This is a genomic window from Exiguobacterium sp. UBA6282 (genome assembly GCF_002440475.1).
Classification (GTDB): domain Bacteria; phylum Bacillota; class Bacilli; order Exiguobacteriales; family Exiguobacteriaceae; genus Exiguobacterium_A.
This window is the reverse complement of record NZ_DJUM01000024.1, coordinates 5,643-62,867: the sequence shown is the minus strand read 5'-3', so window position 1 is coordinate 62,867 and position 57,225 is coordinate 5,643. Positions and strand designations below refer to the sequence as shown.

Below are 57,225 nucleotides of genomic sequence, written 5' to 3'. Positions count from 1 at the left end.
TTGATAATAATCCAAGAATGTAATCACGTACGTGCACCTCATTTCTTCTTCTAACTTCACTTTACCTGTTTCACGGGTATTCTAAAAGTGAAAACGCTAGGATTGCCTATAAATCTGGAAAATGATTACTCGTCCTCATCTCGTGAACGTAAAAAAAACAGCCGATGTTCCACTAAGGAACAATCGACTGTCGTTTTGTATTACTTCAAACGTGCTTCGAGTTCTGCTTTTTCTGCTTCGAATCCTGGTTTTCCAAGAAGAGCGAACATATTTTTCTTGTACGCTTCGACGCCTGGCTGATCGAATGGATTTACTCCAAGGAGGTAACCACTCATCGCACATGCTTTTTCGAAGAAGTAGAACAGGAATCCGAGGTGATACGGTGTCATCTCTGGAAGTTCGACTGTCAGGTTCGGAACTTGTCCGTCCGTGTGCGCAAGCAATGTGCCTTCTGCTGCCTTATCGTTGACGAACTGAATCGACTGTCCTGCGAGGAAGTTCAATCCATCAAGGTCCTGAGCGTCTTCTTCAATCGTCAACGCGTGACGCGCTTGTCCGACTTTAATGACTGTCTCAAACAGATCACGACGACCTTCTTGGACATATTGTCCCATTGAATGAAGATCGGTCGAGAAATCAACTGCTGCTGGGAAAATCCCTTTGAAGTCTTTTCCTTCAGATTCGCCGTACAATTGCTTCCACCACTCTGATACGTAATGAAGTGCTGGTTCGTAGTTGACGAGTAGCTCGATCGTTTTCCCTTTCGCATACAATGCATTTCGAACGACTGCGTATTGGTACGCTTCGTTGTCAGCTAGGTTTTCGCTCGCGTAGCGCTCTTGTGCGTCACGTGCCCCTTGCATTAACTCTTCGATCGAAATTCCTGCTGCTGCGATCGGTAATAGACCAACTGGCGTTAACACAGAGAAACGTCCGCCGACATCATCTGGAATAACGAATGTTTCGTATCCTTCAGAATCTGCGAGTGTTTTTAATGCACCGCGGGCTTTGTCCGTTGTTGCGTAAATCCGGTGTTTCGCTTCTGCTTTACCGTACTTTTCTTCCATGAATGCTTTCAAGAGACGGAACGAGATTGCTGGTTCTGTCGTCGTACCTGATTTCGAGATAATGTTGACCGATACATCTTTTCCTTCAAGTACTTCAAATAAATCATGCAGATACGTTGATGAGATATTATGCCCTGCATAGATGATTTGTGGTGCTTTACGCTCGTCTTTTGATAACAAGTTATGGAATGAGTGTCCAAGCATCTCGATTGCCGCACGTGCACCGAGATACGAACCGCCGATTCCGACGACTAGCAACACATCAGAATCCGACTTGATTTTTTCTGCAGACGCTTGGATACGTGCAAACTCCGCTTGATCGTAGTTCGTCGGAAGATCTACCCATCCTAAGAAATCACTTCCTGCACCTGTTCCTGCATGAATCGCATGGTGGAGCGTCTTTACGGTCTCCGTCATGTGTTCTACTTCATGTTGACCTACGAATTGTAGGGCTTTCGAATAATCAAAACGTACTGTTGACATGCCATCGTCCTCCTTATTCATTCGCAACGAAATGCGACCTTCCTTTTCATTAAAACGCAAGAAGGAAGGTCGTTCAAGTCTTTTGTGAAAAGATTAGCAAATGTTACGAGTTGTTATAGGGCAGCTGTCACGATTTGACGAACATCCTCGTTTCCGAGTGATTTGAAGTTTCCGAAGTCGCCGCGAGTCATTGCTGACTTGACGATTGAATCGACTGTATCTTCTTTGATGTCGTAATCCGCAAGACGGTTTGGTGCGCCGAGTGATGTCCAGAAAGCACTAATCGCGTCGATTGTCGCATGTGCTGCTTCCATCTCTGATTTACCTTCTGTGTCGACGTTAAAGACGTTCTCACCGAGTGTGACGAAACGATGTGCGTTTGATTCGTCGAGTACGTGGCGCATCCAGTTCGGGAAGAGAATCGCGAGTCCACCCGCATGTGGGATGTCATGAACAGCCGAGACAGCATGTTCGATGTTATGTGATGCCCAGTCGCCGCGTGCTCCCATTTGAAGAACACCGTTGAGCGCCATCGTACCAGCAAAGAGAATTGTTCCACGAAGTTCCACGTTTTCGAGATCGTTAACGAGTTTTGGTGCTGCTTCGACGACTGCTTTCATGACACCTTCTGTCATGCGTTCTTGAACCGGTGCATGTGCAGGATGGAAGTATTGTTCGAGACAGTGACTCATCATATCGACGATACCGTAGATCGTTTGATCTTTCGGTACGCTGACTGTGTATTTTGGATCAAGAATTGAGAATGTTGGGTACGTAAGCGGACTACCCCAACCATATTTCTCTTGTGTTTTCCAGTTCGTGATGACCGATCCTGAGTTCATCTCAGAACCTGTCGCTGCAAGCGTCAAGACTGTTCCGAATGGAATGACTGTTTTGGGTGTCGCTTTACCGATGACGAGATCCCATGCTTCGCCTTCATACGGGATACCTGCTGCGATCAATTTCGTGCAGTCGATGACAGAACCGCCACCAAGTGCAAGTAGTGCGTCAACGCCTGCTTCACGTGCAATTTTAATTCCGCGTTCTGCAGTTTCGATGCGCGGGTTCGGTTCGACACCGTCGCATTCGACGTACTCGATTCCTGCCGCATTGAGTTCATGTGTGACATCATCATAGACACCGTTACGTTTAATACTTCCACCGCCAAAGACAAGCATGACTTTCTTCGCACCGAGTGCTTCGAGTTGTGGTTTCAGTTGGCTGACTTGACCGTCACCAAAAATAAGTCTTGTTGGATTGCGATATTCAAAGTTTTCCATCTGTGTTGCCTCCTCAATAAGTAATGAACACCTTACATTATCCACACATTCCCCTTTCGCATCTAATTTAATGCTTATTGTATGTAACAATCGCAAAAAAAAAAAGAGAACCGACCGATGTCGATTCTCTCATGTGGCTTATTTTTGGAAGTTTGATTTTTCAATCCATTCTTCCAATTTACCTTTAAGAACGTTGAATCCAGGTGCTTCTTCTTGTTTGAAAGCAGGACCTGCATCGCGACGTCCAGCGTTTTTGCGTGGACCTTTCGCGCGTGCTTCACGTTTTGGAGCTTCCTGAGTTGCTTTGATCGAAAGCTTCATTTTTTTGTTAGCTTCGTCGATGTCGAGAACTTTAACAGTTACTTCATCGCCAACTTTTACGTAATCGTTGATGTCTTTTACGTAATCGTGTGAGATTTCTGAAATGTGGACGAGACCTTGTGTTTGCTCGTCAAGTGCTACGAAAGCACCGAAGTTTTGAATACCAGTTACTTTACCAGTAACGACTTGGTCTTTTTCAAAGTTTGCCATAATGTATACACTCCCTAACTAAATTCATCAACTTATAATAACACACTTTTCTTGTATCGTAAAAAATATTTTTGGAATTTGTTTATTTTTTATTTCACAAGGGAACATTTTAGTAGCAAGACTTCAAGTATTCCCCCTGATTCTGCCGAACTTTCCGAGTTCGGCCCTTTTTTTGTTCTTTTGCTCAATTGACCTAAAAAAAGAGATAACGAAAAGTGATGTGAGCGACTTTCAAAACGCTCTAATAAAAACGGACAGTCTCGGTCTGCTCGCTTTCCGCGGACAAGCCCTCATGCCGCTTCAGATGCGTCGCATCTTCCAGGGTCATGACGACTTGTTTTTCCGCAGGAGTCGAGCAGAACCTCACCTGTCCTAGCGTAAAGGAAATATAGAGTAGAAGCAATCATCAATTATAGGTCATCGAATCCATTCGCATCCGTTACCTTCGCATATGAACGTGATTTTTGTTCGAAGAAGTCCGATTTCGTCGCGTTCATCGAATCATCTGAATATGCCCGAATCCATGGCATGACGTCTTCGTCGTGCCCTTCATAGAGATCCGACAAACCGATGACGCGAAGGCGTTTGTTCGCAAGATATTTGACATAGTCACGCATTTCACTGACGTCCAGACCGTCTAGATCACGCAAGACATATTCGCTCCATTCGATTTCAAGATCCACCGCACGCTTGAATGTGTCGTAGACGAATTGTGTGAATGAGCCATCTGCATCGATTTCTGGATGCTCTGACAAGACAGCACGTAATAACTGGCTGATGAAGTACGAGTGTTGCAATTCATCACGTTGAATATAGCTGATCATCGTCGATGTTCCGACCATCTTCTGATGGCGCGCTAGATTATAGAAGAAAGCAAAGCCAGAATAGAAGTTGATCCCTTCAAGAACGATTGAAGCAACGAGTGATTTCGCGAAGTTCTCTGGAGTCCGGTCATTTTGGAAATCTTCGTATAAATCAAGAATGAATGCATTACGCTTCATGACCATGTCATCGTCTTTCGCGATATCGAAAATCCGGTTTTGTTCAGCCAATGGAACTAAGCTGGATAAGACGTAGCTATACGATTGATTATGAACGACTTCCTGTTGCGCGATGATGGCGAGAATCGCATGAACGGATGAATCCGATGTGAACATCGCTGATTCTAAGATGTAGCGTGTCTGAACCGAGTCAAGGATCGAGAGTAGCCCAATGATTCGTTTGAATGCATCTTGTTCCCGTTCACTCAATTGATTCCATTGTTGCATGTCTTTTGACATTGAAATCTCATCTGGAATCCAAAAGTTCGATAACAGTTGTTTGTAGATCGAGTAAAACTGTGGATAGGCAATATCATTCCAATTGACGATGGCACTTGTTTCGCCACCGATGATTGCTGTCGCGCGGTTTGGATGACGTGCATCAAGCAGTTTGATTTTTTGTAGCTGTTCCATGTGCTTCGACTCCCTCTTGCTGTAATTGAAGAATGGTCCGTCTTGTCCATTCCTTGACGAGATGCGGGCGATTGCGTGGTGACTGTTCGATTTTCAACAGTTCTCCGGCAAGCGGGACCCCGAATTTCGAGAGGTGATACGCCATCTCATCGACGGCGCGACAATATTTGACGAACATCTTATCCCCTGTTCCAAAAACAGCTGCCTGCGGAATCGCATGCGTGCTCTCCTTCAAAACCGTTCTAAGACAGTCGCGCATATCGTCGGGTAATTGCCCATCTCCCCACGTATACGAACCAAAATAGACGATATCATAAGGCATTAACTGATACGTCGTCACTTCGTCCGCAAACAACATCGTCGGCTCGATTCCCATCTCAGAACACGTCTTCGCGACGAGTTCTGCCACCTCCTCCGTGTTTCCACTCAATGACGCATATACGATTGCTGCCTTCATGATATCGTCCTCCTTATCTTATGATGAACACGATTCACATTCGTCGATCTCAACCGTCGTCGAACGCGTGTAGTAGATCGTCTTCATCCCAAGTTGCCATGCTTCCATGTGCATCTCGAGTAATTCTTTTGCTTTGACGTTATTTTTCACGTACAGGTTAAAGCTGATCGCTTGGTCGATGTGACGCTGACGCGAAGCATTTTGACGAATGCTCCATAACTGGTCAATCTCAAACGCTGATTTATAGAACCAGTTCGTTTCCGGTGTTAAATCCGGAACGGTAACTGGGATCTTATAGTTTTTCTTCTCTTCTGAGTAGACTTTTTTATAGATTGGATCAATCGATGCCGTACTTCCCGCAATGATCGCCGTCGATGAGTTCGGTGCGACTGCCATCAAGTAAGCGTTCCGCATCCCGTGCGCCGTGATGTCGGCTTGGAGACGATCCCAATCGAGTTCATCCGTCGTTTTGTAGTGGCGACGTTTGATGTACTCTCCTGTTTGCCATTCTGAACCTTCAAAGAGACGGTACGCGCCTTTCTCTTTCGCAAGTTGCATCGACGCATCGATCGTCAAGTAAGCGATTTTCTCGTAGAGACGGTCTGCGTATTGCACCGCTTCGACCGATTCCCAACGGATACCTTCGAGCGCGAGCAGATGATGCCAACCGAATGTTCCAAGACCAACGGCACGGTATTTTTGATTCGTCAATTGTGCTTGCGGAACATCGATCGTATTCAAGTCGATGACGTTATCAAGCATCCGCATTTGAATCGGAATCAATCGTTCGAGAACATCTGAACGAACCGCACGCGCAAGCGCAATCGATGATAAGTTACAGACGACGAAGTCACCTGGTGTCTTCGTGACGATGATTTTACCGTCTTCTGTATATTCTTCTGTCACGGTCGTCGGACTCATGTTTTGCATGATTTCCGAGCACAGGTTTGATGAATAGATCATGCCTGCATGTTTATTCGGATTCGCACGGTTAACGGCGTCACGGAAGAACATGTATGGCGTCCCTGTCTCAAGTTGCGAACGCATGTAGCGTTTGACAAGATCAATCGCTGGGACTGTTTTTTTGCTGAGACGCGGTTCGTTGACACATGCTTCGTATCGTTCCGTGAAGCTACCGCCTTGTTCTGTCTCATCGAAATAATCTTCAAGGCTGAAGCCCATAATCGTCCGAATTTCGTGTGGGTCAAACAGGTGCCAGTCTTCTCGTGCTTCTACAGCACGCATGAAGCGGTCTGGTAAGTTAACGCCCGTGAACAAGTCATGTGTCCGAAGTCGCTCGTCCCCATTGTTGAGCTTCGCATCTAAGAACTCGAGGATGTCCTTATGCCAGATGTCAAGATACACGGCGATTGATCCTTGGCGCATACCGAGCTGATCGACGCTGACTGCCGTATTGTTCAATTGTTTCATCCATGGGATGACACCACTTGAAACACCTTTAAAGCCTTTGATGTCTGATCCACGTGAGCGAATTTTCCCCATGTAGACACCGATTCCGCCGCCACCCTTAGAAAGTGTCGCTACATCCGTGTTCGAGTCATAGATGCCGCGTAGCGAATCATCGACTGTATCGATGAAGCATGATGAGAGTTGACCATATGATTTACCGGCGTTCGAAAGCGTCGGTGTCGCGACCGTCATGTAGAGGTTCGACAATGCCCAGTAGGCTTCTTTGACGAGTTCTAAACGACGTTCCTTCGGTTCGTTCTGCATCAGCGTCATCGCGATGACCATGAATCGTTCTTGCGGTAGCTCGTACAAATTTTTGACGTGATCACGTGCAAGATACCGGTCTGCCAGTGTCCGAAGGCCAATGTATGTGAACAGGTGGTCGCGGGAAGGATCAATCGTTGCCGACAGTTCGTTGATGTCTTCTTTCGAATACGCATCCAGTAAATGTTTCGTGAAGATACCGATTTCTGTCAGCTTTTCAATCAATGTATACAGCGAACCATATCGTTCTTCCGCTGCATATCCGCGGTTTTCACCCGCTTCTAGATATAACCGATTTAAGTAAGTCGCTGTCGCTACGAATGTCCAGTTCGGCTCTTCTGCCTTCAACATATCGAGTGCATGCATCGTTAACAGTTCATAGACTTGATCTGCTTGTAAGGACTTCCCTTCAAGCGCTCGGATGGCACGTTCTGTATAGCGGTCGATATCAAGTTCCGGATACGTTTCCGTCGCTTGTCGAATCACGACATATACGTCTTCTATTGTCATTGCACCCTTAAAGATGCGTGCTGTATTCAGTGGAGATGCCACTATGAACCACTCCCATTCTCTATCGTTAAACAGGTTCGCATTACACGATGAAATACGCTAAACTAAAAAAAGACGTCCTACATATAGAAAGAACTCTACAAGTATCACTCTATATATAGACGTTTTAGACGTTTTTAAACCTGTTAATGTACAAGATATAGGTTATCACTGAAATCTAAAAAAATAACCCCTTGCTTTGAAATTCAGGTCAAACAATTTGAAAAAGGCATCATGACGCCTTTTGAGATATATTGAGATAGCGAGTAAAACATATTATAAGTTCACGCGAACCCTTAAAATAAAGATGAGTCATTTCTCCTATCAGAAGAAAAATAATCTCTTCGAATTTTCTGATATACTGAACGTACCGATCTTCCGTTTGGAGGAAGAAGGATTGAATCCAACTATCACGAAAAGATGACATATGGCATATACGTATGTACGTTGAAAGGAGCTTACCTATGCAAGTCGATTACACACCAAACCCGAATTCCGTCAAAATCACGCTCGAGGAACAGCGCTTCGGTGCGAAAAGTACGAGTGTCAAAAAAGAAGATACACCGGAAGATACGTTGCTCGCATCTTTGATCGCGATCGACGGCATCGATAATCTATTCGCTTACGGCGACTTCGTGACGGTCACGAAAGAACCAGAAGCAGAATGGAATGAGCTGCTACCACGTATCGAAGCAAACATGTAAAAAAACAAGAAGACACCTGTTCCTGAACAGGTGTCTTTGTTCAAGGAGTGATCGCTGATGCCAACCGTATCCATCATCATCCCGACATACAATCGTCCTCGCGAACTAGCAGAAGCGCTAGAAGCGTTGACACGTCAACACTATCAGGACTTCGATGTCATCGTCCTAAACAATAATGGCGACGATGTCTCAGCAGTGACCTCTGCCTATCAGGATCGTCTGCAGATCACATATGTCGAGTTACCTGAAAATCATCACGTCCGTGCTCGAAATCACGGTGTCATGCTCGCTTCCGGTCGGTATATCTTACTTCATGATGACGATGACCTCTTATTACCGAGTCATCTCGAAGAGGCAGTCGGTGATCTCGAAGCCGGCGCGGATCTAACGTATACGGACGCGGAGCTCTTTACGTATCGCTGGGAAGACGGTCACCGGATTGCACTCCATTCCGAACCGTTCGCGTACCCGTATGATCCGGAGACGATCCGAGAAGACTCGACGTACATTCCGTCCGGATCGCTCTACCGTAAATCGCTCCACGATCAACTCGGTCTGTTTGATGAAGACGTCTTCAACTACTGGGACTGGGACTGGATTTTACGCGTCGGTAAGGATCATTTAGTGTTACATCCGGCACGAGCAACCGTCCTGTACGCCTTCAACCCGTCCGGCAATCATGAGTCGGCACGACAAGACGCAACGCGACGCGTCTATTTTGACCGCCTGGTCGAAAAACATCAACTTCCGACACGTGAAATGAAGAACTTCCATATTGTTCAGGAAGAACGACGCGCACGATTGCGACAGACACGCCGTACCTTCAATGGTCAATTGACAGAAAGTGAGTGATTCCATGTACACCGAAAAACAACTCGAATTATTAGCACTATTAACACAAAATGGTCCGATGGACGTAAACTTACTTGCGCAGATGCTCGATTGGGAAGCGTCAGAAGTAGCAGCTTCGATCGAAACATTCAAACGTGACGGTGTCCTACTCGGCTATACCGCCGTCATTGACTGGCAAAAGATTCATGCCCATCACGGCGTGACAGCTTTCATCGATGTCAAAGTCACACCAAAACGGGGACGCGGCTTTGATGAAGTCGCAGAGCGGATCCATCGTTTCCCGGAAGTGACGTCCCTGTATCTGATGTCAGGCGCATATGACTTACAAGTCGTACTTGATGGCAAATCGCTACAAGAAGTGTCTCAATTCGTTTCTGAAAAATTATCGACACTCGACTCCGTCATCTCGACGACGACCCATTTCCGCTTAAAGACGTATAAGCACGATGGCGTTCTCTTCAGTCAGGATGATGACGACAAACGATTGAAGGTGTCTCCATGAAATCTTTATCAACACGTGTCGAACAGCTAGCCCCATCCGGCATTCGTCGTTTCTTTGATTTAGCCGGATCGATGGAAGATGTCATCTCACTTGGTGTCGGTGAACCCGATTTCGTCACGCCATGGAACGTCCGAGAAGCAAGCTTTGCAGCACTTGAACAGGGCTACACCGCATACAGTGCTAACGCCGGTTTACTCGAGTTACGTCAGGAAATCGCGCTTTACATGCAAGAAAAGTTCGCCATCTCCTATTCGACGACGGAAGAGATTATCGTCACGACCGGAGCTTCGGAAGGACTTGACCTTGCGTTTCGTAGTTTGATCAATCCGGGAGATGAAGTCATCGTCGTTGAACCGGCGTTCGTTTCATATGCCCCTTTGATCGAACTTGCTGGAGGAATTCCTGTCGCCGCTGCATGTCACGCAGAAGACGGTTTTGCGATTCAACCGGAAACGATCGAACAGTTGCTGACGGACAAAACGAAAGCAATCATTTTCTGTTTCCCATCGAATCCGACAGGCTCGACGATGACACGCGATCAATTAGCGGACCTCGCGTTACTTGTTCAAAAGCATGATTTATATGTCATCAGTGATGAAATCTATGCGGAGCTATCCTACGAAACGGAAGCGATTTGTTTTGCGACCCTTCCTGGTATGCGGGAGCGGACAATCATCATCAATGGTTTCTCGAAAGCCTTCGCGATGACGGGCTGGCGGCTCGGCTTTACTTGCGCACCACCTGCGATCACGCAATCGATGCTGAAGGTCCACCAATATGGAATGATGTGTGCACCAACACTCGTCCAGTTTGCAGGAATTGAAGCGCTCCGTTCTCGTCATAAGACGGTCCCTGATATGGTGACAAGTTATCGCCAACGCCGGAATTACTTCGTCAAGGCGTTAAACGATGCGGGTCTCCCGACGCACTTACCAGGCGGTGCCTTTTATGCTTTTCCTTACATTGGTCATACCGGGCTGACGAGTGAGCAGTTCGCTGAGCAATTGTTGCTCGCTGAGCGCGTCGCCGTCGTTCCAGGATCCGTCTTCGGAGCAAGTGGTGAAGGCTATGTCCGAGCAAGTTACGCGAGTTCAATCGAACAACTGCAAGAAGCCATCGCGCGCATTCAGCGCTTCATGAAAAAATGGCAGACTCAGAATGAGACAACATCGTCTCATTCACACTAAAAATAAGCCGCTTGCTCAAACGAGCAGGCGGCTTATTTTTAATCGACATAGAAAACAAGAAACATCCGATAGTCGTCTTCCGCATGATACGGCGAGACTGGACCGAGTTGTGGCGCAAAGACTTCCAACCGATACGGTGAGTCCTTAAAGTCAAGCGGTGTCCGTTCCTTGATCAAACGTCCCATTTCATCCGCCAGCTCTTTGACTTCAACTAGACTACGCGAGCGTTCCATCGGTGCTTCGAAGACAAACGCCTCGATTCCTTCAATCGTTGCACAACGTAGGAAACGCCGGAGCGAAGGGAGTGCCGTCTCCATATTCTCCTTTAGCGTTTGATCCTCTTCGTACGCAGGGGCTCCCCAGAGACGTGCCTCACTTCCTGTCGCACTCCGAAAGTGATCAATCGTTTTTTCGGTAATGGGATCACGTGTCAAGGCAAAGCGTGTTTTATCCCGCTTGAGATTCTTTTCATTCGTCCGATCGATTTCCGACAGTAAATCGAGTTGAAGTGGTCGTGCTAAACGAAATAATTCCCGTTGCAGACGTGCGATAGAATGACCGATTGGAACAATTGTATCCTTCGCTTTAGGCGGTTTATCCCCTTCGTATCCATTCATGACGCGTGCGACTTGACCAGCTTCATGCACAAGTAGATAAAAGGAACCATCCTGATCATCGTTTACCGTTCCGAGTGTCTCATGTTGCACCGCAAGATCCGTCACGTATTGATTGGCAAGACACGTCGAGATCATCAAAACGTCGACAAGTTCTGAACGAAGAGCTTCTTGATCTCTTTGTTCGAGTGCTTCGCCGACTTCACCGATTTCTTCTGTCAAGCGTGCGAGACCAGATAGCGGTCGAAAATAACCTCCGAGTGAACGAATCGTCGCATCAACCTTTTGTTGCAGTATCTTCATCTGTTCCATCTGTCTGATCCTCCACGATTGCTTGACGTACTTGCGCCTCCGTCTCTTGTTTGACACGTTTGGCAAACGCCTGATTTTTCTTCCATTCTCGGATTCCAACGGATGTCGCAGCAATCAATGCAGCAAATAATCCGATTTCTCTTTTACGCATCGCTTTCTCCTCCTTTTGAATGACTCGTTCCCTACCTAAACATGATATGATGATATCAATTCTACATAATCCAGTAAGAGGTGTTGCTTGTGTCGACTGAACGTCTTTGGCAAATGGCCCGGTTCTTGACGGTGATCTTCGCCTTCGTAGCTGTTGGATGGTTACTCATCCGCCTCTCGTCCATTTTGTACCCGTTTGTCTTTGCGTTTCTGCTTGCTCTTTTCAGCCGTCCGCTCGTCGATTTCTTTCAAAAGCGATTACGGATCAATCGTGGATGGGGTGCGTTGTTGTCCATCATTTTGATCAGTGGTTTATTGATCGGTTCGCTTGCCTTGATCATCATGCAGTTGATTCGCGGTCTCGTATTTGTCGCCAATCAATTACCGGCACAAATCCAAGAGTTGAGTCTGTATTTCCAAAAGCTATATAACGAAAAACTGGCACCGATTTGGAACGATGCGTCCGAAGCATTACGTTCATTAGAACCATCCCAACAAAATACGGTCCAAAACAGTATTCAATCGCTCGGTAGTTCGCTTGCGAGTGCGATTGGAGAAGGCTCAAAAAGTGTTGCGATGATGCTTCAATCTGTTCTTGCGACTTTGCCATCGATTGCGTTGATTTTCGTCATCGTCTTACTCGCTTGGTTCTTTATCGCAAAGGATTGGCACCAGTACGAAATGCGATTGAAGCGCTACGAGATGCTTCCTTGGTTCGCTCGTGTCGAGTCGGTCTTCTTGAGCTTACGATCTGCCTTATTTGGCTATCTTAAAGCGCAGCTCACGTTGATCACGATCACGTTTTTCATCGTCTTGATTGGTTTGTTCATCATTGGTGTCGATCATCCATTCGCAGTTGCTTTCATCGCTGCCTTCTTCGACATCTTACCCTATCTCGGTACTGGTTCCGTCTTCCTGCCTTGGATCGCCTACTCGGTGATTACTGGAGATACGACGCTTGCGATTGGACTTGGCATTTTGTACGCCATCGTCATTCTCCAGCGCAACATCATGGAACCGAAGATCGTCGGCGATAACATCGGCATTCAACCGATTACGGCATTGATTGCGTTGTTCGTCGGTATCAAATTCTTCGGCGTCTTCGGGTTAATCCTTGGACCATTGATTGCCGTCATCTTAAAAGCACTCTACAATGCACAGATTTTCCATTACATCTGGGACTTCGTGAAAGGATCACCCACACCATTTCGGTGAGGGTGATTTTTTGGGTACAGCGGCATATAAAGGATACCCTTCCGTGTCCACTGGTTGACTTGCTGGAAAGTAATCGTATGGAAAACGTGCACCGGTCGCAAGCAGACAAGCATCAAGCCAATCATCAATCGCGACGTTCGGCTGACGCTGTTCCCATAACGGGGGACAATCGTATTGTTCAAGTAATTCGATTCGTTCCGCTATGCCTTCCTTTGTTTTCTTGGAAAAACGTGCCGGATGACCGGCGAGGCGTGCAAAGCAGACTTCCGGATGTGATTCGATCATTTCAGATCGATACGCATGACGGACTTCTCGGATTTTCGGCAATAGATACCACGCTTGTTTCGAAAGTCCGATACCAGCATGTTGTTTCGCTAAATCATTTGCTTCCATATAACTTGATGTTGTCAACGCACTGAGAAATGGTGCATTAAAGACACTACTCGTTCGTCCGGGGCGCAGTTCCTGTCGCAACAGCTGATCTGTTTCGCGTCGTCCTTCCATCAAACCGATCGGCATATCGATCCAAATTCGGTCGGCTGGCGGGATCTGTCCAAGCGTCAGTTCGATTGATCCTGAGTACGTCTCATTTTCGTACCTGACGACGACCCATCCTGCCTTTGCCGCATCAATCCCGATGACGTGCATTCGTCTTCTCCCGGAAAGAACGCAGTAGTGATAAGACCGTGAAGATACCGATAAATGTCGCAAGACCGAGCGATAGACGATCTCGTGCATCCAAGTACCAGACGACGGTAAGAATCGTCAACAAGACGCCGAGTAGATTCCAACGTCTCATTTTTCTTGCTCGACGAATCGATACAGACTACGAACCATGACACCCGTTGCTCCTTTTGGACCAATCTCAGACGCTTGATTCTGTTCCGATGTTCCCGCGATATCGAGGTGCAACCATGGTGTGTCGCCGACGAATTCCCCGACGAACGCACCACCGAAGATCATGTGTCCCATGCGTCCCGGTGAGTTATTCAAATCTGCGACATCTGAACGGCGGACTTGTTTGATGAACGCATCGACATATGGCATTTGCCAAACCATCTCGTTCGTCTCTTTCGTCACCTGTTCAAAGCGTTCGTAAAGTGACGCATCATTCGTCAACGCACCTGTGATTTCTGTTCCAAGGGCGACAAGGACACCACCTGTCAATGTTGCGAGGTCGATGATGGCTTTCGGCTGGTACTCTTTCACGTACGTGACTGCATCTGCGAGGACAAGTCGTCCTTCTGCATCCGTGTTCAAGACTTCAATCGTTTTTCCTGCCATCGATGTGATGACATCATCCGGTTTGAAAGCATCCCCAGAAATCATATTATCCGTTGCCGGAATGACGCCAATGACGTGAACATCAGGTTTGAGTTGACCGAGTGCTTCAAACAGACCAAGAACTGCTGCTGCGCCTCCCATATCTCCTTTCATCCCGACGATCCCGTCTTTTGGTTTGATCGAATAACCACCTGTATCGAACGTGACACCTTTTCCGACGACAGCAATCGGTGCTTCTACTGAGCCTTTGTATTCAAGGACGATCAACTTCGGCGGAATGACCGATCCTTGATTGACGGCAAGCAAGGCACCCATGCCAAGTGCTTCCATCTCTTCCTTATCGATGATTCGGAGATCATGTCCATGACGCTCCGCGATGAAGCGTGCTTCGTCCGCAAGCGCTGGCGCCGTCAAAAGATTTCCCGGCATCGTTACGAGACGTCGCGCCAAGTTCGTTGCTTCCCCTAAGGCTTTTCCGCGACGCACTGCCTCGTCTTCAGAAGGTAAGACCGTTAGATGAAGCGTGTACGCTTTAGAAGGAGATGTTTTATAATGTTTGACCTCATATGTAGCGAGGGTGAATGTCTCAGCAATCAGTTCGACCGGTTGACCTGGAAACGTCGTCGCGTCGACTGTCACCTGTTCTAAGCGGCGTGCTTTGACATGTTGTGCGGCTTTTCCGAGCAAACGGCGCAAGTTGTCTTGCGAGAGTTGATCGACTTTCCCAAGTCCGACGAACAGCACACGTGCGACGTCTCCCGATAACGTCGGCAACAGACGAAGTTCTCCCCGTTTCGTTGAGATATCACCTTGACGGACCCACTCTTCTAGTTTGTCACCATACAGTGCTTGTAATCGTTCATCAAGCGGTTGATTCCCTGATATCCCGACGATCAGTACGTCTACGGGTTGATTCGTTTGCATAAAAATTCCCCCTTTATCTAATACCTATTAGTATGAAGTGTTTTCAGTCATTTTCCAACTGATAGCCTCTCAACGAATCGCAAACGCTTACATAATTCTTGTTTGCCAATTTGTCGAAATGCTTGGTTTCAAACAATTGTTGCCCGTTTCACAATATGATAGGATTAAACAGGTGAAATATTGAGACACTTCAAGAAACGATGCGTTTGCTGTTCCGGGAAATGTCTACGTTTTCATTCAAGGGAGAGTGCGCAGAAGGCTCGTTAAGAGAGAGGCGTTTATGGGTATCTATAGATAGCTAAGAAACGAAGTCGTCGCGTTAAAAAAACTTACTGAAAAGAGGGTAATGCACATGGCACAACACATCAAAGGAATTGGCGCTTCTGCAGGGATCGCGATTGCAAAGGCATTCGTGATGGAAACACCGGTCTTTGAGATTCCATCGCACAAAATCGAGGATGCGGCTGCGGAAAAAGAACGTTTCCAAGCAGCGATCGCAAAATCGAAGACGGAACTCGAAGTCATTCGTGAAAATACCTTAAAAGAATTAGGTCCAGATAAAGCGGAGATCTTCTCGGCTCACCTTCTAATCCTAGAAGATCCGGAAATCGTTAGTCAGGTGAACGCAAAAATCGAGGACGAGCAAGCAAATGCTGCGAAAGCACTCGATGAAGTCGCGAACATGATGGTCATGATTTTCGAATCAATGGATAACGAATACATGCGTGAACGTGCAGCGGACGTCCGCGACGTCACGAAACGGACGATGGCTCACCTTCTCGGTATCACGTTCGTCACTCCAGCTCAAATTAACGAAGAAGTCATCATCATCGCGGAAGACTTGACTCCTTCAGATACGGCACAATTGAATCGTAAGTATGCTAAAGGTTTCGCAACGAACATTGGTGGCCGGACATCGCACTCTGCCATTATGTCACGTTCACTCGAAATCCCAGCAGTCGTCGGAACAAAAGTTGTCTTGACGGACGTTAAACACGGCGATCTTCTCATCCTTGACGGTGCGGAAGGTGATGTCATCGTCAACCCAAGTGAAGAGCAAGTCGCTGAGTATGAAGCAAAACGTGCAGCATACATCGCACAAAAAGAAGAGTGGAAAAAACTCAAGAACGAAAAAACAATGACGGCTGACGGTCACCACGTCGAGCTCGCTGCAAACATCGGTACACCAAACGATGTCAAAGGCGTGCTTGAAAACGGAGCAGAAGCTGTCGGTCTCTACCGTACAGAATTCCTCTACATGGATGCAGAGACATTCCCAACGGAAGACGAGCAGTTCACAGCATACAAAACAGTTCTCGAGTCAATGGGCGATAAAAAAGTCGTCATTCGGACGCTCGATATCGGTGGCGACAAAGAATTGTCGTACCTTGATCTCCCACACGAGATGAACCCGTTCCTCGGTTACCGTGCGATCCGTCTCTGTCTCGATCAAACAGACTTGTTCCGTACACAATTGCGCGCACTTCTTCGTGCAAGTGCATACGGTAAACTCGCTGTCATGTTCCCAATGATCGCAACAATCGAAGAGTTCCGTGCTGCAAAAGCACTTCTCCTTGAAGAGAAAGCAAATCTCCAAGGTGAAGGTGTCACTGTATCAGAAGACATCGAAGTCGGTATGATGGTCGAGATCCCAGCAACTGCGGTCATGGCTCGTCAGTTCGCAAAAGAAGTCGACTTCTTCTCTGTCGGAACGAACGATTTGATTCAATACACGATGGCAGCAGACCGGATGAACGAAAAAGTATCGTACCTGTACCAACCGTTCAATCCTGCGATCTTGAACCTCTTGAACAACGTCATCACAGAAGCACACAAAGCAGGCAAATGGGTCGGCATGTGTGGTGAGATGGCAGGAGAAGAATTGGCACTCCCAATCCTTCTTGGGCTTGGTCTTGATGAGTTCTCGATGTCTGCTTCATCTGTCCTTCGCGCACGTAGCTTGATGACACGCCTCAACAAGTCAGAATGTGAAGCAATCGTCGAGCAAGTGCTTGATATGGATACAGCAGAAGAAGTCGTCGACTTCCTCAGCACGACATTCGATATCAAAAAATAATTTCTGTTAGACGAATCTGGAGTAATCCAGGTTCGTCTTTTTTTATGCCGATTAACAAAAAAACAACGCCCTCTTTTAAATAAGAAAGAAGGCGTTGTTGAAACCTGATTATTGAGCTTGTTTTTTCTTCTCTGGGGTCGCTTGTTCCGATAAAATCGGACGCTCGTTCCCCATTAAGAAGATAAAGATGACACCGAGTACTGCTGGAATCAAGGTCCAGAAATAGACGGTAGAGATGGATTCTGCAAGCGATGTCTTGATTGCTGTCGCGACTTCTGGTGGCATCTTCGCAAAGGCAGCTGCCGTCGGGAACTGCCCACCTGACGGCGCTCCACCTTGCGGCAATCGATCCGCTACAGCCGATGTGAACGTTCGTGATTGAATGATGCCGAGGACCGTGACACCAAGCGTCATCCCGATCGTCCGGAATGTCGATCCCATCGACGTCGCAGCACCACGACGTTGCATCTCGATCCCATTGATGCTTGCTAGGTTCAACAACGAGAAGCTAAAGCCAACACCGAACCCAAGAATGATCATATAGATCGTTACTGCTGTACGCGATGTCTCAAGCGTCATTGTACTGAGGAGATAGACACCGAGTAGGAAAAAGACAGCCGAGACGATCATGACATTTCGGAAACCAAACTTATTCGGCAACTGGCCACCGAGCTGCGCCGAGATGACTGAGGCAATTAACATCGGCATCAGGATCAGACCGGAGTTCGTCGCACTGCCACCAAAGACACCTTGAACGAAGATCGGAATGAACACACTCGCCGAGATGAAGACGAATCCATAAAAGAACGCAACGCCTTGTGTTGCTGCAAATAAACGACGACGGAACAGACTGAATGTAATAACTGGATCCGCGGCACGGCGTTCAGCGAATGCGAAGGCAACGAACGCGACGAGTGCTGCTCCGAACAGACCAAGAATTTGTGGTGAAGACCATGCATACTCTTTCCCACCCATTTCGAGCGCGAGTAAGAATAAAACCAATCCTGCAACAAGCGTAAAGGCACCGACGTAGTCGATTTTCTGTGTCCGGTGAACTGGTGATTCCTGATAGAAGACCGTCACGAGACCAAGGGCAATCAATCCGAGTGGGATGTTGATATAAAATACCCAGCGCCAGTCGAGGGAATCCGTCAATACGGCACCAAGCAACGGTCCGAAGATACTCGAAATCCCGAAGACCGCTCCGAACAATCCACTGACTTTCCCACGTTTCTCCGGTGGGAAGATATCAAAAATAATCGTAAAGGCGATCGGCATCAACGCACCGCCACCAAGCCCTTGCAAGGCACGATACGCAGATAATTCAATGATTGAGTCTGCCATTCCACACAAGATACTCCCTATCATGAAGATAAGCATCCCAAAGAGGAAGAAGCGTTTTCTTCCATACATGTCGCTCAATTTACCGAAAATCGGCATCCCGGCAACGGTTGCAATCATGTAAGCCGACGTGACCCAAGCGTACTGATCAAACCCATTCAGTTCACTGACGATCGTCGGCATCGCCGTCGCAACGATCGTGTTATCCATCGCTGCGACTAAAATACCAATCAATAATCCGATGACGACAGGTGTCGTATTCGTTTTTGTTGTAGTCGAAGACATCGACGCACCTCATTTCTAAAAAATTAGCTAACTCTTATAATAGCTAACTCATTGTATCATCATATGTGCAAAATCTCACTATCAAATATGCTCTACGATATTTTCACACAAAAAAAGACGGACCGTTCGTGACGATCCGTCGCTTTTCTTCCTTTACTCTACACGATATGAAATCGCTTCTCCGGCTTCGACCGTCTGTCCGACATCGACGTCGACTTTTCGATCGCCAATGTTCGTGACGATGATCGGTGTTAGTAAAGATGGCACGAGTGGTCGTACTTGCTCGAGATCGACATTGAGAAGTGGTGTCCCCGGTTCGACACGATCTCCAGCTTTCGCTAATGCCTCAAATCCTTTTCCTTCAAGTGACACTGTATCAATACCGATGTGAATTAAGATCTCATCTCCATTATCTGCAAGAATACCGATTGCGTGTTTCGTCGGGAAGAAGGTTGTGATCTCACCAGAGACGGGAGAGACGACATATCCTTCCGTCGGTTCGATCGCATATCCGTCACCCATCATACGACCGGAGAATACTTGATCCGGTACATCATCCAGAGAACGAATAATACCGCTCAGTGGTGCGACGTATCCATCTTCAGGCACATAAGCACCACCACGATCCCCAGCGAGTGGTCCCGTATCGGTTGTACCCGATCCAGAAGTTCGCGCTTCATCTCCTGTTGGAACTTGTGGAATCGGATCAGCTTCCGGTGTCTCTTTCGGTTTGTAATTTGGATCTTTCATGATATCTGCCATTTCTGACTTGATCCCATCAGATTTCGGTCCAAAGATTGCCTGGACGTTATCTCCGACTTCAAGGACACCGGCAGCACCGAGCTCTTTCAAGCGATCCTTGTTGACACCTGATTTATCATTGACCGTAATCCGAAGACGCGTGATACAGGCATCGAGGTGCTTGATGTTCGATGGACCACCAAACGCCTGCAGGATTTCATACGGAAGATCACCTGCTTGTGCCGTCGATGTCGCAGCACCTTCTTTAATCGCTTCACGTCCTGGAATCTTCAGATCGAATTTCGTGATGACGAAACGGAAACCGAAGTAATAAATGACGGCGAAAACGAGACCGACTGGAATGACAAGCCACCACGAAGTGCGATTCGGTAAAATCCCGAACAACGTGTAGTCAATTAATCCGCCGGAGAACGTCATCCCAATCTTAACGTTTAGCAAGTCCATAATCATGAACGATAGACCTGCAAAAACAGCGTGCACAGCGAACAAAAGCGGTGCAACGAATACGAATGAGAACTCGACTGGCTCCGTGATCCCAGTTAGGAAAGACGTCAATGCAGCTGAGAAGTAAAGACCTTCAACAGCTTTTCGACGATCTTTTGCGACAGTATGGTACATTGCAAGACAGGCTGCTGGCAAACCGAACATCATGAATGGATATTTCCCAGTCATATATGTCCCTGCTGTAAATGGTACACCGTCCTTTAATTGTGCAAAGAAGATTCGCTGGTCCCCATTGATGATCGTTCCTGCTTTATCCGTATATTCACCGAATTGGAACCAAAAGCTTGAGTACCAAATATGGTGAAGACCGAACGGAATCAATGAACGTTCGACGAGTCCAAAGATGAAGGCAGACAACGGTTCGTTCGCTTCGATGATTGTTTTGGAGAACGTATTGATGCCTGTTCCGATCGGTGGCCAAATATATGACAAAGCAAAACCTGCGACAAGACTGAACAAGGCGGTCGCAATCGGAACGAAACGTTTACCTGCAAAGAATCCAAGGAAATCAGGCAGTTTGATTTTAAAGAATTTATTATAACTGTACGCTGCTATCAAACCGGCAATGATCCCCCCGAATACCCCCATTTGCAAGGTCGGTATCCCAAGGACCGTCGCATACGACAAATCACTCGCCTTTTGTGCTTCTGTGATTTTTTCTGGTGTAATCTGCAAGAATGAACTGATGACCTTGTTCATGATCAGGAAACCGACGATGGCTGCTAAGCCGGCGACCCCTTCTCCGTTCGCAAGGCCAATCGCGACCCCTACAGCGAACAATAATCCGAGGTTCGCAAAGATGATGTCACCCGCATCCTGCATGACTCGCCAGATGACGACAAGCGAATCGTTCTCCAGAAACGGTAAATATTGTGTTAAGTTCGGGTTTTGAAACGCTGTCCCGAACGCAAGCAATAATCCCGCTGCCGGCAAAATCGCTACCGGTAACATCAGGGCCTTACCGATCCGCTGTAAGACACCAAACACGTTTTTCCACATGCGCATATTCCCTCCTTTTTTTAAACAAACTACTTAATTCATACCCTAAAATATTCTAGTGCAAAACGATTCTAAACGATTTCGAAAAAAAAATGAGCCCTTCCGCAGAAGGACTCATCTTAAAAAACATTAGACTGTTTTTTCTTGTTTACGTGACGTGATGACAGCTTGAATCTCAGACTTGATGTTGTCTGATTTCGGTCCATAGATCGCTTGGACGTTGTTACCAACTTCAAGGACACCAGCAGCACCTAATTTTTTCAACTCATCTTTGTTGACTTTCGATTTGTCGAGAACTTCAACACGAAGACGTGTGATACATGCATCCAAGTGTTTGATGTTCGACTCTGAACCGAGTGCATCGAGGATACCTTCAGCAAGTTCAGAACCTTGAGCAGATGAAGTCTCTTGAACTGCATCTTCACGACCTGGAGTTTTCAGGTTGAATTTGCGGATTGCGAAACGGAATCCAACATAGTAGATGACAGAAAGTGCAAGACCGACGACGATGACAAGCCACCACTGCGTGCGTCCTGGAAGAACACCGAAGAGAAGGAAGTCGATCAAACCACCAGAGAATGTCATACCGATCTTAACGTTCAACAATTGCATTGTCATGAACGAAAGACCTGCGAAAACTGCGTGAACTGCGAACAAGATTGGAGCTACGAATAAGAACGCGAATTCGATTGGCTCTGTGATACCTGTCAAGAATGCTGTAAGTGCTGCTGATCCAAGAAGACCACCAACGACTGCACGACGCTCTGGGCGAGCTTCGTGGTACATTGCGAGTGCTGCTGCTGGAAGACCGAACATCATGAACGGGAATTTACCAGTCATGAACGTACCAGCTGTTAATTTTGCGTTGTCTTTCAATTGTGCGAAGAAGATCGCTTGGTCACCATGAACGACTGTTCCTGCTGCATTCTTATACGAACCGAATTCGAACCAGAATGGTGCATAGAAGATATGGTGAAGACCGAATGGAATCAACGAACGTTCGATGAGACCGAAGACGAATGCTGCGAGTGTTGGGTTTTTCTCCATCATGAAGTGAGAGAACGTGTTCAATCCATCTTGCGCGAACGGCCAGACGAATACGAGAACGAGACCTGCAACCAATGAAACAACTGCTGTGACGATTGGAACGAAACGTTTACCAGCAAAGAATCCAAGGAACTGTGGCAATTCGAGATTATGATACTTCCCGTACGCCCAAGCTGCGATTAGACCGATGATGATACCACCGAATACCCCAGTTTGAAGTGTTGGGATACCGAGTACGTTTGCATATCCTTGACCGTTAGCAACCATTTCAGGTGTAACGCCGAGCCATACGCTCATTGTTTTGTTCATGATCAAGAATCCGACGATTGCCGCAAGTCCGGCTGCGCCGTCCCCTGCAAGACCAATCGCGACACCGACCGCGAATAAGAGTGCTAAGTTACCGAAGATGATATCCCCAGCTGCTTCCATCAATTTTGCAACCTTGATGATTGCATCATTTTTTAAGAACTCGAGTTTTGACGTCAAGTTCGGATTTTGCATCGCGTTACCGAATCCGAGTAGGATACCGGCAGCTGGCAAAATCGCTACAGGAAGCATCAACGCTTTACCGACACGTTGAAGAACAGCAAAAATCTGTTTAAACATGTGTGTTTCCTCCTTTTCCTGTTAAGAGCGAAGTATGATGAATAATGCCAATGATTGAGACGAAAAAAGTCAGACATCTGACCGTTTTTTTACAGAAAAAAATCAGGCACGAGCGGATTGTAGACAATAGACTTATCCCGTTGCATAACGGAAATAAAGCTTCTTGCCCGACATCCCACTCATGCCTGATCGTATCAGTAACACGTAGTCCGTGCGGTCATTTACCTGAATCGTACTGCACTAAGCGTTGCAGATGCATCGTAAGATACGTCGCCTCACCGCGCGGTACCGCTTTCTTCAACTGACGTTCCATGATGGACATCAGCTCCCAAGCAGTATCATAGCATAGCGGATATTCTTCACGCAATAGCTTTTCTACTTTTTCTGGAGCCTCTAGATACTCCCCATTGGAAACCCTTTCAATCGCTGAACGAAGGTGCCGAATCAGACGCTTGTAATCAAGCGATTTTCGGTCGATTTTAATCTCCAGTCGCTGTTCGATATGACTAGCAATTAAACCGACGAGCTGATGATGGCGGTTAACTTCAAGTACGTCTTTGAAGTTCGTCGCAGAATGAATATGAAGTGCAATGAATCCTATCTCGGCTGGAGGCAGGTAAAAATTCATCTCGGCACTGATGAACTCGACGATTTCTTCTGCAAGTGCGTACTCTTCCGGATACAAGGCTTCCGTTTCGGCAAGAAACGGATTGGTTACTTCCATTCCTTGTTCCAGTCGTTTGAACGTAAACGTCAAATGATCCGTTAATCCGATATGGATATGTTCATCGACTTTTTTTCCAAACCGTGTCTCGATCATTGAAACGATTTCATTCATCAACGCGATGAAATTTTCATCAAGGTGACCGACGAGCGCCTTATATTGATCCTGTTCTTCTTTATCCTTCAACGTGTAGACTTTTTCCAACTTGTCGAGATCTGTCAGTTGATCGCCTGGCTTCCGACCGAAGCCAATCCCTTTCGCGAGGATAATGACTTCCTGATTCGCACCAGTTGAACAAATGACGACATTATTATTCAATACCTTGATAACGTGGTACATTTGTTTATCCATTCGCTCTCAACCCAATCTGCTCTTACACATTTATTTAAAGACATTGTTTTTATTATAACGGTTTTTCAAGCACGAAAAAAGCCTACTTACTCAAGTAGACTTTAAAACATTTGGTAACCGCTCTTACGCAAGAAGCGAATCGATAGACCGGCGATGATGATTCCAGCAAACCCAGCTGCGAACATCGTGATATCCGCTGCCTGCAGTCCAGCAATCCGGTCCCCAAGATTCGGAATCGCTTCACGAGCATTCGTGAAGTATTCGAGCGTTGATTGGTTATCGATCATCATGATGAGGATGATCGGATAGAGTACGAGCATCACCCATGTACTCCGTAACAACATGTTTAAAATGAATCCGATACTAAAGAACATGACGAGATAAAGCACACTCCCGATCACGGCTTGAATGATATGCATACTGTTCCCCCTTTGAATCTCTTCTAGTATAACCGACAAAAAAGGCAAATGCACGAGTGTACATTTGCCTAAAACGTGAACTTAGAACTTCCCTTTTTTGATCGCAAGACCAAGTTTTTTCAGTTCAAAGAAGTGTTTGTTGTCGATGACTTTTTTCATGAACGATGCGTTACGACCGTAAATCTTCTTACCGAAGACCATGCCGATACCGTCCTTGTGACCAAGTGAAGCGACCGTTCCTTTGTTCTCGTACGTGAACGTCGATGTTTGACGACCCGCGATGAGTGCTGCGATGTTCTCAGCGACTTTGTGTGCTTGTTGTGTCGCGATTTGTGCAGTTGGTGGGTACGGACGGTTCGAACTTGGATCCATGACTGCTGAACAGTCACCGATCATGAAGACGTTATCGTGTCCTGGAACACGAAGATCTTCTTCGACGACGACACGGTTACGCATCGCTTCGAAACCAGATGCTGCAACGACAGGGTTACCGCTGACGCCACCTGTCCAGATGATCGTACTTGCTTCGATCGTTTCAGTCGTGTCGCCTTGAAGCGGACCGAACGTGACGCTTCCTGGTCCACATTCCTTGATACCGTTACCGAGTTTGAACTCGACGCCTTGGCGCTCAAGCCATTTGTGTGCGTAGTTGACGAGATCAGCATCGAATCCTGGAAGGACTGTTGGTGCTGCCTCAATGTTAACGACACGAACGAGTTCGCGTGGGATATCATATTGTTTGCACAGTTCTGGAATACGGTTGACGAGTTCACCCATGAACTCGATTCCTGTGAATCCAGCACCACCAACGACGATCGTCAAGAGTGAACGATCTTGTGATCCTGTTGTTTTGTACTGTGCGAATGAGTAATCGATATGTTCCTTGATTTTACGGACGCTGTTCAACGAGCTGATCGTTAATGCGTGTTCCTTCAATCCTTTGATACCGAATGTTTCAGGAACGCCACCGAGAGCAACGACGACGTAATCGTAAGGAACTGTTCCGCCATCTTGTAAAAGAACCGTTTTAGCAGCCGTGTCGACTTTCTCAACTATCCCTTTGACAAGTTTGACGCGTGACGGGTTGATGACATCATTGATGTAGATGCGTGCTTGCTCCGCAGACATCGTACCTGCAGCTGGTTCATGCAACCAAGTTGTTTGGTAATGATAGTCGTGTTTATTAATCAACGTGATGTTCGCTTGATCGACGCCGAGTTTCTTTTGAAGGTTGACTGCTGTGATCAATCCACCGTAGCCCGCTCCAAGAATAACAATGTTAGGTGTGTTCATGTTCTGATACTCCTTACGAATCGTAGTTTTGTTGTGATTTTCTTCACATTCAATTACAGACGAATGTTCAAAAACTTTGTTCAAATAATGTTCACATGTCTATAAGCCTATTGAAACACTTTTTAAGAATGATTGCAAAAGAAAAATGTAATTTCCTTTAAAAAAATGTGAGATGTTCCGTACTTGCACCTGAACCCCCTACTTCCTATATAATAGACCTATCCAATGCTAGGAGGGAATCAGATGTACCAACCATATGATGTCACGATCATCGGCGGCGGTCCGGTAGGACTGTTCACCGCGTTTTATTCAGGAATGCGCCAGATGAAGACGAAGGTCATCGAGAGTCTACCTCAATTAGGTGGTCAACTCGCTACGCTTTATCCTGAAAAATATATATACGATATCGCCGGTTTTCCAAAAGTAAAAGCGCAGGAACTAGTCGATCGGCTACTTGAACAAGCGAATGAATTTGATCCGACGTATGTGCTCGGTGAGACAGTCATCGCTTATGAACAGATGGATGATGGGATCATCCGCCTCGTCACGAACAAAGGCGAGCATTATACGAAGACCGTCATCTTGACAGCAGGGAACGGTTCGTTCGCTGCGCGCCCACTCGGTGTCGCGGACGCGGAACGCTTCGAGGAAACAAACTTGCACTATTTCGTCAACGACATGGAACGTTTCAAGGATCGTCAAGTCGTCCTGCTTGGTGGTGGCGATTCAGCAGTCGACTGGTCATTGATGCTTGAACCGATTGCGAAATCTGTCACGCTCGTCCACCGTCGCGATAAGTTCCGTGCCCATGAACATTCGGTCGAACTATTACATGACTCATCCGTTAACGTCATGACGCCGTATACGCTCGAATCGGTCACAGGTGAGACGCACATCGAGACGATGACGTTCAAACATGCTGAAAGTGGCGAAGTCGTCGTCGTTGCTACTGACGATGTCGTCTGCAACTTTGGTTTCGTCTCGTCACTTGGGCCGCTCAAAGAATGGGAAGTCGAGTTCGAACGCAATTCGATTCGCGTCAACTCGAAGATGGAGACTGCGATTCCAGGCGTCTTCGCTTGTGGAGATATTGCGACTTACGAAGGACGCGTCAAATTGATCGCAACAGGCTTCGGTGAAGCACCGATTGCCGTCAACCAGGCGAAACTTCTTGTCGATCCATCGGCTCGTCACCCGCAACACTCGACGAGTCTGTTCGAAAAAGTAACGAATCATTCTTGAGATAAATGAATGGCTGCAAACAAATAAGAGGTCGAATTCTGGATAACATACCGGAGTCCGACCTCTTATTTTGATGGAATCACACCTAGGACGTGACCAAACATCTTTGACTCCTACAGGAAAAGGAAGCACGATGTGTGCTTCCGTCAGGGATAAGGAAGACCCGACAGATCACATGGAATGGGAACTGGCGCGGCTTACATCCCGCCTGAGGAAAGCGAAGATGTTGAAACGTCCGATTTCATACGAATGATCTTTTAACAGGCATCCGGTAAACCCGCTGCACGAGTTCCACCCCACCACGCTTAATCATCGATTCTTCGAAGAGCTGACCGCCGAATCGCTCGTAAAACTGGCACGCCGGATTATCCCGCAAGACAGAAACCTGCATTGCCTCGTATTCCGCCAAGTCCTCGATGATACGTTGAAACAATGCCTTCCCGAGCCCCTGCCCTTGAGAAGCTCGCAAAACATAAATCGCGTAGAGTTCTCCTTCACGCGCATCCCTTCGATTTGGTCCACCTTGCGCGAAGCCAACGACTTCGTCTTCTAACTCCACAACATACACGCGCTGATCGACTAACGTCTGCTCCCATTGTTTCGTCCGTTTCTCGTACGACAACTGTGCTAAATAAGAATCAGGGATGATCCCTTGATACGTCTCCCGCCAGGCATCGATATGAACGCGCGCAATGGTCGACGCATCTTCAAGACGTGCTTCACGAATTCTCATAACGGGATAATGAAGCGACGTGTCTCGCGTCCATTGCGAACAGTTGGTTCGATTTCCTGTCCGCCGTTCGCTAAGATGACACGACGTGATGCGAGATTATCAACACCACACGTCAATAGTACTTGATCAAGTCCACGCTGACGCGCTTCTTCAAGCGCAAGCTGAAGACCTGTCGTCGCATACCCTTTCTGACGCTCGGATGGTCGGATCCCGTATCCGATATGTCCTCCATACAACTTCAAGTTCTCCGTTAAATCATGCCGGAAGTTCAATGCGCCGACAATTCGTTGTCCATCGACCATCCAGTACGTCGAATGCGTGACAAGACCTTCTCTGACTGTCGTTTCCATTTCTTTAAGCTCCGCGAAATAGGTAGCGAGCGGTTCATACGTATCCCCGACCGCTTCCGGTACGATCGTTTCGCCTGACTCTCGCCAGTCTTCTAAAAAGGCACGGTACTCCGTTTCCCACGCAAGAGTTGGTTTCATCAACTGCATCATTGGTGATTGCGCACCTCCTCTTCAATCAAACGATCGAGCCAGTCATCGATATGTTGGAACAGATAGCCCGCTTCTTTCGCAGCTGTCGTATCCATATAGAAATCGCGTTCTGGCGCAAGTGGCGATTCATCCTCTCCTTTTGCGACGATTTGGCTCGTCGTTCCCGCAATACGGTCGATTTTATCCATCAGGTCTTGAATCGATAGGACGCCGTCACTCGCAGCGTTGATCGGTCCTGTCAATTCCGAACGACCACACCATTCAAGAAAGGCAGCGGCTTCGTAACTTGAGATGTAGCCCATCTTCGCATAGTTGTTTTCAGCGATAATCGGACGACCGTCAAGCGCGCGTTTGATATGGAAGACAAGTCGTTCCGTATAATCGTCTGGTCCGAGGACAACAGGAAAACGAACGGCAACGACAGGGAAGGTCGCGCGTTGGAAGAAATAACTCTCCGCTTGGCGCTTTCCTTCGCCATACCCATGTTCCTTCTCAAGATCATATTTCCCGGGAAACGGATTGTAGGCACGTTCCGTGATATTCGCACCACCGTCTTCATAAACAGACATCGTCGACGTCAACACATAGCGTCCGACTTTTCCTTCAAACGCGTCGATCGCGAGCTTTGCTTGATACGGCGTGAAGCAAATGTTGTCATAGATGACATCCCAGTGCTGTTGGCTTAAATCCTTCATCGTACTACTTGACGTTCGGTCTCCTTTGAAAAATGTCAAGCCCTTCGCGACGGGTGGAGTATGCTCACCGCGTGTGACGATCGTCACATCATCCCCCGAATCGGCTAAACGAATTGCTAAGCGTCGTCCGAAATAGCGTGTTCCCCCGAAGATCAATACTTTTCTCATCCTGAAGCCCTCCCTGTTCGTAGTAGCATTCACTCTCTGTAATATTTCGAGTAAACTCAACAAGTCTCCTGTATGAGAGCAACAAAAAAATCGTGGACGATGTCCACGATTGGATTCATTAACAGCCACCTGGTGTCCCGGCATTCGTTGCTGTCCGGAATGATGTTCCGCAACCACACGTTGCGATGGCATTCGGATTCGTGATCGTGAATCCGCCACCAAGCATTGACTGTTTATAATCGATTTCCAGTCCTTTGACGACCGGATAATCCTTTTCGTCCACGATGACGGTCACGCCGTGCTGTTCAAAAACGAGATCCGTTTCTTTTTGTTGATCGAATCCCATTCCGTACGACAGACCACTACATCCACCACCTTGGACGAGCATCCGAAGATTTCGTTCATCTGCTGGTGCCTGCGCCATCATGTCCTGGACTTGTAGCGCTGCTGCCTCCGTTAAATGGATCATGTCATCACCTTCCTTTTCTTTAGTATACGCAACTTCTGAGCGAATCGAAACCTAGTTGCTTGAAACTATCTTGAATTCGTTGTATAAATGGTATGTACAATAAAATAATCGTTCCATCTTCAGGGCAGGGTGAAATTCCCGACCGGCGGTAAACAACTCTTTTTAAGTTGAAGCCCGCGAGCGAATAGGGCGCTATTTGCTGATTCTGTGTAATTCAGGAGCCGACAGTACAGTCTGGATGGGAGAAGATGGCGGCATGAGTTTGAATTTGATCGATTTTGCAATAATCGATTAGGTTTATTTAATGCGGACTTCTCCCCTGTTGATCTGATCAATAGGGGTTTCTTTATGGTCGCAGTCATGCCAATACTTCATCGAGAGGAACGAGCAAAAGGAGACAATACTCGTATGAAACGCACACAAAAAATGGTCACTCTGTCAATGTTAGGTTCAATCTCATTTGTTCTTATGCTTATCAATTTTCCACTACCGTTCTTACCAAACTATCTGAAGATCGACTTCAGTGATGTTCCTGCTCTTGTCGCAGCGATCATGTTCTCACCGGTCGCAGGTGTCATCGTCGAAGCATTGAAGAACGTGTTATACTACATCTTCCGCGGAAGTGGTGTTCCGGTCGGAGAATTCGCGAACTTCGCTGCAGGCGTCGCATTCGTACTACCTGTCAGCTGGTTCTACCACAAAAAGAAATCAACACAAGGTCTCGCAACTGGTCTCGTCGCTGGTACGATCACGATGGCACTCGGTCTTGCGATCCTCAACTATATCTTGATCCTTCCAGCGTATGCATGGTTCCTCGGTATGGATTACATGGCGGATCCAGCTGTCAAATGGACAGCGATCACTGCCGGTATCTTACCGTTTAACGTCATCAAGGCTTTGTTCATCTCGGCACTCTTCATTCCATTGTTCTTGAAACTACGCCCATGGATGATGCGCCGCCAACAATCTGCCTGATCCGAAAAGCTGCGCCCGCTGACGGACACGAATCCCCTCGTTCAGACGAACGAGGGGATTTTTTGGCTGTCCATGCTCACAGCTCATTCTCTTCGATTTTCAGGTAAATCTTTTCAAGCAACTCTTCCGGCGTTTCACCTACGACGGTCTCACCATCTACGAGACAAAAATGGTCAAGCGAACAAATCCCGCAATAACCGAGGCAACCGTATTCGACGACGTCAACATTCGGGTCACGTTCAAGTTGCTCCATGACGACCTGTGTACCAGCCGCTAAGTTACTAATACAAAATTCAATAATCGGATTCACTTTTTTTCCTCCTTCAAGCAGGAAACGACCTGCCTCATGTCGTATTATACAAGGTCAGACTGATTTAGGGGAACTAAGGGGGATTTTACGTTATGAAGCAATTGATCGTACTCGGCGGAGGTTATGGTGGAATGCGGATTTGTGAGCGATTCAAGGACGAGGAAGTTGCCGTCACGCTCGTCGACCGTCTACCGTACCACGCACTCAAAACGGAATACTACGCACTCGCAGCAGGTACATTATCAGATCGGGATGTCCGGATTGAATTTCCGGAGGGGAAACATCTTACCTATAAATATGGACATGTCATCAAAATCTCACCAGAGACGAATACAGTCCATCTGCAGGACGGATCAGAATTATTCTATGATGACTTAATCATCGCCCTCGGTTGCGAGGATAAATACCACAACATTCCGGGTGCTCAAGAATTTACATACAGCATCCAGACACTAGAAGAATCACGGAAGACACAACAAGCGATTTATGGTCTGTCACCGGAATCCGTTGTCTCGATCGTCGGTGCTGGTCTATCTGGTGTCGAACTCGCCAGTGAACTGCATGAGAGCCGGAAGGATTTGACGATTCGTCTATTCGACCGCGGTCCATCCGTCTTGTCGTTCTTATCCGATAAAGTCTCGTCTTACGTTCAGGAATGGTTCGAGGAACATGACGTTGAAGTCATCAACAACTCGAATGTCACGCTCGTCACAGCGGACGATGTGCGAAACGGCGACGATACGTATCCATCCGACTTAACGATTTGGACAGCTGGTACGCAGCCGGTCAAAGTTGTACGCGATCTCGGCTTTGCTGCGGATAGTGGCGGTCGGATCAAATTGACGGAACATCATCACGTACCGGAATACGATAACGTCTTCGTCATCGGTGATTGTGCAAGTCTACCGTATGCACCAAGTGGTCAACTCGCAGAACATCAGGCAGAACAAGTCGTCGATGTCTTACAAGCCAAGTGGCAAGGAAAGAAATTACCGAAGCTGCCAGAAATTAAACTGCGCGGGATGCTCGGTTCACTCGGAAAATCAGATGGTTTCGGAATCGTCATGGGCAAACAAGCACTGACGGGGAAAGTCCCACGTCTCTTGAAGTCCGGTGTCTTATGGAAACACAAAAAGATTAAATGAGCAAAAGAGGTGTCCCAAGCTTTGGGATACCTCTTTTTCGTTCATCCCGCCTGATCCAGCTTCGCATCGATTGCCGCTGTGATCGTCTTGAGTTTGACGTACCCCTCATCAATCATCTCATCATCGAGCACGATCAGTGGATAAAAATAGACATCCTCTTTCAGCGCTTCCGTCCATTGATCTGATGTTGCTGTCACGAAATCAACATAGCGAAGCGTCATCGCTTGCTCATATTTCCGCCCGAGGACGGCTTGTAGCCAACTGAATGTCTCTTCCGAGCTAGGTGCCCCGACACAACTCGGACAGGTGACCGCTGTTCCGTAAACCGTGATTTCCATCTTGAAGTCCCCCTTTTCAATTCACTCCTCTTTAGTATACAAGTTTTCCAGATTGAGAACATTTTTCAACCCTGTTACAATGAAACTATACGAAAGGATGTGTTTACGCATGGAAATGTTTGATCAAGTGAATGAAGTTCTTGAAAAATTGCGTCCGTTCCTTCTTCGTGATGGAGGAGACGTTGAACTCGTAGATGTAGAAGACGGAATCGTAAAACTCCGTTTGATGGGAGCTTGTGGTAGCTGCCCAAGTTCAACAATCACATTGAAGGCCGGTATCGAACGTGCCCTTCTTGAAGAAGTCGCTGGCGTCGTCGAAGTCGAACAAGTCTTCTAATACATGAAATCCCGAACGAATTCTCGTTCGGGATTTTTTGATTCATAGAATCCATTCAGCTAACGTATCAACCATGTATGTCGGTTGACGATCCTGCCCTTGAATGAAGACTGGTGTATGGACGCCAGAATTGACGTGCATCGTCCGGATACCTCCATTGATCCCGAAAAGAATGTCCGTATGGTAGTTGTCTCCGACCATGATGACGTCTTCTTTTGACAGACCAATCATTTCTGTCGCGATATCGACCATGACTGGTTCTGGTTTACCGATGAAGAACGGTTCCTTCTCCGTCGTCACGCGCAGGACGGACGTCAAAGCACCATTACCTGGCAGGAAACCACGTTCGGTCGGAATCGCGATATCACCGTTCGTTGAAATAAACCGGGCACCGGCACGAATCGCAAGTGCACCAACAGCGAGTTTTTCGTACGTGATTTGACGATCGAGACCAATAACGACGTAATCTGCCGCTTCGGTTGCGACGACGTCTAACCCTTCTCGTTCAAGCGCGTCGATCAGTCCTGTTTCTCCGATCGCATAGACGCGCGCTTTTGGTGACAGGTCAGCAATATAACGGCCAGTCGCCATCGCACTCGTCAAAACGTGTTTCGCATCGGAATGAACACCCATCCCGCGTAGTTTCTCTGCCACGGCTTCTGCCGTCATCGACGCGTTATTCGTCACGAACAAGTACGGAATGCCCTCTGCTTGCAGACGATTGACGAAATCGACCGCTTCTTTTACCGGTTCCGTTCCGTTATACATCGTTCCATCTAAATCAAATAAATAGCCTTTTGCCTTCATCCTGACTCACTCCTCGTTTGGTAAAAATGCAGACACCGGTCCGAGTTCTGTCTCGATATACCGGCGAATCGCTTCCGGAAAACGACGTAGTTCTGCTTCCTCTGTCTCAAGTATCGCCCGAATCTCCGCCATACTCGACTGTGTGAATGACCGGACGATCAACGTACGTAACGCAACGAGCTTTTTCAGACTCGTCGCAAGCGGTCCATCAATCACCTTCTCATCTTCTAGGATGAGGATGATATCTTCATAACTTCCCGGATCCCGCATGATGAATCCATCAATCATACTGTTTCCGATATCGATGACACTCTCGATGACTAAAAAACCGATCCGCTCCATAGCCAGTGCCGTCGTCACCGGATCCCCCGTAATTTCCTTACTTTGTCGAAGTGCTGTCTCATAACAGACGACCGTCTCTTCGATTTTTTGACGATTGACGAAATACATCTTCATTCCCCCTCACATTCTCCATTTTATCGTTATCCAGCAATCCTGAAAAGCAGAAAGGTCATTTGCATCACATTCACCAATGTGTTATCCTCAATTTAGATTTTTGCTGAAAATAGTATGTCACATTGGTGACGTGGAGGTTATATACATGGAACGGGAACTCGCACTGGAAATCGTACGCGCTACGGAAGCAGCAGCACTAGCTTCTGCTCAATGGATTGGTCGCGGTAAGAAAAATGAAGCGGATGACGCAGCAACGACTGCGATGCGCGAAGTCTTGAATACGGTCAACATGAACGGAACAGTCGTCATCGGTGAAGGCGAGCTCGACGAAGCACCGATGCTCTTCATCGGCGAACGTGTCGGAACAGCGAACGGTCCAATCGTTGATATCGCTGTCGATCCGCTCGAAGGAACGAATATCGTCGCTAAAGGACTTGGCAATGCGATGGTCGTCATCGCCGTCGCCGATCAAGGCGCCCTGCTCCACGCACCCGATATGTATATGGATAAATTAACAGTCGGACCGAACTTGAAAGGGCACGTCTCACTCGACGACCCGCTTGAAGTCATCATCGAAAAGGCAGCACAATATAACAATAAACGGATCGAGGACGTCACGGTCATCATGCAAGACCGTCCACGTCATGATCATTTCCGCGAAGCAGCAATGCGGATGGGCGCACGCGTCCGTCTGTTTGAAGACGGTGATGTCTCAGCTGGAATCGCACCACTTTCTCCTGCGACAGGAATCGATATCTTCATCGGAACAGGCGGTGCGCCTGAAGGTGTCATCACGGCTGCTGCCGTCAAAGCGATGGGTGGCGATATGCAAGCACGCTTACATCCATTGAACGAAGAAGAAACAGCTCGCGTCATCCGAATGGGTCTAGCGGATCCACTTCAACTCTTAACGCTCGACGACCTGATCAAAAGCGACGACTGCATCTTCGCAGCAACAGGCGTCACGACAGGCGAAATGCTCGATGGCGTGAAGTTCTTGACGGATGATATCGTTGAAACGACATCTCTTGTCATGCGTTCGAAAACACGGACAATCCGAAAAGTGATCGCCGAGCATAGCTTATCGCGTAAACCATACTTGCAAAAAGTCCCCCAAACCCTTTAATCTGAAACAGACGTTAGGGAAATGAGGGAAGCTGAATGATGGAAGAACGTGATTTTTTATACGATGATGTCGAACAAACGAAGACACGCTTCGTCAGTTGGATTGGCGAAGCAAGTCGCTTTGATCTCGCCATTACGCATTCGGAACATTTTTATGGTAAGATTCTCGTCTTGAATCTCTTATCGAATCGGTATGCAATCATCGGCGCGGATGATTTCGATGAACCCGGCTACATCGCAACGGCGTTTGACGTCGAAGACGATGCGGCAACGGAACTCGAAATGTATCTTCGCGCTTATATCGGTCTATGAAAAAAGCCTTCGTCGCGGACGAAGGCTTTTTTGTCTTATAAGAGACGATCGTTTCGTTCATTTAATGTGTTCGGTCCGCTAAAGACATTCGTATTATCTGACTCGTCATGAGCACGGCGCTCTGAATGCTGATCCGCTTCATCACCGACAAGTAACACGAATTGACCGCTTTCGACTGCATGATTCGCACGATCGACGTCTTCCTTCGTCAAGCCACTTCCGTGGATGGCATCTCCATGAGAGACCGATTCATCTTTTTTGAAGATACTCTTGATTTCCTGCCATAGATTACGATGATCTTCCTGCGATAGACGCGTGGATGTCTGTTGGTTGTTTAGATCCGCCAATTCCTCTATTTGTTCGAGATCGTATTTGTCGTGTGCTAAGACTTTTAAATCAGTCGAGACGACACCCGCAACACGGAGATCGTGCACGGCACTGACGACTTCTGGTACGGATGAGTAAATTCCAACGATTCGCATGGATGATTCCTCCTATAGGTACGTGATACTTATAGTAATAGCCGAATTCCTTCCAATAAAAACGCTTTTCTGTATGACAGTTTGATTACTCGCCTTCCGTCTTGTCTGGTGCAGGTGCGAACTTCCGTTTCAACTTCAACGTATTGGATGAAGAACCGTCGAAGCGAGGTGGTGCTTCTTCTCCTTCTACCAATCCGACCTTCTTGACGATGAAATAGGCACATCCGAAGTTACAGTATTCGTAGAGATAATCAGCCACATGCGAAATCTTTGTATCGAATGTCGCTTTCTCGTGTTGATCCTCATAGAAGCCACGTAGTCGTAATTGACCGTGCCCCCAGTCGCCCACGATATAATCATATTTTTCAAGGACATCGCTGAAACGACCGATGAAGGCTTCTTCATTAAAGCCTTCCCGTTTCTCTTCGACGACTTCATAACGTTCCCGATTGACTTGTATCATTATTCCCACCTCCTGCTGTTCTTATCATAGCATATTCCATTTCTCCTGACAGACGAAAAACCGTCCGAGTCAGCTGCTCGAACGGTCGTTGATCGTTAGTCGATCGGAAGTGCTGTTTTATTCTTTTTCGCTGCGTTGACTTGCTCATCTGCATGATACGATGAACGAACGAGTGGACCAGCTTCACAGTGTGAGAAGCCTTTACCAAGCGCAATCTGTTTCAGTTCAGCGAATTCTTGCGGTGTATAGTACTTGATGACGTCGAGGTGCTTTTTCGTCGGTTGGAGATACTGACCGATCGTCATGATGTCGACGTTGTTTGCGCGAAGATCATCCATCGTTTCGAGAATCTCTTCCCATGTCTCACCAAGACCAAGCATCAAGCTCGACTTCGTTGGAATTTCAGGTGCGAGCTCCTTCGAACGACGAAGGAATTCAAGCGTCCGGTCGTATGTGGCTTTTGCACGAACAGTTGGTGTCAGACGGCGAACCGTCTCGATGTTATGGTTCATAATGTCTGGTTGTGCGTCAATCAATGTTTTCAGAGCTTCGAAATTCCCACCCATGTCTGAAGGTAAGACTTCGATTGATGTCTCCGGGTTCATCCGACGAACTTCACGAACCGTCTCAGCGTAAACGCCTGCTCCGAAATCATTCAGATCATCGCGTGCGACCGCTGTGATGACCGCGTGCTTCAGGTTCATCAAACGGACCGATTCCGCGACACGTTTTGGTTCTTCGAGATCGAGTTCGTTCGGACGTCCTGTCGTCACGGCGCAAAAACGGCACGCACGTGTACAGATACTTCCGAGGATCATGAACGTCGCCGTCCGGCGTACCGCCCAACACTCGTGGATATTCGGACACTTTGCTTCCTCACAGACAGTATGTAGCTTTTTCTCGCGCATCATACTCTTTAATTCTGTGTAGGTCTCATTCGTATTCAGCTTGATTTTCAACCATTCCGGTTTACGTTGGATTTCTCCGCGTCCCATGGTTTCGCTTCCCCCTTCATCCCCAAAAAGTCAATTAAGTCTGCTTTAGTATAACAAACAATCAGGGTTTGCGAACATGCAATTCATTATATTCCGACTTCTCCGATAAGCGTTCAAACAACAAATCACGCAACAATTCAGGCATGAAATATTCTTTTGGCATCTCTTTGATGGCCGGGAATAATGGACCGAACGTAAACATATCCGGCAAGACGACAGAATAATCGCGTGTTAGCTCAAGCGGTTGATGATCCGCCAAACCAGCATAATGCATCCGTCCCATCAACTTTCCTCGGAATCCAAGACCACGAACCTTTAAGTGCTCGAACTGTTCTTTGTTGACTTCATCGAGGAATGTTTGTAATTCCATTCCTGTCATCGTGACTTTACAAGGATTGATCGGATGTGGACAGAGTCGATGTAAATCAAAGGCAGAGACGGGACCTGGTGGAAGCGACCCGAGCAGAATACCGGCTGGTACACAAGCGATATCTGCCTCACACCAGTCGCGCATCGTCTCGACGAGCAACTGTGAAAACGGCGACTCACTGAACCAATCATTGGCTAGACCCGCTGTCTCGCCAATCGGTTCCTTCATCTGTTGTTCCGCCAGATATTGTTCTCGATCGAGTAATTTCGCTGTTGCCTCATCCTCAACGTAATCGTGTAGGGAATGAAGTACTGCTTCTTTCTCACCCGTATCCGTATTCATATAAATCTCACCCGCATACTGACCGTGTTTTCCGGCTTGCGTGATTAAGACACCGTTCTTGACGACACCATCATCGAGGACATGATGTGTATGCGCACCGATGATTAAATCAAGTTCTGGAAAGCGCATCGCAAGTTCTTCATCCTGATAAAATCCGAGGTGACTTAAACAAATCAGGACGTCGACTTCCTGGCGCAAACGTTCGATCTCGCGCGCCGCGACGTCAAATGGTTCTTCGATCGTCCAACCGAGTAATCCGTATAGTTCAATATAAGGTGCCGTCAGACCAAAAACACCGACTTTTCCCGTCGGTAACTCATGAATGACACCTTGCTTAGCGAATGGTGCTTCTAAATTCGAGACAAGGACTGGAAAGTCTGCTTCCGTATAGAGGTCTGCTAACCAGTCGTGCGGAAACGTAATCCCTTCATTGTTTCCGATCGTCACAGCAGTCGGCATCAACGCGTTCAATAAATGCGTATTAATTTTTCCTTTTGTCGCTTCCGTCGCTGGATCGACACGGTCAGCATGATCGCCTAAATCAAAAACAAGCGAATCATACGTCCGGTGTTCCTTGACGAATGACATGTAGCGAGGCCACATGTCGAAGTGTGAGTGCAAATCATTATAGTGAATGATGTGTAACTTCATGCAGAAGCCCCCCTTGATGATTTAAAACAAAGAGATTTGTCGCGGCGCGAGTTCATAGTCGAGATCAAGAATTTCGATTAATCGTTTCGCATTCGGGGCAGCATCTCCTGCTGAGTTGTTATTGAAAAAGACATAGACATCCTTTGCTTCCTCTGCAACGTCGCGGACGTGACTTGCAAGTTCCTGTAGCTCATCTTCTGAGTAACGATAGAGACAGCGGACTTTTCGCCAATCGTCACTACTTTGACCCGGTTTCTTTAACCAACCGGCCTTGTTTCGTCCATGTAATCGAATGAATGCCGTCTCCTGCGTCACGACAGGTACGAATGGTACGGAACCGTCTTCCGTCTGCGGTTCATCACAAATCGTATGGATGAACTGATGTTCCTTCAAAAAACGGAGCGTCCGCTCACGATAGGCTTCCGAGTACCACGATGGATTTCGGAATTCGATCGCGACTGGCAGTCCAGCAAGCGATTTTCGGATCGTTTGCAAGTATTCCAAGTGCAATTTACTGACATCGAACCATGGTGGAAGTTGGACAAGGATTGCCGCAATTTTTCCACTCTTACGCATCGGTTCAATCGACGTGATATATTGTTCAAAAATTGGTCCGAGCGGATCTTTATTTTCCCGGTCGTGCCCACTCATCGCGCGGTGGACCTTAATGATGAAGCGGAAACCGTCCGGTGTCTCAGATACCCATTTCTCATAGTTTCGTTCTGGTTGAATCGCATAGAACGTCGAGTCGACCTCAACTGCTGGAAAGTGCCCAGCATAGGCAGCTAGTTTTTCTTTTCGATCTTGCGGGGTCAAGTAGAGACTATCATGATCTCCCCAGCCCGTGACACCGATATATATCATGCTCTCTTCCCCCTCGCGTGTTCTATTCTACCTATTCATCATAGCATAGCAGAATCCAGGATTTCTTCTTCAATGCTTCCTAAGCAAACACTCTTTTTTCAGAAAAAAGACATCCCTCTCCTCCCTACTCATGCAGGAAGGAAAAGGATGTCTAGTTAACGATTTTCATTATGAAGCAGAAGTCTGTGCCTCAACGATTTTTGGAGCAGGCGCTCTTCGTTTCGGTACCGGAACGATATAGTTACCGTAGGGCAATAGACTGATGACATACGATACAGAAATCGAAGCTGCAAGCGTGACGATCATCGCACAAACGAACATACTCGCAGAGTCGAAGTAAGCAAAGAGATCTGTTCGACCGATTCCGCGGATGACGAGCGGATGAATCAGATAGATGCCCATCGAATGTGTTCCAATCGTTTGAAAGAGTCGCATTGCTGTCGCATCTCTCTGCACATATTGAAAAGCATAATTCAAAACGACAAGAACGAACGGGATATACACGAGGTTCGCAAGATTCGTAGAATTATAAATTCGGTTCAAATCAATACTGACCCAAATATCAACTAAAATCAATCCACTGATGAGCAACAAGATCGTCCGGTGACGTTTTAGAATCTGTTGTATTTCTTCATAATAAACAGCGTATGTAATTCCCATCATGAAATACGCGATCCAGTTAAGTAAGAAAGAGCGACTGTTGACGACTTGATTGAGGAAGTCGTTATTCGTCGTTAAGCTTCCTGACGTCAGCCAGAAATAGTTGACGCCCATCGCAACCACTGTTGCAACAAGTAGCATGGTTCCTTTCTTGAATCTTACGAGAAATGGAAAGACGACATAAAACTGAAGCACAGTCAAAATGAAGTACAAATGGAAGTTCGCCGTTCCATAAAGGAAGTACTCCGATAACGGCACACCCGGCTTCAAACTATCTTCTACATGAAAACGATACACGAGATAGACGGTACTCCAAATCAGATAAGGGATGAAAATTTTAGAAAAACGCGATTTAACGAATGTTCCAAGATTAAATCCTTTGCGCTGGACCATCGACATCAATAGAAAAGCACTGATGATGGCAAAAATCGGCGTACCGATTCGAGCAAACTGGTTGATATAACCGATTGCCTCGTTTGTAAATTCTCCTTGAGAATAATAGAGACCAGCGATGACATGGACAGCGACGACCAAAATTGCCGCAATCGATCGAATGACTGGAATTTCCTGATAAAATTTCATTTTTTCACACCTTAATCAGTTTTATAGATTTTTTACAAAAGTTATTATAATCTATTTTCGCCCATATTAAATGAAAATATCCAAATTTTATTGAATGTCACAAAAAAAGAATCTCTTTTGAAATAAGAGACTCTTTTTATAAAGACTAGATTTTTTCGTAAGATAACACGATACATCCCGATTTAAAGACGTGTGTCCCGACTAATCGTAGCGCTTGTAATTGATCAAACACTGGAAACATTCGTTTCCCATCTCCGAGTAGAACAGGATAGATCACAACATGATAGCGATCGACGAGTCCAAGCTCAATCGCTTCAGCAGCAAGTGTCGCCCCCCCGATCGCAATCTGCTTCCCAGGTAGGGCTTTTAGTGCTTGAAGTTCCTCGGCAAGCGACGTGGTCGCTAGACGTGCCTTTCCTTCGACAGCGTCGAGCGTTCGCGAGAAGACGATCTTCTCAAGCGCCTGCCACGTTTTCGCATACTCAACGACAATCGGCTCGTCTTCTTGATCCGCTGTCTCCCAGTACTGCATCATTTCATACAAACGACGTCCATAGACATGGGTATCGAACGCTCTCTCATAATCGTTGAAGTATTGATGCAGTTCCGCATCCGGTGAAGCGAAATCGATGCTGCCTGACGCATCCTCGATATAACCGTCAAGCGAGACTTGAAAGGAATAAACGATGTCACGCATAGTAACCCCTCCTTTTTCCCTCCTATACCCGTTTTCCTCCAACCATGAAAAAAACTCCCTCATCCGCAGATGAGAGAGTAAGACGAATTATCCGATTGAACCTTCCATCTCGAACTTGATGAGACGGTTCATTTCGACCGCATATTCCATTGGAAGTTCTTTTGTGAACGGCTCGATGAAGCCCATGACGATCATTTCCGTTGCTTCCTCTTGTGAAATCCCGCGGCTCATGAGGTAGAACAATTGCTCTTCCGAGACCTTCGAGACTTTCGCTTCGTGCTCGAGCGAAATGTTATCGTTGAGGATTTCGTTGTACGGAATCGTATCCGACGTCGATTGGTTATCCATGATGAGCGTATCACATTCGATGTTCGAACGTGCACCTGTCGCTTTACGTCCGAAGTGAACGATACCGCGGTACGTGACTTTACCACCGTGTTTTGAGATCGACTTCGAGACGATCGTCGACGACGTGTTCGGTGCTAAGTGAATCATCTTCGCACCCGCATCTTGGTGTTGGCCTTTACCAGCGATTGCGATCGACAATGTCATACCACGTGAACCTTCACCTTTAAGGATGACGGCTGGGTATTTCATCGTCAGTTTCGAACCGATGTTACCATCGACCCATTCCATCGTTGCGCCAGCTTCACAGATCGCACGCTTCGTAACGAGGTTGTAGACGTTGTTCGCCCAGTTTTGGATCGTTGTATAACGGCAGTAAGCGTTTTTGTTGATGAAGATCTCAACGACCGCTGAGTGAAGCGAGTTCGTCGTGTAGACCGGTGCTGTACATCCTTCGACGTAGTGAACCGATGCTTCGTCATCAACGATGATCAACGTCCGCTCGAATTGACCCATGTTTTCCGAGTTGATCCGGAAGTAGGCTTGAAGCGGCGTGTCGACTTTAACGCCTTTTGGTACGTAGATGAACGATCCACCTGACCAGACCGCTGTGTTCAGTGCTGCGAACTTGTTGTCTGTTGGCGGGATCAATTTTCCGAAGTACTCACGGAAGATATCTTCATTTTCTTTTAGGGCTGTATCTGTATCTTTGAAGACGACACCGATTTCTTCGAGGTCTTCTTTCATGTTGTGGTAGACAACCTCTGACTCGTACTGAGCCGAGACACCTGCCAAGTATTTTTGCTCTGCTTCAGGGATACCGAGCTTATCAAACGTACGTTTGATTTCTTCTGGTACTTCATCCCACGATTTCTCTGCACGTTCAGACGGCTTGACGTAGTACGTGATGTCGTCGAAGTTCAATTCTGAGAGATCGCCGCCCCACGCTGGCATTGCTTGTTCGTTGAAGATCTTGAGTGATTTCAAACGGAAATCAAGCATCCATTGTGGTTCTTCCTTCATTTTCGAGATCGTTTCGACGACTTCAGTCGTCAAGCCACGTCCAGAACGGAAGATCGAGATATCGCGATCGTGGAAACCATATTTATAATCGCCAATTTCCGGCATGTTCTTTGCCATGTTCATTTCCTCCTCTTACTTGCTTGTGACCGAAGTTTACTTCCCTTCTTCTACGCCGCGTTCGAGCGCCTTCCAGGCAAGTGTCGCACATTTGATGCGTGCCGGGAATTTCGTGACACCCGAGAGTGCCTCAACGTCCCCGAGGTCGAACGATTCGTCATCATAGTCTTTTCCTTGGACCATGTCCGAAAAGATATCCGCGAGTCGTAAGGCTTCTTCGATAGTCTTACCTTTGACGAGTTGCGTCATCATTGAAGCAGACGCCATGCTGATCGAGCAGCCCTCCCCGTCAAATTTCGCATCACGGACGACATCGTCTTCAATCGCGAGCTGGAGACGAATCGTATCGCCGCACGTCGGATTGTTCATGTCGATCGTGACGCCCCCCTCGATCGCACCGCGATTTCGGGGAGTTTTATAATGATCCATGATCACTTGACGATACAAGTGATCGAGATTGTTAAAATCCATGACTGAAATACTCCTTCGTTTGGCGAAGTCCTGTCACGAGTGCGTCAACCTCTTCTTTCGTGTTGTAGAGATAGAAGCTAGCGCGAGCCGTCGAGCTCGCTCCGAGCCAACGCATCAAGGGCTGTGCACAGTGGTGACCGGCGCGAACCGCGATTCCCTGCATATCAAGGACGGTTGCGACGTCATGTGCATGGACATCACCGAGATTGAACGTGACGAGTCCAACGCGTTCTTCCGGACCGTAAATCGTGAGTCCGTCGATGTCACGCATTTGTGCCATCGCATACTGCGCGAGTTCACGTTCGTGTGCTTCGACGTTCTCTAGACCAATCTCTTCTAAGAAATCAATCGCTGCCGATAAACCAACGGCACCTGCAATGATCGGTGTACCCGCTTCGAAACGATATGGAGACGGTTTGAACGTCGACTCTTCAAGACCGACGTAATCAATCATCTCACCACCGAATTCGACCGGTTCCATCGCATTGAGTAATGCCTTTTTCCCGTAAAGAACACCAACGCCTGTCGGACCACACATCTTGTGTGCGGAGAAAGCGAGGAAGTCACAGTCGAGATCCGTGACATTAATCCGTTGGTGTGGTGCACTTTGCGCAGCATCGACGACCATGACGGCACCACGAGCGTGCGCAAGACGAGCGACTTCTTTGATCGGATTGATTGTACCGAGAACGTTCGAGACGTGTGCCATCGCGACGATTTTCGTCCGGTCGGACAGTTGTGCTTCGACCGCTTCGACCGTTACGCGACCATCTGCTGTCAAATCAACGTATTTCAACTTCGCTTTTTTGCGTTTAGCGACTTGTTGCCACGGAATGAGATTCGCATGGTGTTCGAGGTACGTGACGACGATCTCGTCGCCTTCTTCGACATGCTCCATCCCGTAGCTTGACGCGACGATGTTGATCGCCGTCGTCGTGCCGCGGGTAAAGATAATTTCTTCATGGTGTTGCGCCTGGATGAAACGACGAACGTTCTCACGCGCACCTTCGTACGCATCCGTCGCTCGTGTTCCGAGCGTATGGACGCCACGGTGCACATTCGAATGAATCGTCTTATAGTAGTCGTCAATCGCATTGATGACGACGAGCGGCTTCTGCGACGAGGCCGCACTATCGAGATAGACGAGTTTCCGGTCGTTGACCTGTTGGTCGAGGATCGGAAACTGATTGCGGATGGATGCATCGATTCCCATATTAGTTTACTTTCCCTTCGATGACTTGAACGAGACGTTCTTTCACCGAGTCAATCGCAAGTTCCGAGACGACTGGCTGGAGGAAACCGTGAACGACGAGGCGTTCTGCTTCCTTCCGTGAAAGACCACGGCTCATCAAGTAGTAGAGTTGTAATTCATCGACACGACCGACAGATGCCGCGTGTCCTGCCATGACGTCATCCTCATCGATTAAGAGGATTGGGTTTGCATCACCACGTGCCTTTTCCGACAACATGAGGACACGTTCCGTTTGAACGCCGTTTGATTTCGAAGCGCCGTGATGGATCATCGACGTTCCGTTGAAGATTGATGTTGCTGCGTCTTTTTGGACACCGTGGATCAAGATGAAACCTTCTGATCCTTTACCGAAATGGTCCGTACGGACGTTGAAGTTTTGTTTTTGCTCTCCACGACCGACCGTAACGGCTTTCGTATCTGAGAACGAATCGTTTCCGACGAGGTGTGTTTTTGTTTCTGTGACCGTGTGACCGTCATTCATGTGACCGAGTGCCCATTCGAGCTTCGCGCCTTGTTTGACGACACCGCGACGGTTCATATACGTGATGGCACCCTTAGATAGTGTATCTACACCACCAAAGAGAACTTTTGCGTTGTCTTCGACGAATACTTCTGTGACGACGTTGACGTTATGCGCTTCGTCACCGTAAGAGACGAAGTTTTCGATATACGTCAATTCGCTGTCAGCATCTGCAACGATGATTGCGTGATGGTAAAGGGCAGCGCCTGATTGCTCAAGCGTGTAGATTGCTTGCATCGGTACAGACAGCTTGACGCCTTTTGGTACATAAAGGAACGTACCGCCGTTACGAAGTGCTGCGTTTAATGCCGCAAGACGATCTTCGTTGACTTGAACACCTTCAGTCATGAAGTACTTCTCGACGAGTTCCGGGTGTTGTTTTAATGCGTCTTCGAGCGTCGTGAAGATGACGCCGTTCGCCGCTTCACTGTTTTGCGCGTGGACGAGTTGTCCGTTACGCGTGACGAGCATGTGATCACGGTTTTCGCCGATCAATGCTTCGATATCTGAAGAAAGACCAGTGACGGTTTCAAGTTCCGTCGTACCTTCTGTGAAGTTCCAGCCTTCGATCTTGATTTTTTCTACTTTTGGCAATGCGAGCGTTGGGGCAAGATCAAGCGCGTCTTGACGCTTTGCGACCATCCAAGATGGTTCCCCTAAGCGAGTCGCACGTTCTGCCACTGCCTCGCGATTTACTGCAAGATTCAGTTCTACAGTCATCATGCTTCCTCCCTCGTCTTACGCTTTTGTTTCGATTTCGACGTCTTCGATGCCGAGTTCTTTTTTAACCCAGTCATAACCTTCTGCTTCGAGACGGTGTGCGAGTTCTTTACCGCCAGACATGACGATTTTTCCGCCCATCATGATGTGGATGAAGTCTGGCTCGATATAGTTCAAGAGACGTTGATAGTGCGTGATGATCAAGCAGCCGAATTCAGGTGAACGCATTTCGTTGACACCTTTTGCAACGACTTTAAGTGCATCGATATCAAGACCTGAATCGATTTCATCGAGAATCGCGATTGCTGGTTTAAGCATCATCATCTGAAGAATTTCGTTACGTTTCTTTTCTCCACCAGAGAAACCTTCGTTGAGGTAACGGTGTGCCATTTCTGAAGGCATCTCGAGAAGACCCATTTGTGAATCAAGTTCACGGATGAATTTCATGAGTGAGATTTCATCGCCTTCTTCACGACGCGAGTTGATTGCTGAACGAAGGAAGTCTGAGTTCGTAACACCACTGATTTCGCTTGGGTACTGCATTGCGAGGAACATACCTGCTTGTGCGCGTTCATCGACTTCCATGTCGAGGACGTCTTCGCCGTCGAGTGTGACTGAACCAGATGTCACTTCGTACGATGGGTGACCCATCAATGCTGATGCGAGTGTTGATTTACCTGTCCCGTTTGGTCCCATGACCGCGTGGATTTCCCCGCCTTTGATTTCCAAGTTGACGCCTTTCAAGATTTCCTTGCCGTCGATCGCGACGTGTAGATCTTCAATCTTCAAGTGTGAAGCCTTCATGTTAGAATCCCTCCATCTATTCATTTCGTGACTGACGATTCAGAACACGAGCGTTACTAATTTAGTATCATTCTAATCTTAAAGAAACATGGCGTATTATTCAAGCGTCATCGCTCGTTGTTTTTTCTCAAAATCATGCGTTTTGTTGAGAATCATTCGAAAGTTTCACCGGTTCCTCCAGTTCCTCGATCGTCGAAGTCCGATGAATCCGTTGTGACAGTAGGAGCAGTGGTATTCCGAATAATGTCAAGCCCGCTAAAATCCCGAAAATCGGTAACGGACGGTCCGCTCCATATAAACTTAATAAATGTCCGCCGGCAATTGGACCGATTGATTGTCCGATCGACGTCAAGCCCATTGCCCCGAAATAACTGCCCCTTAATTCCGGCTTCGCAAAGCGATCAGTCAAGATGTCGGTCATCGTGAACATCATCACTTCCCCGCACGTGAAGATGAACATCGCGACGATCATCCACCAGATCGCGTTTGCATTCCCCATGACGAACAGTCCGATCGCAACAGTCGCAATCCCGGTCGTGATCGAAACGAGCGGTGACGTCTTGACGCCAAACTTCATGATCGGATACTGCACGATCAAGACGGTGATCGCATTGATCGTGATTAAGATCGCATAGAGTGTCTTCCCGCCTTCAAGGAGTGACGTCTCCGTCAAGAATTGCGGCAAGGTCGAATTGAACTGGCTGTAGCCGAAGACCCCGAAGATGATGCCGGCGAGTGCCAGCGTAAAGGCGATATCCGTCCGCAACAGACGAACCGTCGCTCCGAACGAGACCTTCTTGCCACCATGTGTCTCAGTGATTGGATGACGTTTAAATAAGAATCCAATCATCACCCCGTATGCCATATAGACGAACGCCGTGATGTAAAACGTTGCGGACGTATTCCCCGCACTCAGCAGTAAGGCAATTCCTGGTCCGATCGCAGCTGCGATGTTGATCATCGCGTAACGGATATTGAAGACGAACAATCGGTTCGCTTCGTCCGTCGTATCACTGATCAAGGCACGAGCGGATGGCTCAAAAATCGAACGACAGACTCCGTTCAAGGCACTGAGGATGAAGAATGCCCAGAACGTCTCGACTTGCGCGAGTGCGATGAAGACGATCGCGAACCCGATCGTTCCGGCGAGCATCATCGCCCGGCGACCATACCGGTCCGACAATGTACCGCCGATGAAACTCATAACGAGACTGGCGATCGCCGAAATACTGAGAACCCAGCCGACATCGACCGGATCAAACTTCAGAACGGTCGTCATGTAGATAGCGAAAAATGGCATCGTAATGAACGTTCCGAGACGTGAGAAAAACGTCCCGAACAAGACCCCGATTGTCAACGGATGCAGTTGACGTATGCGTTGCATATGATTCCCCCTAACCCCTGTTTCAGACAAATGAAAAGCATCCTTCCATTATATAGGAAGGATGCCGGCTTCGGTGAACTTATTTGCTGACTGGAACGACCGCACCTTTGTACTTGTCGAGAATCCAATCTTGGTTTTTCTTCTCGTGCAGCACGTCAAGAAGTGCTGTGACACGTTTGTCTTTCTCATCGCCGTCACGTGTGACGATGATGTTGACGTATGGTGAAGACTCATCTTCTGACGCGATCGCGTCTTTCAACGGGTTCAAACCGTTATCGATCGCATAGTTCGTGTTGATGAGGACGGCGTCGCCTTCATTGTTCTTGTAAGCTTGCGGAAGAAGCGATGCTTCGATGTTCGTCTTGAACTTGAGTTTCTTCGGGTTCTCCGCGATGTCACCGAGTTGCGCGTCTGTCGTTTTACCGTCTTTGAGTTTGATTAATCCTTCGTTTTGAAGGAACGTCAAGACACGACCGCGTTCCGCGACGTTTGAGCTCGTTAAGATCGTTGCACCGTTTGGTAACTTATCAAGTGACTTGTATTTCTTCGAGTAGATACCGAGTGGCTCAACGTGGACGCCACCTGCGTTCGCAAACTTATACGATTTGTTTTCTTTCTCTTGTTGCTCGAGATACGGTACGTGCTGGAAGTAGTTCGCGTCGAGTTCTTTTTCAGCGAGCGCTTTGTTCGGAAGCACGTAATCTTGGAACTTCTTGATTTCAAGCTTGTAGCCTTTTGCTTCATATTCCTTTTTGACGTGTTCGAGGATCTGAGCGTGCGGTACGTTCGAAGCACCGATGACGAGTGTCTTGTCGTCGCTTCCTGATGATTTTTCGCCACAAGCAGCAAGACTGATTGCTAAGACGGATACAGCGGCAGTACCTACGAATTTTTTCCAAACTTTCATGAATGATTCCTCCAATATGAATAAAATTTGAATTAACGTTTATCGATTGCTCGGATCAGTAAGTCCCCAATGATTTGGATGACGAAGACGATCGCTAAGATTAAGAGTGTCGCAATGACGATGACATCGTTTTGAGAACGCTGGAATCCTTCGATGAAGGCCATGTCCCCGAGTCCACCTCCGCCGACTACTCCGGCCATTGCCGTGTAACCGACAAGTGCAACGAGTGTAACCGTGATACCAGAAACGATAGCAGGCAATGCTTCTGGGATTAAGACTTTGTAGATGATTTGGAACTTCGTCGCGCCCATCGATTCAGCTGCCTCGATGACACCTTTATCGACTTCGCGAAGTGCGAGTTCAACCATCCGACCGTAGAACGGTGCGGCTCCTAAAATCAGTGCCGGTAATGCTGCTGTTGGTCCGAGGAACGAACCGACGACTGCTTTCGTAAATGGAATCAATAAGATCAGTAAGATGATGAACGGAATCGAACGGAAGACGTTAACGATCAAGCTCAAGATCGAATAAAACGCCCGATTTTTGAACAACAATTCTTCATTTGTCGCAAACAATAATAAACCAATGATCAAACCGAGAATGAATGTCGAAAGACCAGCGACTGCCGTCATATAGATCGTACTGCCTGTCGCTTCCCACACCATGTCCCAGTCTAGGTTGTCAAAGAATGAAATCATCGGTGATCCACCTCCACTTCAACATCACTGGCTTGAAGCTTCGTGATGACCGCTTGTGTTGCTTCTGTTTCCCCGATTAACTGAATGAACAGTGTACCGAGCGCCCCTTCCTGTGATTGACCGACGTTTCCCCCGATGATATTGAACAGGACGGGTGAATCCTTCATGACTTCCGCGAGGATCGGACTTTCCGCCGTCGATCCGACGAACGTCAACTGAACGATTTTTCCGGTTGGGTAGCGTTCGCGGAGTTTCGCGAACGTCAACTCGTTTTCCGATGGCGACGTCAATTGTTTGACGAATTCCTTCGTCATCGCTTGCTTCGGATGACGGAAGACTTCTGCGACCGGTCCTTGTTCGACGATTTTACCGGCCTCCATGACGGCGACCCGGTGACAGATTTTTTGAATGACGTGCATCTCGTGTGTGATCAAGACGATCGTCAGTTTTAATTTTTCATTGATGTCGACGAGTAACTCAAGAATCGAGTCCGTCGTCTTCGGATCGAGTGCACTTGTTGCCTCGTCACATAAGAGAACGTCCGGGTTCGATGCGAGTGCCCGAGCGATACCGACACGTTGCTTTTGACCACCCGATAATTGCGACGGATAGGCTTTTTCACGTCCATCCAAACCAACGAGTTGAATCAGTTCCGCAACTCGTTCCTTACGGCGAGCCTTCGGGAAGCCACCGAGTTCGAGTGGGAACATGATGTTTTCTTCAACAGTCCGTGACCAGAGTAAGTTGAAGTGCTGGAAGACCATCGAGACATTCTTGCGGACGCCTCGTAATTCTTTTGGTTTCAGTGATGTCATTTCGACACCATCGATTTGAATCGAACCACTCGTTGGTGCTTCGAGCATATTCAACAATCGGATCAAGGTCGATTTCCCTGCTCCGGAATAACCGATTATTCCAAAAATTTCACCGCGCTCGATTGTCAGATCGACATTCGCGACGGCTTCGACCGCTCCGCGCTTTGAGCGATAAATCTTTCCTACGTCTTGTAAACGAATCACAACTGTCCCTCCTAAAATAAAAAAAGTGCGCGCGTTTTAGAGCAAACGCGCGCACTTTTCAGTACACAAAACCATTTGCTCTCATCTCCCAGACTTTTGTCTGCTGGAATTAGCACCACTTCGGATTAGATCCGCGGTTGCCGGGTTTCATCGGGCCAGTCCCTCCACCACTCTCGATAAGAGTTTCGGTATTAAGTTTGTAGAATATATTCTGAATATTAGCAGGGGTTATTTTTGTTGTCAAACAGTTTTTTCAGAAACTTTTTCGAGGAACGTGAAAGCACGTGTTAAGTCTTCTTTCAAATCTTCCGCATCCTCAAGTCCAACTGAAATCCGAACGAGACCGTCCGTGATGCCGAGTTCTGCCCGACGTTCTGCTGGGATCGACGCGTGCGTCATCCGTGCCGGAACGGAAATCAGGCTCTCGACGGCACCAAGACTCTCAGCAAGTGTGAAGAAATGTGTCGCCTCGACGAGTTTTTCTGCGTTCGCTGCTGAACCGACATCAAAGCTGATCATCCCACCAAATCCAGTCGCTTGTTTCGCTTGGATGTCGTGACCAGGATGCGATGCAAGTCCTGGGTAGAAGATGTTCGAGACGATGTCTTGCGCTTGCAAGAACGCAACGAGATCATGGGCTGTCTCTTCGATCGCATCCATCCGGATACCGAGTGTACGAAGACCACGGACGAGCAAGAAGCTGTCTTGCGGTCCAAGCACGCCGCCTGTCGAGTTTTGGATGAAGTGCATCTCTTCGCCGAGCGCATCATCTTTGACGACGACAAGTCCAGCGACGACGTCCGAGTGTCCGCCGATGTATTTCGTCGCACTGTGCAAGACGATGTCTGCACCGAGCGCGAGTGGTTGTTGATGATATGGTGTCGCGAACGTGTTGTCGACGACGAGTTTAAGATCGTGACGTTTGGCGATCGTTGCGATCGCTGCGATGTCCGTTACTTTCAACAACGGGTTCGTCGGTGTTTCGACGTAGACGATCTTCGTGTTGTCTTGGATCGCTGCTTCCGTTGCTGCAAGGTCCGTCGTATCGACGAATGTCACTTGAATGTTGAACTTCGGTAAGACGCGTTGCATCAAGCGGAACGTACCACCGTAGACATCATCTGTCATGACGATGTGGTCGCCAGACTCAAGCAAGTGGAAGACGGCATGAATCGCTGCCATCCCAGAACCGAAGGCAAAACCACGTGCGCCACCTTCAAGATCCGCAATCAATCGTTCGATGCTCGTCCGTGTTGGATTCGCTGTCCGTGAGTATTCGTATCCGTCTTTGAGTTGACCGATTTTATCTTGCTTGTATGTGCTTGTTTGATAGATCGGAGGTGTGACGGCTCCTGTTGCCCGGTCGACACCTGTTCCTCCATGAATCAATGCTGTCTTCTTACGCATGAGTTTCGTCCACCTTTTCAAAGATTTGTTGGCTTAAATAGCGTTCGGCACTGTCTGCGAAGACGGTGACGATCGTACTGCCGGGGTGACGCTTCGCGATATCAAGCGCAGCAACGAGCGCTGCACCTGCTGAACTACCGACGAGTAATCCTTCGCGAGCAGCAAGTGTATGGACCGCATCAAACGCATCGCGGTCAGAAATCGTATGAATCTCATCAACGAGCTCACGTGGCACGAGACTTGGCCATTTTGCTGTTCCAATACCTTCTGTCTTATGCGGACCGGCTGGACCACCGTTTAAGACGGAGCCTTCCGGTTCGACGATCGCTGCTTTTGTACCGAGACGTTGTTTTAAGAAGTCCGCTGTTCCGGCGAACGTACCACCTGAACCACAACCGGCAACGAACCAGTCGATATGCGGCAAGTCCGCAATCAGCTCAGGACCGAGTGTCCGCTGATACGTGACTGGGTTCTCTTCGTTTTCGAATTGTAACGGAACGTAACTGTTCGGAATTTCCTGACCGAGTTCTTTTGCCCGGTCGATGGCCCCTTGCATATCGAGTTCAGTCGGCGTGTTGACGACGGTTGCGCCGAGTGCCCGCATCAACGTCTGTTTTTCCTGACTGAATTTTTCCGGAACGACACAGATGACTTGAAGATCATNNGCGAGCGCCAAGCCGATGCCGGTATTCCCGGCTGTCGGCTCGATGATCGTACCGCCTGGTGTCACATGTCCGTTTTCGATTGCTGCATCAACGAGTTGAATGCCAAGGCGGTCTTTGACGCTGCCCCCAGGGTTCATCCATTCGAGCTTCGCCAAAATGCGCGTACCAGCAGGCAAATCGAATGAAGTGATCTCGTAGAGTGGTGTGTTTCCGACGAGGTCGCGGACGTTGTTCGCGATCATCCGAAGACGATGTCCCATTCATCACGACCGGCAAGCATTTTCTCGGCATAGTGCTTCGCTCCTTTGAGGTCATGTGCGCTCGCAAATCCACATTGGACTTCGTTTTGCGCTGGAATCTCTTCTGCTGCGAGGACGTCTTTCAACGTCTTCTCAACGAGTTCGCTCATTTTTTCGACCGAGTCGAAGTTCATCATCGCCATATAGAAACCTGTTTGGCATCCCATCGGCGAGACATCGATGACATCATCCGAGTAGTTACGGATGTTTTCAGCAAGTAAGTGCTCGAGTGTGTGCATCGCACGCATCGGCATTTGCTCAACGTTTGGTTGCGTGAAACGGATATCGTATTTGACGACTTGGTCGACTTTACCTTCTTTATAACCCGCGACGCGGATATAAGGTGCTTTGACTTTCGTATGATCCAGGTTAAAGCTTTCGACGTTCATTTTTTGAAGTGCCATGATTTATTCCCCCATTTTCTCGGCTTCTACGAGCCAGACGAAGTGATTGTATTGTATAAATTTAACAGTGAATCCTCGTGATGTAAACAATTCTTCCATGACTGGAATCAACGGGTAAAACTCGCGTTCGAGATCTTCCGCTAACGCATCAAACCCTTGAGCACGTGCTTCACGGATCGTTTGCAGGCGTGCCTCTTCTGAGACGAACATCGTATCCGCGTAGACGATTTTTCCGTCTGCCGGTAAATGTGATGCCATCAGTTCGATTGCTTCTCCCTTTTCCTCATCTGTTAGATGATGAAACGCATACGTCGAAACAAAACTGCGTGCTTCCTTCGCCTCGAACGAGAGGAAGTGACCGTCTTGTACATCAAGTGACGGAATCTTTTCCGTCAGGATTGCCCGCATCTCCGGACTTGGTTCGACGGCGAGTACGGCGTCGTGACGTGCCAGAAGACGTTGTGTCAGGTTCCCTGTGCCTGCTCCGAATTCAATGACCGGCGACTGCGCTTTATCCGCTACTGTATCCAAAATCTCATCGTATCGACGAAAAACCTCTTTATACTCCGGATCATGTCCGGTTACTGTCTCGTCATACGTTGATGCCCATTCTGTGAAAACATCCATAAAACGTACTGTCATGCCTTGTCGTCCTCCATCTCACCAGTTAATTCCGAGTAATCGGATATGAATTAAAGTAATTTCCTTATTCGCATTGTAGCAAGGAGATTCTATCCTGGCAAGCGACCGGCTTGAAAAACTTCCAGAAAACAAAAAAAGGCGTTGCCGGCGAACCGACAACACGAATAATGTGGTTAGAAATGCTACGAAGGAAAACCCAGCTCCATTCGGAATTGTTCGCTCTTCCGCGTGGAGGACGGCGCCTGTTCGACATGATCGCCAGCTTACGTTCACTTCTTGATCAGTCCTTTCGATCCACCACCTATCTATTGCACCGCTTCGTCTTTGGGGGACGACTTAAGGGGAAACAATACACGGGCTTAGGATGGGATAAAGGGTTCAAGACTTGAAGCGTATTGAACGATCACCTCTGCTAGACTTCCTATAATGCATTTCTAGAAGTTGTTATGAATATACCATTCATATTTCTACGTTGTCAACGGATTATTGTAAATATTCCGACAATTTAACAAAAAGAAAAATCCGTTTGGACTTTTCTTAACGTTCTTGACAGAAAGCGAAGACGTTTTGGACGGACTGGAAGGCATAAAGTCGCTCTACGACTTGATTTTTTTCAATTCGCAATAAAGCGGGTACGCTCATGACACGGGCTTCTTCTANNCGAGCATTCGTTCCGCGATGGCGCATGTCCTGCACATCGGTGCATAGACATACAATAGCCCGTTTTCCGGGACGGTCGTGACTTCTTGCATGACGGTCGCTCCTTTCTTCGTGGTATCTGTCGTCAGTATACAAAAAAAAGAGAGCGGACGAAACGCAAGCGCCTCGTTCACTCTCTTTTCGTTAAGTATTACTCGTTGATCATCGATTTGTATGCTGCAGCATCCATCAATGCTTCGACTTGTGATGCATCTTCGATTTCGATGTCGACCATCCAAGCGCCTTCGAATGGTGACTCGTTGACGAGTTCTGGGGAATCTGAAAGGTTTTCGTTGATGGCAACGACTTTACCAGTGATCGGTGCATATAGTTCCGAGACTGTCTTGACCGACTCGACTGAACCGAATGGCTCGTTTGCTGTGATCGTATCCCCGACTTCAGGCAATTCGACGAAGACGATATCCCCGAGTTCGTGTTGCGCGAAATCCGTGATTCCGATGCGCGCCTTGTTTCCTGATACTTCGACCCATTCATGTTCTTCCGAATAGCGTAAGTTGTCTTTTACTTGACTCATTTCCGATTCCCCCTGTGGACTAATTTGGACTAACGTGTTCAGTATACCAAAATCGACTCTGAACTTAATACCATTTTCCTTGATACATTTCTTCTTTGAAGCCGATCGTGACGTCTTTTCCGTCTGTAACGATCGGACGCTTCAGTAACATGCCGTCACTTGCGAGCAACTTGTATTGCTCGTCTTCCGATAACTCAGGGAGTTTGTCCTTGATCCCTTGCGAACGGTATGATTGACCGCTCGTGTTGAAGAATTTCTTCAACGGCTCTCCACTCTTTTGATGAAGTTCCTGGATCGTCGTTGCAGATGGCGTTTCCTCGACGATATGTTTGTAGTCCACTTCGACACCGTGCTGTTCGAGTGCTTTTTTGGCTTTGACACACGTACTACATTTCGGATAGCCGTACATCGTGACTGTTTTTGTCATGTTCCTCACCTCACCTTCAAGAGTAGCAGATGGATCACTTCTGCTTCAAGCGTGCGAGCGCCCCGTCGATCTGATCTTGATGATGGGCGTCATGGGCGACGAACGACTCGACGAATTCTTGCGGTCGGAAATTCTCATAGGTCGCCGCAAATTGCTCATCAGACAGACGATCGAGGTGATTGACGATGTCACGCCGGACGCTGATTGCTTTCTTCAATAAGGCGAGCGGATCGATATGATGCGCATATTCGACCGCCAGTCGATTGAACTGATCAAAATCTGTCTCGACCAGTGTCAGCGATTCATCCGGTAATTTCGAGATGGCATGATCGTAATAAAACCGGTCCCATAAATATAGATGACTGACGCACTCAAGGACGGTCCACTTGTTAAGCGCAAGCGGCAGATCCCATTCTTCCGGCGACAAACGTTCAAGGGATTGATAGTAGGCAATCGCAAATTGCAGTTCAACCAATTCTTGGCGCATCTCGTTTTCCTCCTCCAACCAAAAACTTCGCCTTTACAGAGATTTTCCCTGCAAAGGCGAAGCGGTAAACCTGACTTAGACCGTATATTTGTTTGACTCGATGAGGCGTTTTGCGATGTCGCGTTTCGTACCGATGACGTTGATCGGCTGATAACGGCTGAATTTTTTCAGCGCTGAGAGCAACATCCGGAGTTCGTCGCCGCTTGCTGCCGCGTAGAGTGTCTCTTTCGCGTCACGCTCGACAGCTTCGAACGCTTGTTGTGCGAAGACTTCCGTGTAACGGACTTTCAGTTCGCTCTTCTCGATTCCTTTGTCAGCAATCGCTTTGTCCGTCCGGACGATTGCTGACTCTAGCGCATAGATCGCACTCATGATGTCGGCTGTATTCGCTAAAATTTCTTGCTCACCTTGGAGTTTGTCCTGGTATTTTTGGACCGCTGTTCCGGCAGTCAACAAGAAGATCTTCTTCATCATCGCGAGTAAGTGGCGTTCGCGATCAAGTGGTGCTGTTCCGATGTCTGTCGGCATGAAGCTCATCACTTCTTGTTGTAGACGCTGTGCTTCCGCAAGCAACGGCAACTCGCCTTTCATCGCTTTCTTCAGTAGTGTTCCTGGGACGAGGAGACGGTTGATCTCGTTCGTTCCTTCGAAGATCCGGTTAATCCGTGAATCACGGTACATGTTCTCGACTTCATATTCTGCCATGAAGCCATAACCACCGTGGATCTGGACCGCTTCATCGATGACATAATCAAATGTTTCCGAAGCGAAGACTTTATTCATTGAGCATTCGATTGCGTACTCCGCGATTGCATCGGCGATTTTCTTACCGTCCTTGCTCTCTTCTTCTGACAACTGATCGAGGCTGTCTTGGAACAGACCACCTGTCCGGTAGACCGAACTTTCCATCGCATACGTCTGTGCTGCCATCGTCGCGAGTTTTTCTTGAATCAATGGGAACGAGCTGATTGGTGT

Annotated in this window: 62 protein-coding genes and 2 riboswitches (1 of these 64 cut by a window edge); of the genes, 12 read left to right on the top strand and 50 right to left on the bottom strand. The window is 47.7% G+C overall.

Features of this window, described 5'->3' with window-relative positions:
• The 7 genes from ytkD to B2751_RS08010 form a co-directional block, all read right to left on the bottom strand.
• Positions 1–27, bottom strand: the start of a protein-coding gene (ytkD, locus tag B2751_RS08040; protein WP_035406108.1) for an RNA deprotection pyrophosphohydrolase. The gene continues 447 nt to the left of window position 1, outside the view; 27 of the gene's 474 nt are visible here — the first part of the coding sequence; its start codon is at positions 25–27; its stop codon lies off the left edge, out of view.
• 173 nt (positions 28–200) lie between these two features.
• A complete protein-coding gene (locus B2751_RS08035; RefSeq protein ID WP_035406105.1) occupies positions 201–1,550 on the bottom strand; it encodes a glucose-6-phosphate isomerase in 1,350 nt (449 codons plus the stop codon).
• 113 nt (positions 1,551–1,663) lie between these two features.
• Positions 1,664–2,830, bottom strand: coding sequence for an iron-containing alcohol dehydrogenase (locus B2751_RS08030; RefSeq protein WP_290752150.1), 1,167 nt, complete (start codon positions 2,828–2,830; stop codon positions 1,664–1,666).
• 138 nt (positions 2,831–2,968) lie between these two features.
• Positions 2,969–3,361, bottom strand: a complete 393-nt coding sequence (gene yugI, locus B2751_RS08025; protein WP_012371159.1) for a S1 domain-containing post-transcriptional regulator GSP13 — start codon at positions 3,359–3,361, stop codon at positions 2,969–2,971.
• A gap of 410 nt (positions 3,362–3,771) precedes the next feature.
• Positions 3,772–4,815 (bottom strand): ribonucleotide-diphosphate reductase subunit beta, encoded by a 1,044-nt coding sequence (locus tag B2751_RS08020; protein ID WP_035406099.1) that lies wholly within the window; start codon positions 4,813–4,815, stop codon positions 3,772–3,774.
• Positions 4,784–5,272, bottom strand: coding sequence for a flavodoxin domain-containing protein (locus B2751_RS08015; protein WP_056062771.1), 489 nt, complete (start codon positions 5,270–5,272; stop codon positions 4,784–4,786). The genes B2751_RS08020 and B2751_RS08015 overlap by 32 nt, the downstream gene beginning before the upstream one ends.
• A gap of 18 nt (positions 5,273–5,290) precedes the next feature.
• Entirely contained in the window at positions 5,291–7,558 is a 2,268-nt protein-coding gene (locus tag B2751_RS08010) for a ribonucleoside-diphosphate reductase subunit alpha (protein WP_056062774.1), read from the bottom strand.
• A gap of 461 nt (positions 7,559–8,019) precedes the next feature.
• On the opposite strand from B2751_RS08010, the gene B2751_RS08005 reads away from it, so the two are divergent.
• The 4 genes from B2751_RS08005 to B2751_RS07990 are packed head-to-tail and all read left to right on the top strand — an operon-like array spanning position 8,020 to position 10,800.
• The gene (locus tag B2751_RS08005) at positions 8,020–8,259 is read left to right on the top strand and encodes a NifU N-terminal domain-containing protein (RefSeq protein ID WP_035406091.1); all 240 of its coding nucleotides are present in this window, start codon (positions 8,020–8,022) and stop codon (positions 8,257–8,259) included.
• Between the two features lie 57 nt (positions 8,260–8,316).
• Positions 8,317–9,111, top strand: a complete 795-nt coding sequence (locus tag B2751_RS08000) for a glycosyltransferase family 2 protein (RefSeq protein WP_035406088.1) — start codon at positions 8,317–8,319, stop codon at positions 9,109–9,111.
• A 4-nt stretch (positions 9,112–9,115) separates the two neighbouring features.
• Entirely contained in the window at positions 9,116–9,613 is a 498-nt protein-coding gene (locus B2751_RS07995) for an Lrp/AsnC family transcriptional regulator (protein WP_035406085.1), read from the top strand.
• Positions 9,610–10,800: an aminotransferase gene (locus tag B2751_RS07990; protein ID WP_290774139.1), complete on the top strand. Its 1,191-nt coding sequence runs from the start codon at positions 9,610–9,612 to the stop codon at positions 10,798–10,800. Before B2751_RS07995 ends, B2751_RS07990 begins: the two co-directional genes overlap by 4 nt.
• 38 nt (positions 10,801–10,838) lie before the next feature.
• On the opposite strand, the gene B2751_RS07985 is transcribed toward B2751_RS07990, so the two are convergent.
• Positions 10,839–11,726: a MazG nucleotide pyrophosphohydrolase domain-containing protein gene (locus B2751_RS07985; RefSeq protein WP_290774136.1), complete on the bottom strand. Its 888-nt coding sequence runs from the start codon at positions 11,724–11,726 to the stop codon at positions 10,839–10,841.
• Complete coding sequence (locus B2751_RS07980) at positions 11,692–11,877, bottom strand: hypothetical protein (RefSeq protein WP_056062777.1); 186 nt, start codon at positions 11,875–11,877, stop codon at positions 11,692–11,694. The genes B2751_RS07985 and B2751_RS07980 overlap by 35 nt, the downstream gene beginning before the upstream one ends.
• A gap of 89 nt (positions 11,878–11,966) precedes the next feature.
• Here B2751_RS07980 and ytvI point away from each other — a divergent pair, with 89 nt between their 5' ends.
• A complete protein-coding gene (gene ytvI / locus B2751_RS07975) occupies positions 11,967–13,091 on the top strand; it encodes a sporulation integral membrane protein YtvI (protein WP_056062778.1) in 1,125 nt (374 codons plus the stop codon).
• Here ytvI and B2751_RS07970 read toward each other — a convergent pair.
• From B2751_RS07970 to B2751_RS07960, 3 genes are read right to left on the bottom strand one after another with little or no spacing between them, the layout of a single operon-like run.
• Complete coding sequence (locus B2751_RS07970) at positions 13,071–13,739, bottom strand: DUF429 domain-containing protein (protein ID WP_290774133.1); 669 nt, start codon at positions 13,737–13,739, stop codon at positions 13,071–13,073. The two genes, ytvI and B2751_RS07970, sit on opposite strands and share 21 nt — an antisense overlap.
• Complete coding sequence (locus tag B2751_RS07965) at positions 13,720–13,890, bottom strand: hypothetical protein (RefSeq protein WP_156358998.1); 171 nt, start codon at positions 13,888–13,890, stop codon at positions 13,720–13,722. The genes B2751_RS07970 and B2751_RS07965 overlap by 20 nt, the downstream gene beginning before the upstream one ends.
• Positions 13,887–15,299 (bottom strand): leucyl aminopeptidase, encoded by a 1,413-nt coding sequence (locus tag B2751_RS07960; RefSeq protein WP_035406065.1) that lies wholly within the window; start codon positions 15,297–15,299, stop codon positions 13,887–13,889. The genes B2751_RS07965 and B2751_RS07960 overlap by 4 nt, the downstream gene beginning before the upstream one ends.
• Positions 15,300–15,651: 352 nt before the next feature.
• Here B2751_RS07960 and ptsP point away from each other — a divergent pair, with 352 nt between their 5' ends.
• Complete coding sequence (ptsP, locus tag B2751_RS07955; protein ID WP_056062784.1) at positions 15,652–17,376, top strand: phosphoenolpyruvate--protein phosphotransferase; 1,725 nt, start codon at positions 15,652–15,654, stop codon at positions 17,374–17,376.
• A 108-nt stretch (positions 17,377–17,484) separates the two neighbouring features.
• Here ptsP and B2751_RS07950 read toward each other — a convergent pair whose 3' ends face one another.
• From B2751_RS07950 to B2751_RS07925, 6 genes are all read right to left on the bottom strand, one after another.
• On the bottom strand, positions 17,485–19,002 hold the full coding sequence (locus B2751_RS07950; protein WP_290774129.1) for an MDR family MFS transporter: 1,518 nt from the start codon (positions 19,000–19,002) through the stop codon (positions 17,485–17,487).
• Between the two features lie 153 nt (positions 19,003–19,155).
• Positions 19,156–21,267, bottom strand: coding sequence for a glucose-specific PTS transporter subunit IIBC (gene ptsG / locus B2751_RS07945; RefSeq protein WP_290774126.1), 2,112 nt, complete (start codon positions 21,265–21,267; stop codon positions 19,156–19,158).
• 129 nt (positions 21,268–21,396) lie between these two features.
• Positions 21,397–22,920: a glucose-specific PTS transporter subunit IIBC gene (ptsG, locus tag B2751_RS07940; protein ID WP_290752189.1), complete on the bottom strand. Its 1,524-nt coding sequence runs from the start codon at positions 22,918–22,920 to the stop codon at positions 21,397–21,399.
• Between the two features lie 217 nt (positions 22,921–23,137).
• Positions 23,138–23,995: a glucose PTS transporter transcription antiterminator GlcT gene (glcT, locus tag B2751_RS07935; RefSeq protein ID WP_035406051.1), complete on the bottom strand. Its 858-nt coding sequence runs from the start codon at positions 23,993–23,995 to the stop codon at positions 23,138–23,140.
• A 101-nt stretch (positions 23,996–24,096) separates the two neighbouring features.
• Positions 24,097–24,414, bottom strand: a complete 318-nt coding sequence (locus B2751_RS07930; RefSeq protein WP_035406048.1) for a YuiB family protein — start codon at positions 24,412–24,414, stop codon at positions 24,097–24,099.
• Positions 24,415–24,495: 81 nt separating this feature from the next.
• On the bottom strand, positions 24,496–25,707 hold the full coding sequence (locus tag B2751_RS07925; RefSeq protein WP_023469134.1) for an NAD(P)/FAD-dependent oxidoreductase: 1,212 nt from the start codon (positions 25,705–25,707) through the stop codon (positions 24,496–24,498).
• Between the two features lie 243 nt (positions 25,708–25,950).
• Between B2751_RS07925 and B2751_RS07920 the strand changes: the two genes are divergently transcribed.
• The gene (locus B2751_RS07920; protein WP_290774123.1) at positions 25,951–26,949 is read left to right on the top strand and encodes an NAD(P)/FAD-dependent oxidoreductase; all 999 of its coding nucleotides are present in this window, start codon (positions 25,951–25,953) and stop codon (positions 26,947–26,949) included.
• 241 nt (positions 26,950–27,190) lie between these two features.
• On the opposite strand, the gene B2751_RS07915 is transcribed toward B2751_RS07920, so the two are convergent.
• The 4 genes from B2751_RS07915 to B2751_RS07900 form a co-directional block, all read right to left on the bottom strand.
• Positions 27,191–27,682: a GNAT family N-acetyltransferase gene (locus B2751_RS07915; protein ID WP_290774120.1), complete on the bottom strand. Its 492-nt coding sequence runs from the start codon at positions 27,680–27,682 to the stop codon at positions 27,191–27,193.
• Positions 27,679–28,182 (bottom strand): GNAT family N-acetyltransferase, encoded by a 504-nt coding sequence (locus B2751_RS07910; protein WP_290752205.1) that lies wholly within the window; start codon positions 28,180–28,182, stop codon positions 27,679–27,681. The genes B2751_RS07915 and B2751_RS07910 overlap by 4 nt, the downstream gene beginning before the upstream one ends.
• Entirely contained in the window at positions 28,179–29,045 is an 867-nt protein-coding gene (locus B2751_RS07905; protein ID WP_290774118.1) for an NAD-dependent epimerase/dehydratase family protein, read from the bottom strand. Before B2751_RS07905 ends, B2751_RS07910 begins: the two co-directional genes overlap by 4 nt.
• A gap of 118 nt (positions 29,046–29,163) precedes the next feature.
• A complete protein-coding gene (locus tag B2751_RS07900) occupies positions 29,164–29,514 on the bottom strand; it encodes a HesB/IscA family protein (protein ID WP_029342414.1) in 351 nt (116 codons plus the stop codon).
• A gap of 111 nt (positions 29,515–29,625) precedes the next feature.
• Positions 29,626–29,768: riboswitch (FMN riboswitch) on the top strand.
• 154 nt (positions 29,769–29,922) lie between these two features.
• Between B2751_RS07900 and B2751_RS07895 the strand changes: the two genes are divergently transcribed.
• Entirely contained in the window at positions 29,923–30,489 is a 567-nt protein-coding gene (locus tag B2751_RS07895) for an ECF transporter S component (protein WP_029342415.1), read from the top strand.
• Positions 30,490–30,565: 76 nt separating this feature from the next.
• Here B2751_RS07895 and B2751_RS07890 read toward each other — a convergent pair whose 3' ends face one another.
• Positions 30,566–30,799, bottom strand: coding sequence for a YuzB family protein (locus B2751_RS07890; RefSeq protein WP_023469141.1), 234 nt, complete (start codon positions 30,797–30,799; stop codon positions 30,566–30,568).
• A gap of 92 nt (positions 30,800–30,891) precedes the next feature.
• Between B2751_RS07890 and B2751_RS07885 the strand changes: the two genes are divergently transcribed.
• On the top strand, positions 30,892–31,944 hold the full coding sequence (locus B2751_RS07885) for an NAD(P)/FAD-dependent oxidoreductase (protein WP_035406037.1): 1,053 nt from the start codon (positions 30,892–30,894) through the stop codon (positions 31,942–31,944).
• A 41-nt stretch (positions 31,945–31,985) separates the two neighbouring features.
• On the opposite strand, the gene B2751_RS07880 is transcribed toward B2751_RS07885, so the two are convergent.
• Positions 31,986–32,282 (bottom strand): DUF1462 family protein, encoded by a 297-nt coding sequence (locus B2751_RS07880; RefSeq protein WP_290774114.1) that lies wholly within the window; start codon positions 32,280–32,282, stop codon positions 31,986–31,988.
• Positions 32,283–32,391: 109 nt separating this feature from the next.
• Between B2751_RS07880 and B2751_RS07875 the strand changes: the two genes are divergently transcribed.
• The gene (locus tag B2751_RS07875) at positions 32,392–32,619 is read left to right on the top strand and encodes a NifU family protein (RefSeq protein WP_012371190.1); all 228 of its coding nucleotides are present in this window, start codon (positions 32,392–32,394) and stop codon (positions 32,617–32,619) included.
• A gap of 42 nt (positions 32,620–32,661) precedes the next feature.
• Here B2751_RS07875 and B2751_RS07870 read toward each other — a convergent pair whose 3' ends face one another.
• Positions 32,662–33,426 (bottom strand): TIGR01457 family HAD-type hydrolase, encoded by a 765-nt coding sequence (locus B2751_RS07870; RefSeq protein WP_023469144.1) that lies wholly within the window; start codon positions 33,424–33,426, stop codon positions 32,662–32,664.
• A gap of 6 nt (positions 33,427–33,432) precedes the next feature.
• The gene (locus B2751_RS07865; protein WP_290752216.1) at positions 33,433–33,876 is read right to left on the bottom strand and encodes a DUF86 domain-containing protein; all 444 of its coding nucleotides are present in this window, start codon (positions 33,874–33,876) and stop codon (positions 33,433–33,435) included.
• A gap of 151 nt (positions 33,877–34,027) precedes the next feature.
• Here B2751_RS07865 and glpX point away from each other — a divergent pair, with 151 nt between their 5' ends.
• Together glpX and B2751_RS07855 are read left to right on the top strand one after the other, a co-directional pair.
• Positions 34,028–35,008, top strand: a complete 981-nt coding sequence (gene glpX, locus B2751_RS07860; RefSeq protein ID WP_035406031.1) for a class II fructose-bisphosphatase — start codon at positions 34,028–34,030, stop codon at positions 35,006–35,008.
• Positions 35,009–35,043: 35 nt separating this feature from the next.
• A complete protein-coding gene (locus tag B2751_RS07855; RefSeq protein ID WP_023469147.1) occupies positions 35,044–35,319 on the top strand; it encodes a DUF3055 domain-containing protein in 276 nt (91 codons plus the stop codon).
• Between the two features lie 35 nt (positions 35,320–35,354).
• Here B2751_RS07855 and B2751_RS07850 read toward each other — a convergent pair whose 3' ends face one another.
• From B2751_RS07850 to B2751_RS07735, 24 genes are all read right to left on the bottom strand, one after another.
• A complete protein-coding gene (locus B2751_RS07850) occupies positions 35,355–35,801 on the bottom strand; it encodes a general stress protein (protein WP_214727844.1) in 447 nt (148 codons plus the stop codon).
• An 85-nt stretch (positions 35,802–35,886) separates the two neighbouring features.
• The gene (locus B2751_RS07845; protein WP_056062847.1) at positions 35,887–36,264 is read right to left on the bottom strand and encodes a YutD family protein; all 378 of its coding nucleotides are present in this window, start codon (positions 36,262–36,264) and stop codon (positions 35,887–35,889) included.
• A gap of 95 nt (positions 36,265–36,359) precedes the next feature.
• A complete protein-coding gene (gene lipA / locus B2751_RS07840; RefSeq protein WP_035406024.1) occupies positions 36,360–37,259 on the bottom strand; it encodes a lipoyl synthase in 900 nt (299 codons plus the stop codon).
• 61 nt (positions 37,260–37,320) lie between these two features.
• The gene (locus B2751_RS07835; RefSeq protein WP_035406022.1) at positions 37,321–38,622 is read right to left on the bottom strand and encodes a bifunctional metallophosphatase/5'-nucleotidase; all 1,302 of its coding nucleotides are present in this window, start codon (positions 38,620–38,622) and stop codon (positions 37,321–37,323) included.
• A 21-nt stretch (positions 38,623–38,643) separates the two neighbouring features.
• Positions 38,644–39,486, bottom strand: a complete 843-nt coding sequence (locus B2751_RS07830; protein WP_290774111.1) for a DUF72 domain-containing protein — start codon at positions 39,484–39,486, stop codon at positions 38,644–38,646.
• Positions 39,487–39,654: 168 nt separating this feature from the next.
• The gene (locus tag B2751_RS07825; protein ID WP_290774108.1) at positions 39,655–40,728 is read right to left on the bottom strand and encodes an acyltransferase; all 1,074 of its coding nucleotides are present in this window, start codon (positions 40,726–40,728) and stop codon (positions 39,655–39,657) included.
• 145 nt (positions 40,729–40,873) lie between these two features.
• A complete protein-coding gene (locus tag B2751_RS07820; RefSeq protein ID WP_290774105.1) occupies positions 40,874–41,425 on the bottom strand; it encodes a dihydrofolate reductase family protein in 552 nt (183 codons plus the stop codon).
• A gap of 87 nt (positions 41,426–41,512) precedes the next feature.
• A complete protein-coding gene (gene sufB / locus B2751_RS07815; RefSeq protein WP_023469154.1) occupies positions 41,513–42,910 on the bottom strand; it encodes a Fe-S cluster assembly protein SufB in 1,398 nt (465 codons plus the stop codon).
• Between the two features lie 36 nt (positions 42,911–42,946).
• Positions 42,947–43,381, bottom strand: a complete 435-nt coding sequence (sufU, locus tag B2751_RS07810; RefSeq protein WP_023469155.1) for a Fe-S cluster assembly sulfur transfer protein SufU — start codon at positions 43,379–43,381, stop codon at positions 42,947–42,949.
• The gene (locus tag B2751_RS07805) at positions 43,371–44,594 is read right to left on the bottom strand and encodes a cysteine desulfurase (protein ID WP_035396382.1); all 1,224 of its coding nucleotides are present in this window, start codon (positions 44,592–44,594) and stop codon (positions 43,371–43,373) included. Before B2751_RS07805 ends, sufU begins: the two co-directional genes overlap by 11 nt.
• A gap of 1 nt (position 44,595) precedes the next feature.
• Positions 44,596–45,873 (bottom strand): Fe-S cluster assembly protein SufD, encoded by a 1,278-nt coding sequence (sufD, locus tag B2751_RS07800; protein ID WP_023469157.1) that lies wholly within the window; start codon positions 45,871–45,873, stop codon positions 44,596–44,598.
• A gap of 18 nt (positions 45,874–45,891) precedes the next feature.
• On the bottom strand, positions 45,892–46,677 hold the full coding sequence (gene sufC / locus B2751_RS07795) for a Fe-S cluster assembly ATPase SufC (RefSeq protein ID WP_023469158.1): 786 nt from the start codon (positions 46,675–46,677) through the stop codon (positions 45,892–45,894).
• A 133-nt stretch (positions 46,678–46,810) separates the two neighbouring features.
• Positions 46,811–48,061 (bottom strand): MDR family MFS transporter, encoded by a 1,251-nt coding sequence (locus tag B2751_RS07790; RefSeq protein WP_290774103.1) that lies wholly within the window; start codon positions 48,059–48,061, stop codon positions 46,811–46,813.
• 79 nt (positions 48,062–48,140) lie between these two features.
• Complete coding sequence (locus B2751_RS07785) at positions 48,141–48,968, bottom strand: MetQ/NlpA family ABC transporter substrate-binding protein (RefSeq protein WP_290752247.1); 828 nt, start codon at positions 48,966–48,968, stop codon at positions 48,141–48,143.
• A gap of 32 nt (positions 48,969–49,000) precedes the next feature.
• Positions 49,001–49,666 (bottom strand): methionine ABC transporter permease, encoded by a 666-nt coding sequence (locus B2751_RS07780; RefSeq protein WP_290774100.1) that lies wholly within the window; start codon positions 49,664–49,666, stop codon positions 49,001–49,003.
• Positions 49,663–50,685, bottom strand: a complete 1,023-nt coding sequence (locus tag B2751_RS07775; protein WP_029342433.1) for a methionine ABC transporter ATP-binding protein — start codon at positions 50,683–50,685, stop codon at positions 49,663–49,665. Before B2751_RS07775 ends, B2751_RS07780 begins: the two co-directional genes overlap by 4 nt.
• Positions 50,686–50,763: 78 nt before the next feature.
• Positions 50,764–50,868, bottom strand: a riboswitch (SAM riboswitch).
• A 57-nt stretch (positions 50,869–50,925) separates the two neighbouring features.
• Positions 50,926–52,092, bottom strand: coding sequence for a bifunctional cystathionine gamma-lyase/homocysteine desulfhydrase (locus B2751_RS07770; protein WP_290752251.1), 1,167 nt, complete (start codon positions 52,090–52,092; stop codon positions 50,926–50,928).
• Positions 52,085–52,999, bottom strand: coding sequence for a PLP-dependent cysteine synthase family protein (locus tag B2751_RS07765; protein WP_290774153.1), 915 nt, complete (start codon positions 52,997–52,999; stop codon positions 52,085–52,087). Before B2751_RS07765 ends, B2751_RS07770 begins: the two co-directional genes overlap by 8 nt.
• Positions 52,996–53,460 carry an S-ribosylhomocysteine lyase gene (locus tag B2751_RS07760; protein WP_023469165.1) on the bottom strand — a complete coding sequence of 155 codons (465 nt, stop codon included), beginning with the start codon at positions 53,458–53,460 and terminating at the stop codon, positions 52,996–52,998. The genes B2751_RS07765 and B2751_RS07760 overlap by 4 nt, the downstream gene beginning before the upstream one ends.
• Before the next feature lie 3 nt (positions 53,461–53,463).
• Complete coding sequence (locus B2751_RS07755) at positions 53,464–54,102, bottom strand: class I SAM-dependent methyltransferase (protein WP_290774097.1); 639 nt, start codon at positions 54,100–54,102, stop codon at positions 53,464–53,466.
• A gap of 850 nt (positions 54,103–54,952) precedes the next feature.
• Positions 54,953–55,336 carry a glycine cleavage system protein GcvH gene (gene gcvH / locus B2751_RS07750; protein ID WP_050678664.1) on the bottom strand — a complete coding sequence of 128 codons (384 nt, stop codon included), beginning with the start codon at positions 55,334–55,336 and terminating at the stop codon, positions 54,953–54,955.
• A gap of 64 nt (positions 55,337–55,400) precedes the next feature.
• Positions 55,401–55,763 (bottom strand): arsenate reductase family protein, encoded by a 363-nt coding sequence (locus B2751_RS07745; RefSeq protein ID WP_023469169.1) that lies wholly within the window; start codon positions 55,761–55,763, stop codon positions 55,401–55,403.
• A gap of 34 nt (positions 55,764–55,797) precedes the next feature.
• Complete coding sequence (locus B2751_RS07740) at positions 55,798–56,250, bottom strand: DinB family protein (RefSeq protein ID WP_290774092.1); 453 nt, start codon at positions 56,248–56,250, stop codon at positions 55,798–55,800.
• 75 nt (positions 56,251–56,325) lie between these two features.
• On the bottom strand, positions 56,326–57,225 hold a 900-nt coding region (locus B2751_RS07735), incomplete at its 5' end, for an acyl-CoA dehydrogenase family protein (RefSeq protein WP_290774089.1).

Coding starts and splice junctions, on each gene's coding strand:
- B2751_RS08035 (WP_035406105.1), bottom strand. CDS start 1,550: ATGTCAACAGTACGTTTTGATTATTCGAAAGCCCTACAATTCGTAGGT.
- B2751_RS08030 (WP_290752150.1), bottom strand. CDS start 2,830: ATGGAAAACTTTGAATATCGCAATCCAACAAGACTTATTTTTGGTGAC.
- yugI (WP_012371159.1), bottom strand. CDS start 3,361: ATGGCAAACTTTGAAAAAGACCAAGTCGTTACTGGTAAAGTAACTGGT.
- B2751_RS08020 (WP_035406099.1), bottom strand. CDS start 4,815: ATGGAACAGCTACAAAAAATCAAACTGCTTGATGCACGTCATCCAAAC.
- B2751_RS08015 (WP_056062771.1), bottom strand. CDS start 5,272: ATGAAGGCAGCAATCGTATATGCGTCATTGAGTGGAAACACGGAGGAG.
- B2751_RS08005 (WP_035406091.1), top strand. CDS start 8,020: ATGCAAGTCGATTACACACCAAACCCGAATTCCGTCAAAATCACGCTC.
- B2751_RS08000 (WP_035406088.1), top strand. CDS start 8,317: ATGCCAACCGTATCCATCATCATCCCGACATACAATCGTCCTCGCGAA.
- B2751_RS07995 (WP_035406085.1), top strand. CDS start 9,116: ATGTACACCGAAAAACAACTCGAATTATTAGCACTATTAACACAAAAT.
- B2751_RS07990 (WP_290774139.1), top strand. CDS start 9,610: ATGAAATCTTTATCAACACGTGTCGAACAGCTAGCCCCATCCGGCATT.
- B2751_RS07985 (WP_290774136.1), bottom strand. CDS start 11,726: ATGGAACAGATGAAGATACTGCAACAAAAGGTTGATGCGACGATTCGT.
- B2751_RS07980 (WP_056062777.1), bottom strand. CDS start 11,877: ATGCGTAAAAGAGAAATCGGATTATTTGCTGCATTGATTGCTGCGACA.
- B2751_RS07970 (WP_290774133.1), bottom strand. CDS start 13,739: ATGCACGTCATCGGGATTGATGCGGCAAAGGCAGGATGGGTCGTCGTC.
- B2751_RS07965 (WP_156358998.1), bottom strand. CDS start 13,890: ATGAGACGTTGGAATCTACTCGGCGTCTTGTTGACGATTCTTACCGTC.
- B2751_RS07960 (WP_035406065.1), bottom strand. CDS start 15,299: ATGCAAACGAATCAACCCGTAGACGTACTGATCGTCGGGATATCAGGG.
- ptsP (WP_056062784.1), top strand. CDS start 15,652: ATGGCACAACACATCAAAGGAATTGGCGCTTCTGCAGGGATCGCGATT.
- B2751_RS07950 (WP_290774129.1), bottom strand. CDS start 19,002: ATGTCTTCGACTACAACAAAAACGAATACGACACCTGTCGTCATCGGA.
- ptsG (WP_290774126.1), bottom strand. CDS start 21,267: ATGTGGAAAAACGTGTTTGGTGTCTTACAGCGGATCGGTAAGGCCCTG.
- ptsG (WP_290752189.1), bottom strand. CDS start 22,920: ATGTTTAAACAGATTTTTGCTGTTCTTCAACGTGTCGGTAAAGCGTTG.
- glcT (WP_035406051.1), bottom strand. CDS start 23,995: ATGGATAAACAAATGTACCACGTTATCAAGGTATTGAATAATAATGTC.
- B2751_RS07930 (WP_035406048.1), bottom strand. CDS start 24,414: ATGCATATCATTCAAGCCGTGATCGGGAGTGTGCTTTATCTCGTCATG.
- B2751_RS07925 (WP_023469134.1), bottom strand. CDS start 25,707: ATGAACACACCTAACATTGTTATTCTTGGAGCGGGCTACGGTGGATTG.
- B2751_RS07920 (WP_290774123.1), top strand. CDS start 25,951: ATGTACCAACCATATGATGTCACGATCATCGGCGGCGGTCCGGTAGGA.
- B2751_RS07915 (WP_290774120.1), bottom strand. CDS start 27,682: ATGAGAATTCGTGAAGCACGTCTTGAAGATGCGTCGACCATTGCGCGC.
- B2751_RS07910 (WP_290752205.1), bottom strand. CDS start 28,182: ATGATGCAGTTGATGAAACCAACTCTTGCGTGGGAAACGGAGTACCGT.
- B2751_RS07905 (WP_290774118.1), bottom strand. CDS start 29,045: ATGAGAAAAGTATTGATCTTCGGGGGAACACGCTATTTCGGACGACGC.
- B2751_RS07900 (WP_029342414.1), bottom strand. CDS start 29,514: ATGATCCATTTAACGGAGGCAGCAGCGCTACAAGTCCAGGACATGATG.
- B2751_RS07895 (WP_029342415.1), top strand. CDS start 29,923: ATGAAACGCACACAAAAAATGGTCACTCTGTCAATGTTAGGTTCAATC.
- B2751_RS07885 (WP_035406037.1), top strand. CDS start 30,892: ATGAAGCAATTGATCGTACTCGGCGGAGGTTATGGTGGAATGCGGATT.
- B2751_RS07880 (WP_290774114.1), bottom strand. CDS start 32,282: ATGGAAATCACGGTTTACGGAACAGCGGTCACCTGTCCGAGTTGTGTC.
- B2751_RS07875 (WP_012371190.1), top strand. CDS start 32,392: ATGGAAATGTTTGATCAAGTGAATGAAGTTCTTGAAAAATTGCGTCCG.
- B2751_RS07870 (WP_023469144.1), bottom strand. CDS start 33,426: ATGAAGGCAAAAGGCTATTTATTTGATTTAGATGGAACGATGTATAAC.
- B2751_RS07865 (WP_290752216.1), bottom strand. CDS start 33,876: ATGTATTTCGTCAATCGTCAAAAAATCGAAGAGACGGTCGTCTGTTAT.
- glpX (WP_035406031.1), top strand. CDS start 34,028: ATGGAACGGGAACTCGCACTGGAAATCGTACGCGCTACGGAAGCAGCA.
- B2751_RS07855 (WP_023469147.1), top strand. CDS start 35,044: ATGATGGAAGAACGTGATTTTTTATACGATGATGTCGAACAAACGAAG.
- B2751_RS07850 (WP_214727844.1), bottom strand. CDS start 35,801: ATGCGAATCGTTGGAATTTACTCATCCGTACCAGAAGTCGTCAGTGCC.
- B2751_RS07845 (WP_056062847.1), bottom strand. CDS start 36,264: ATGATACAAGTCAATCGGGAACGTTATGAAGTCGTCGAAGAGAAACGG.
- lipA (WP_035406024.1), bottom strand. CDS start 37,259: ATGGGACGCGGAGAAATCCAACGTAAACCGGAATGGTTGAAAATCAAG.
- B2751_RS07835 (WP_035406022.1), bottom strand. CDS start 38,622: ATGAAGTTACACATCATTCACTATAATGATTTGCACTCACACTTCGAC.
- B2751_RS07830 (WP_290774111.1), bottom strand. CDS start 39,486: ATGATATATATCGGTGTCACGGGCTGGGGAGATCATGATAGTCTCTAC.
- B2751_RS07825 (WP_290774108.1), bottom strand. CDS start 40,728: ATGAAATTTTATCAGGAAATTCCAGTCATTCGATCGATTGCGGCAATT.
- B2751_RS07820 (WP_290774105.1), bottom strand. CDS start 41,425: ATGCGTGACATCGTTTATTCCTTTCAAGTCTCGCTTGACGGTTATATC.
- sufB (WP_023469154.1), bottom strand. CDS start 42,910: ATGGCAAAGAACATGCCGGAAATTGGCGATTATAAATATGGTTTCCAC.
- sufU (WP_023469155.1), bottom strand. CDS start 43,381: ATGGATTTTAACAATCTCGATCACTTGTATCGTCAAGTGATCATGGAT.
- B2751_RS07805 (WP_035396382.1), bottom strand. CDS start 44,594: ATGGGAATCGATGCATCCATCCGCAATCAGTTTCCGATCCTCGACCAA.
- sufD (WP_023469157.1), bottom strand. CDS start 45,873: ATGACTGTAGAACTGAATCTTGCAGTAAATCGCGAGGCAGTGGCAGAA.
- sufC (WP_023469158.1), bottom strand. CDS start 46,677: ATGAAGGCTTCACACTTGAAGATTGAAGATCTACACGTCGCGATCGAC.
- B2751_RS07790 (WP_290774103.1), bottom strand. CDS start 48,061: ATGCAACGCATACGTCAACTGCATCCGTTGACAATCGGGGTCTTGTTC.
- B2751_RS07785 (WP_290752247.1), bottom strand. CDS start 48,968: ATGAAAGTTTGGAAAAAATTCGTAGGTACTGCCGCTGTATCCGTCTTA.
- B2751_RS07780 (WP_290774100.1), bottom strand. CDS start 49,666: ATGATTTCATTCTTTGACAACCTAGACTGGGACATGGTGTGGGAAGCG.
- B2751_RS07770 (WP_290752251.1), bottom strand. CDS start 52,092: ATGCGTAAGAAGACAGCATTGATTCATGGAGGAACAGGTGTCGACCGG.
- B2751_RS07760 (WP_023469165.1), bottom strand. CDS start 53,460: ATGGCACTTCAAAAAATGAACGTCGAAAGCTTTAACCTGGATCATACG.
- B2751_RS07755 (WP_290774097.1), bottom strand. CDS start 54,102: ATGACAGTACGTTTTATGGATGTTTTCACAGAATGGGCATCAACGTAT.
- gcvH (WP_050678664.1), bottom strand. CDS start 55,336: ATGAGTCAAGTAAAAGACAACTTACGCTATTCGGAAGAACATGAATGG.
- B2751_RS07745 (WP_023469169.1), bottom strand. CDS start 55,763: ATGACAAAAACAGTCACGATGTACGGCTATCCGAAATGTAGTACGTGT.
- B2751_RS07740 (WP_290774092.1), bottom strand. CDS start 56,250: ATGCGCCAAGAATTGGTTGAACTGCAATTTGCGATTGCCTACTATCAA.